This is a genomic window from Nostoc sp. (genome assembly GCF_036917355.1).
Taxonomy (GTDB): Bacteria; Cyanobacteriota; Cyanobacteriia; order Cyanobacteriales; family Nostocaceae; genus Nostoc.
In genome coordinates this window covers 1-57,671 of record NZ_JBALDP010000092.1, presented here as the reverse complement: position 1 = coordinate 57,671, position 57,671 = coordinate 1, and the positions used below count along the sequence as shown (strand labels likewise).

The following is a 57,671-nucleotide window of genomic DNA, read 5'->3' as shown; positions in this document are numbered from 1 at the left end:
TTCTTATATTTTTTCATGGTTTTTTGCTAAATAAATAATTAATATAGAATTACTATTTTTAAATGAAGATATGGTAGCCGACAGAATATCATTATCTTATTCGGATACTGTTAGAAAAATTCAAGAGATGATAGACCAAAATATATCATTAGACTCACTCGATAAGCGCGTCTCAGATAAACTTAAACTACTGAGGCATCCAGAATTATAACTTGAAAGACTTTACAAATTTAGAAGATTTCCTGAAAATATTACAAGACGCAGAAATTCCTAAATGTTCTATGAAGATCATACTCCACATCACCAAACGCCAACAATGGGAACAAGCAAAAAATCTTGGTACATATCGCGCTGATTCGTTAGATAGTGAAGGTTTTATACATTGTTCAAAATCAACGCAAATACTCAAGGTTGCAAAGAGGTTTTTTGATAATCAAAAAGAATTGGTACTACTTTTTATTGATTCTGATAAAGTACAAGCTGAAATTCGCTATGAACCTGCTGAGATAGGGGAATTATTTCCTCATATTTATGGAGAGTTAAATATTGATGCTGTGTATCAAGTGATTGATTTTGAAGCTGGGGAAGATGGTTTATTTGAGTTGCCGCAAGAAGTTATAGATTTAGAATAACGTAGACGCTTCGGCTTGCCGCAGGCTACCGCAGAGGCGCAGAGGACACAGAGGAGGAGAGATAGAGAGAATTTAAGCGTTCGCCCTTGGCGTTGGCGAAGCCATCGCTTTTTGGTTAGAGCATTTGCTACATCTCAAATTTGAGTAAAAATGAAGTTATTTAACAACTAAAATCCTATGGTTACTCTTGAACTCAGACAAATTCGAGTTCCACCAGGGCAAAGAATAATACTGGAAGATGTGAGTTGGCAAGTATTTGAAGCAATTCTCAACGAGTTAGGGGAACATCGCAGGAGCCGAGTAGCATACAGCCAAGGAACTTTAGAAATTATGGCTCCATTACCAGAACACGAACGATCTAAGGTAATTATCGGAGACTTGGTGAAAGCTTTGTTAGATGAACTCAATCTGAATTGGGAGTCTTTAGGTTCAACCACCTTTAAGCGAAAAGATATAAGTGCAGGTATCGAACCAGATAATTGTTTTTATATTCAAAATTATAAGCTAATGATTGGCAAAGACAGGATTGATCTAACTATTGATCCTCCTCCTGATTTAGCAATTGAAATTGATGTCACCTCTAAAACCCAAATTAGTGCTTATCAGGCGTTGAAAGTACCTGAAATTTGGCGATATGAAAGCAAAAACCTAGAAATTAGCTTGCTGCAAGGTGAGCAATATGTTAAGTCTCTTATCAGCCCCACATTCCCTACTTTTTCTATTACAGAACTTATTCCTCGGTTTGTGGAAATGGGGCGAACTATAGGAATGAGTTCAGCACTTAGAGCGTTTCGATAATCGATAAGAGAACAAATACAAGACAGCTAAGGTAATAAAATTCGCGGGTACACAAATTCTCGTTCGCTAATGTAAAATCAAGGTTTTGCCTGGGTAGAAGCGATTTATAACGCCCTTTTAAAGCATTTCGCGCTTTACTTAAAGAACGGGAATTAATCTAGAGCAATTGTGACCGAATTTAATTTACAAATCCAAGAAAATAGCGATCGCTCCGCCAACGCCAAGGGCGAACGCTTCTCAACTCCACTGGAAGATGCTTTACCTAGCTTGCTTCCCCTTAAGAGTACAATACACTGCGTCAACACCAAAGGCGATCGCCTCGACCGTTACCTTTCTCAAGAATTACCAGACTTATCACGTTCTCGCATCCAACAGTTAATCGAACAGGGTAATGTCCAACTTAACGATCGAGTCTGTACCTCCAAGAAGATCAATGTCAAGGTAGGCGATCGCATCACTCTCGAAATACCAGAAGTTCAACCTTTAGAACTGCAAGCAGAAGACATCCCCTTAGATATCCTTTACGAAGACGATCAGTTACTTATTCTCAATAAACCCGCAGGTTTAGTTGTCCATCCTGCGCCCGGCCATCCAGATGGTACTTTAGTAAATGCTCTATTGGCTCACTGTCCTAATTTACCAGGAATTGGCGGAGTTCAGCGTCCAGGAATCGTCCATCGATTGGATAAGGATACAACAGGAGCGATCGCGATCGCTAAAACAGATATTGCCCATCATCATCTACAAGCACAACTGAAAGCAAAAACTGCACGGAGAGAATACTTGGGCATAGTTTACGGTGCGCCAAAAACTGAAAGTGGCACTATCGACTTGCCAATTGGTCGCCATCCCCAAGACCGGAAAAAAATGGCTGTTATGCCTGTTGAACAAGGCGGACGAGTTGCCGTCACTCACTGGAAAATATTAGAACGCCTTGGTAACTTCACCTTAATTCACTTTCAATTAGAAACTGGACGCACCCATCAAATTCGTGTCCACAGCAGCAAAATTGGTCATCCCATTGTCGGCGACCCAGTTTATAGTTCTGGCCATTCAGTGGGAGTAAATTTACCTGGTCAAGCATTACACGCTTGGCGACTCAAATTGCAGCATCCCCTATCTGAAGAGTGGATTGAAGTGACAGCTACTCCTCCCGCTCACTTTACAAAACTTTTAGAGATGCTAAAAAGACGAACTACACTTTAACCTCATTCACGCCTGAAACTACTATGTTAAATTCATTTTGATGGTTAGAAGACGCGATTTATCGCCGTCTCTACAAGAAATTTATCCGTCAATTAGTTCTTGACAACATAGTAATACTACCCCCGTTTTAAACACATTGAGCATTGATAAAAACCATACGCAATGCCCATTAACAACTAGCGTGCATTAGACATGGGATAGAGTTTGTTTCACTTAGTTATATCTAAATAAAACTCCTACATAACCCAAGACTTATGCACGCTATAAAACGAGCGAATGGATGTACTAGCCAGCCACCGACCAAAAATTGTTATTTAATTCCTGCCAGTTGCCGATAAGGTACAGACTTTTCGATATCGATGTTGTATGGCGAGATCCGTTGTGGAGCATTGCCAGTTGCATTGATATTTTGTGCCATACCCAGGAATAGAGATGGATCTCCAGCCTTTGCTTTTTGCTCTTGTGGAAGGAATCTGCGTACTTCGACCTGCCAAATGATTTGGGGGAAACCCAATTTGGCGCGGTGATAATCTTCGTATCGCGGAGATTTGATGTTGAATGGCAACTCACCCGCAGATTGGGATGGCAGTATCCGACGGCGCTGATAAGGCACTGTGGAATATCCAAAATTGCTCAGATACTCTTCAGTATTGAGCACTTCATCAATAAAGCCTACAATCCCTTTGGTTGCGACTACAATTGACCAAGCGATTTTTTCCCGCTCGTTGTATGGATCGCGTCCTAGAACCCGCTGAATTACTTGCTCAACAAAGCGATAATTATTGTTGAGATCGTAGAAGCTTTTCTTAAAGGTATTGGAAAGGACTAACCCACGAATAAAGTCCCGTACTGTAATTTGTCCATTACGGAGTTGAGACTCTAAATATGTTTCGCGATCGGCAGCAAAGGCATAAAAGAAGATTTGACGATATGCTGCTTCAATCAGATCGCCTAAATCTGACGGAGAAAGTATATTGTCTGTAGTGAAAATCCTGGGTTGTTCATCACCAGGTACTTCGTATCCAGCTACACGCTGATTTTGACTTGAAGGTTCATATTCTAACAGAGGAAGTGGCACTCTAAAGCCTCCATGTTCTTAATTAAAGTTAACAACTTTTAATCACATATTAAGGGAGTAGTTGTATCAGAACTTCAGATTCTGATAAAATTTCACGAAACTTAACTAAGGGGATTTTAAGTATTCGTAGGATAAATGATTAGGCTGCTGGATTCAACCCATAGCTAAATTAATAAATAGGAAGTTGATCTGCCAGCTTAATAACTACGTAAATGACTAAAAAATTTTATTCACATATTTTAGATTAGGAGATTCAGTTTCACCTTTTTGAACTGAAGCAATAATTTTTAACATTTAGTAAAACAAATTAATGGAGCATTGGGCATAAGGGGCAGAGGGAAAAATTTACTGCAACTTCCTCTGCTCCCCTGCTCCCCTGTTCCCCTGCTCCCCTGCCTCCTGCCTCCCTCAGCAACCTATCCAAAACTCCAGGGGATCTATGGTTGATTTACAGTAAGGCCAACTACGCAAAGTTGCTTCCATTCCTTCTTCCCAGGAGGGCGGTTCCAATCCCAGTCCTAAGCATAGATGAGATAGGATGCTAGCAAATTGCTCATTGTGACCAAACTCTCCTAGATGGGCATGGGCGTATTCATGGACGACTACACCAAACCAATCTCTAGGTGCAACTCGACCAACATCTACCAGAATAGTGATTGGGTTTGTGAGAATGTTGCACAGCCCATCTATACCGAAGGATTGAGCTATAGGGACTGCAAAAATTTGGATTTGGCGACGCTCTTGGGGATGAAAGCACTCATGACAAACTTCCAGATAGGCGTTGATCTGAGCGTTGACGACGTTAATATTCTCGCCGATCCAAGTGCAAATGGGGATGCGATCGCGCAGGTTATCAAACACATCCACCATACCCGGTTCTAGGGCAAGTCCCTGTACCAGACGCAGATAATCTTGCCCACGAGTAAAAGCATCGCTCTGCTTGAGATAATTCACCAGCCCAAAACTGAATAAAACTGTCTTTTTTCCAGAACATCCGTCCCAAGTTTTTCTGTTACTCCTTCTGGGCTGGAAACCTCAACAGAAGTTTCAATGCGGCTTTCACTACAAAATGATGCGGTGCTAAAGCCACCAAACCGTTTGACTGTACTGGTTCTTAGTCGCATATTTGGGCTGGCGAACCAGAATCGCTCAATGGAACTCATTGTTTCGTATTCGGTTGTTAACACTAGTCCATCTTCATCATCCATGTGAAAAAGACCGACTACAGGTACTATTTCGGCGTAACCTCTTTCGCGGAGTAATTTACCTTGCCTTGGGTTATCGCCATCAGGCACGATCGCAAATATAGTTTTCCCCTGATGATTCTCTTCACCCTCTCGATCCCAGGCCATTGTTCCTAGCCAACGCACACGCGAACCACCGACTGAAAGGCTGGGGTCAATCTCATGATACTGGCACAGTTCAATGATTTCTGGATGATCGGCATCGAGAGTTTCTACCTGTATATCCGATTCTCCTATCTCTGAGCGCTTGAACGCCAGATGATGAGTTGCACGTTGCGATCGCCACTTACCAGCACTTAGCTGAAAAAATTCCATTGCGTCTATCAATCTTCTGACTCCTACTTATTGCTCCTGCGGATGATGTTTTACGAGTTCTTTCTTTTTAGAGTAGTTGGTATATAAACATTCTAAACATTACAGCGATTAGCGGCCAGCTTCAATAAACACCCTAAAGAAGGATATGTAGAGGTGTTGTCATCCAATTGTAAACTTTTATGAGTGTGATTTCTTATAGCTTGACAATGTAGACATTTTAATATCCAAGTGCTAGACTAATAGAAAGCGATCGTCTTCCACTAACAACAAATACCTTTCGATTCAATCAATCACAGGAGTGAATGATGGACTTTCCAGTCGAATTAACTTTAGAACAACAGTTTCGCTTACAAAATTTAAAAGACCAGGTAAAAAGTTTGAGTCAACAAGAGGCTCAAGAATTTTTACTAGAAGTTTTACGGCAGATGATGGTAAAAGATAATTTGGTCAAACATCTGTTAAAACAAGCTTGATCGAGTAAAAAACAAAATTTTTCCTTAAGACTTACGCAATGGCAAAGTTCCACAAAATTGCGTAAGTCTTAATTTTTGGGCATTGGGCAAGGCATTTGCTGAACAACCTACCAGCAGACTTGTTGCGTTTGACTAAAGATTGCGGGATTTTGTCGAGCTATTTGCATCACCAAGGAACGGGAACAAGCGTTTTCGGCAATTCGGGATGCAATTGCTACTGGCGTTAGAGATTTTCGGCGTTGCTTTTAGGCATGACTGGGCTAAGGTTGGGGGTTAAGTCTCTATTAGACCTCTTGCAAAAAGCACTTTTGCAAGAGGGGGAAAAGGGTAAAGGTTAAAGGGAAAGGGGACAATACAGAACCTTTCCCCTTTCCCTTTAACCTTTTCCCGACTTATGCAAGAAGTCTATTGGACTCAACACAGAAGCGCTATATCCTCCATACCTAAAATAAATATTACAGATTGTTACTTTGTCTCTCATAGTAAAGACTAGGGTACTGTCGATCCCCTATGTTTTTGTTTGGCTACTCACAGTTAACCTGATCGAGAACACGCCAAAAATAATATCCGCCATTTGTGAATATTAAGGAGAACTCATGGTTCTTGATGCTTTTTCCAGAGCTGTAATTGCGGCTGATGCCAAAACCGCTCCTATCGGTGGTGCTGACTTGGCAGCCCTGAAGTCTTTCATCGCTGAAGGCAACAAGCGCCTTGATGCAGTGAATGCGATCGCCAGCAACGCTAGCTGCGCGGTTTCTGATGCTATTGCTGGGATTGCTTGTGAAAATACAGGTTTGCTACAAGCTGGTGGTAACTTGTATCCCACTCGCCGGATGGCTGCTTGCTTGCGTGATGCTGAAATCGTTCTGCGCTATGTAACCTACGCTTTATTGGCTGGTGATTCTTCCGTATTAGACGATCGTGCTTTGAACGGTTTGAAAGAAACCTACACAGCTTTGGGCGTGCCCACTGGCTCTTCTGTACGGGCTTTCCAAATCCTGAAGGCTATCAGCGTCGCTCACATCACCAACACCAACACTGAAGCTAACGCTGGTAAAAAGTTCCGTAAACAAGAAGTTGTTCAAGGCGACTGCTCTGCTCTAGCTGCTGAAGCTGCTAGCTACTTCGATCGCGTAATTTCTGCTTTGAGCTAATCGCTCATGGCTAAAGGCTGTTAGCCAAGCAAACTGAAATTAAAACTCGATCAAATCTAACCTGGAGTATAAAAAGCAATGAAATCAGTTATCACTACAGTTATTGGATCTGCTGATGCAGCAGGTCGTTTTCCCAGCAGTTCCGATCTAGAATCCGTTCAAGGTAGCATTCAGCGTGCTAATGCTCGTCTAGAAGCTGCTGAAAAGCTAGCTTCTGGTATCGATAACGTAGCTAAGGAAGGTTATGATGCTGCCTTCAAGAAATATCCTTACCTGAGCCAAGATGGTGAAGCTGGCGACACTCAAGTTAAGAAAGACAAGTGCCTCCGCGACATCAAGCACTACTTACGCTTGATCAACTACAGCTTAGTTGTGGGCGGCACTGGTCCTTTGGATGAGTGGGGTATTGCAGGTGCTCGTGAAGTTTATCGCTCTTTGGGTCTGCCCACCGCTCCCTACGTTACCGCGTTGACTTATACTCGCGATCGCGCTTGCTCTCCTCGCGACTTGTCTCCTCAAGCGTTAGTTGAGTTCCGCTCTCTTCTTGACTACGTAATCAACTCCCTTTCATAGTAATAGGGATTGACTAGACGTAGACGAGCGATCGTTATACTCTAAAACTCAGGGACTCTCAGTCCGTTGCTTTGCCTGTATCAGGTTGAGTGATTGACCAAGAGTCCCTCTGTTGTTAATAATTCGTAATTAATGATTGGACTTCTTGCAGAAGTGGGGAAAAGGGTAAAGGTATGAAATTTTCCCTTACCCTTTAACCTTTAACCTTTCCCCAACATCTTGGCATTTGTTACTTTTGCAAGATGTCTATTGAATTTGGGGGATTTAAACAGGGAAGTTTTCTTTTATGACAATAGATTCTTTATTTGCACAGTTAAAACACCCCAACCCCAATTTGCGGGAACGAGCCATGTGGGAACTGGCTGATGTCCGTGATGAAAATACCATTCCTCGGCTGATGGGTATTTTAGATGAAGAAGATGTCACCTATCGTCGAGCTGCGGTAAAAGCACTGGGTGCTATTGGTATAGATGCTGTACCGCTACTGGTAGAGTCATTAGTAAATAGTGATAATGTGACCATTCGGGGTAGTTGTGCTAAAGCTTTAGCACAGGTTGCTGCTAATCATCCCGATGTTCCCTTCCCAAATGAGGGCTTACAGGGATTGCAAACAGCGCTCAATGACCAAAATCCCGTTGTTTATATCGCATCAGTAATGGCATTGGGTGAGATTGGTTCTCCCGCCTTTGAGATTTTGACTGAAGCTCTGAAAACAATAGATAATGTTGCCGTGGCTGTGGCGATCGTCAATGCACTCGGTTCGATGGGTGATATCCGAGGGGTAGAAGTACTGACGGCATTGACAAATGATGAATCTATCGATCCGTATGTTCGAGAGTCAGCGGTGAGTGCTTTGCCCCGATTAGATCAAGTGATTAAATATAAGAGAGAGTAGCGATCGCTCTTACAACTACTTTTATTCCCAAGCTTCTTCCTCTAACTGCCTCTCAATTTGAGAAATCGCCAACTTCATCACTGCCTGAACCCCCGCTTCTTCTTCCTCAGTTAATGCGGCTTGCAGGGGTTCTAAAGCAGCAGCGTCGCCAATCTTCATCAATGCCAAAGCTGATGCTTTTCGAGTTTCCCAATCGGGATGATGTAGTAATTCAACAAGGCTAGGAATTGCCGAGCGATAGGTGAGACTACCCAAAGCTGCTGCGGCTTCACACCTGACAATTTCAGATGGATCGTTGAGGGCATTAATTAAAATATTAAATGCTCCTTCTTGAGTGCCTTCTTGAGCAATTTTAGCGATCGCACCCACCACCGCAGCCCGAACTTCAGCCGAGTCGGAGTTGATCTCTCGATATAAATGCTCCTTCGCTTCTGCCCCAATAAATCCTAACGCCCATACTGCATGACCTTTGGCACTTTCTGGATACTCGGTTGACGCTAAGATTTTCAGCAATGCTGGTACAGCTGCTTCACCTATTTTGGCCAGCCCCCCTACCGACGAGGTTTTGACCACCATATCTTCATCATTTAAGAGGGCATTGACCAAAGTGGGAACTGCGATCGGGTCAGCGATCAATGTCAAGGTTTTAGCGCTGGCTCTCCGCACAACTGGGTTGGGATGATTTGCCACAGCTTCCATCAATAAAGGGGTTGCTGGTTTGCCGATTTTACCCAAAGCCTCTGCAAAACTCAACCTAACCATGCCCCGTGAGTCTCCCATACTCTCAACCATCCGCTTTAGTAGCTCTTGGTCATCGGAGTTAAAGGTATTTAAGCTTAATTGCTCGCTCACCGCTTTAAATAAAGCGTCAGTTTCTGCATGGGACAGATTTAACGAATCTGCCCCGGATTGAGTTTCGGAGTTGAGCATATAATCTCTAGCTAAATTATCAAGACAAATGACTAGTTACTGCCACTCAGGGCAGCCTGCTGATTACGGAGTTCCTGGAGGGCAGAATCAATCTTGGCAAGCTCAGGCTCTAGTTTTGCCATAACGCTTACTCTCATCAACTTAGCCCGTTTTGCCGTTTCCGTAGTTTCTTGAACTAGACGTTCCCGATATTGCTCAAGTTCTGCAATCACTTCTGCTAAATCTTGAGCGGTTATGTTATTGGCTGTTGTGAGTTTAGAGGTTTCATCCATAAGTTTGGTTTCCTAAATATGTGTTTATATGAATGATGTGCGATTGATGTTCCCAAACATGCTTGTATTTGGTTACTCGCTAAAGACTAACATTTAGCTGTTACATAAAACTGAACAATTAGCAAGAGACAACTGAACTAATAGCTGACAAATGCATATATTATGATCTTCTCAGATCGCGTTACCACTGGTAAAGTTTTTTGACGTAAATCTTCAAAAGTTTAACCCAACTACATTCTGGAAAAAGATCGTGGAAACGACAAGAAACAACCCACTAGATATACGTCATATTAGTCCCACAGTAAGAGAGCTAATTAAGCAATACGCTGCTGTAAATAACTGTACGCAGGCGGAAATGCTAGAGCGTATTGTTTTAGAGTGGAACACTCAACAAAGTGACAGCGAACGACCATCAGGAGATGAGGATGAATAGCTTTTTTGTACAGTTTTTTTGAGGGCGATGATGCGGTTTTTTGGTTTGTTTGGCTCTACCTCGGCCAAACTTTGTTATTTTGGACTCGCCCCATCTAGGCTTCATCTTCCCAGTCCCCAATCACTAGTAGCCAGTCCCTAGTACGATAGTAAAAGTGACTTCAAAGCAATTATCCAAGAGCCATTTATAGATCAATGGATAAACGTTTTTTTAAAATGTTTGGGTTGACAGAAGAAGAAGCGATCGCAATTATCGATACACCATTAGAACAACTCGAAGACGCTTCTGATAAGTATATTGCTGTTTCCCATTTAATTAACTTCCCAACTGAGCAATCGATCGCGGCTTTGGTGCGGGCGATTGAAACTAGTAACCCTGATGAGTTAGACCACCGAATTGTCCGACGCAAAGCTGTGGAAAGTCTGGGGCGATTGCAGGCGCAATCAGCTTTACCTGTAATTCGGCAGTGCCTTAAAGATGATGATATTTATACTGTTGAAAATACCGTGTGGGCAATCGGGGAAATTGGCACTAAAGAGCCAGAAATTCTCGAAGAGGTAGCACAACTGCTTGATAAACCAGGTCAAATCTATCGAGTCATTATTCACACTTTAGCTAACGCTGACTATCAGCCGTCCCTAGAACGTGTACGGAAGTTTACCCAAATTGAGGATGAACCTACCCGTAGTGCGGCGATCGCTACAGTTTGTCGCTTCACGGGTGATTATTCCCAAATTACTGAGGTGATGGCGCTGCTGCAAAGTTCTAGCGTCAATGCACGACGCGGTTCTATTCAAGACCTGATTGATTCCCGCTACTACAAAGCCATCCCAGAAATTGCTCGTTGTCCAGTATCTCTGGTGTTTCGCTTGCGAGGATTGCGGATGCTTTTGGATGCAGGTGTTCCCAGTGGTGAAATTACCTTTACAGAAATTCAACCTTACTTAGAGCAAGTACTCTACGATCGTCCCAATGACCTCGATCTAGTACATGAGTATGATGCTACCCCTGTTCTAGATTTTGTGATTAACGAACTCTACGAAACCGATTTTGGACGTTGCTATTTAGCGACAAAAACCTTACTAGATATCTATCCACAGGAAGCACCAGCAGCACTCTTAACAACTTATGGCGACAAAGCATATAACGACTATGGCGCTCATTATCATGTGATGAAACTTTTCGGCTGGCTAAAATATGCTCCTGCTTACGATTTATTAATAGAAAACCTACACAACCGCGAACCTCAGTTTCAGAAATCTCGTGCGGCGTGTGCGATCGCTCTTGGTGAATTGGGTGATTCACGAGCAATTCCTGAAATCAAAATTTGCCTGAATACACCGATTTGGGATTTGAAATACGCTTGTTTATTAGCGCTAGATCGTTTAGGAGACTCCTCCGGTCGGGAAATTTGCACTAGCGATCGTGATTGGCTAATTAGGGCGAAAGCAACGAGTAATCAATAGCGACTGGAAGTCGCGGCTACACAAACAAAGTCCGCCTCCGCAGACTAAGGAAAAATTGAGGTTTAAACCCACGGAGGCGGTCACTGAGCTTGTCGTTCGCGCAGCGTCTCGTAGAGAAGTGTGGGTTTTGCCTGTGTAGACGCGGTTTCTAACCGCCCTTTTACTTGCTGGTGCTAGTGACTGCTTCGTTTAAAACTAACTTTGGTTCTGGAGTCTCTTCTTCTTCTGGCAAACCGAAAATTGACCTGTACAACTTCACGTACTCCTTAGCAGATTGATACCAACTAAAATCTTCACTCATGCCCCGTTTTTGTAGTTCTTGCCATTGCGGTTTGAAACGGAAGCCTTCCCAAGCTCGGATCATACAAGTGAAAAGGTCTAGCGGTTCATAGCGATCGAAGCAATAACCAGTACCGGCAGCATTTTCAGGATCGTGATGGGTTACGGTGTCCACTAATCCACCTGTGCGGCGGACAATGGGTACAGAACCGTAGCGCAAAGCCATCATTTGACTAATACCGCATGGTTCAAAACGGCTAGGCATCAAGAAGGCATCAGTACCAGCGTAGATCCGGCGAGACAGGGCATCGTTATACAGTAAGTAAGTTGCCATACGTCCGGGGAAACGGGATGCTAATTGCCACATCTGAGTTTCATAGTAGCGATCGCCTGTCCCCAATAGCACAAACTGGGCATCTGTATAAGATAGGAAGCGATCGAGGATTTGCAATATCAAATCAATGCCTTTTTGTTCCACTAATCGGGTAACAATCCCAACAAAAAAGGCTTTGGAATTAACTTCTAATCCTAGTTCTTGTTGCAAAGCAATTTTATTAGCTTTGCGTTTATCTAAAGTATCAGCAGTAAAGGTTTGCTCAATATATTTGTCATTTTCTGGGTTATATACCTCAGTATCAATACCGTTGATAATCCCAGATAATTTACCGCTAATAAAGGACAGCAAACCTTCTAATGTTTCACCGTAAGTAGCTGTCTTGATTTGCTCGGCATAGGTGGGCGAAACTGTATTTACCTTGTTGGCAAATTGTACCGCCGCCGCCATGACGTTGTGTCCTTGCATATACCAGGGACACCAAGTAATTTTTTCTAAATACCAACGCCACGGCCCTTGATAAGCCAGGTTATGGATGGTAAACACTGTGGTGATATCAGGATCTTGGTGCATCCATACGGGAATCATTCCTGTATGCCAATCGTGACAATGGATAATATCTGGCTTCCAGTAATTCCAGGCGAACTCGGCTGCACCATTAGCAAACAATGTAAACCGCCAATCTTCATCATCTCCAGAATAGATGCGGCGCGGCATGAAGGACGGATGTCCAAATAAGTATAAGGGAACATCAGTACCAGGCAGAACACTTTCGTATACTGCGAAGTGCTGGAACATGGCATCTCCCCACCAGATTGGTTCTTGGGGAATTTCCATTTTGTCTGGCAGGAAGCCGTAGTAAGGCAAGAATATCCGCACATCATGCCCCATTTCTCTCAGGACTTTGGGTAATGCCCCGACAACATCACCCATTCCTCCTACTTTCGCAATGGGTGCTGCTTCTGCTGCAACAAATAGAATCCGCATGGTAATTTTTGCTTCCCTGAGTCTATATTGTCAAATTAACTTTCTGAAATCCCGACCAACGCGAATTGTCGCGTCTGGCACATATTTAGTGCAACGGCGATCAATTCTTATCTAATCACATTGGCTTGCCCAATTGCTTAGGAACCGCGCTGAATCACCGCAAAAATTTCTGATAAAATTTCTTGCGCTCCCTGTTGTCGCAACAGTTCTGCTAGTTCTGCGCCTAGTGCTTCGGCGTTATTGGCAAGTCCGGTAACGGTATCTTTGACGAACTTTTGACCATCTACACTGGCGACTATCCCGGTTAAGGTCAAATTCTCACCAGATATTTCTGTATTAACACCGATAGGTACTTGACATCCGCCCTCTAGAGAGCGAAGGAAAGATCGTTCGGCGAGACAGCGATCGCGTGTTTCGGTATGTTCAATTGCTTTGAGTAGAGATAACACTTCACTATCATCAGCACGGCATTCTATCCCCAAAGCTCCTTGTCCAACGGCGTGGAGGGAGATTTCTTTGGGTAAGATTTGATGAACGCGATCGCCCATTCCCAATCTCTCTAATCCTGCTGCTGCCAAAATCAAAGCATCGTATTCGCCTGCATCCAGTTTTGCCAACCGTGTAATCAAGTTTCCCCGCACATCCTTAAAGGTAAAGTGAGGAAAATGATGGCGTAACTGTGCTAACCGCCGTAGAGAAGATGTACCAATTACCGCACCTTCTGGCAACGTATCGATTTGTTTATCTTTGTGCTTTTCATGCACTACTAATGCGTCCGCTGGGTTTTCTCGTTCAGTAATTGCTGCTAACGTTAACCCTTCTGGTAAGTGAGTCGGCAGATCCTTGAGAGAATGAACTGCAAAGTCAATCTCTTGATTGATCATTCCGAGTTCAAGTTCTTTAGTAAAAAGTCCTTTATCGCCAATCTTAGCTAATGCTACATCCAAGATTTTATCGCCTTGGGTAGACATGGTGTGGACTTCAAAAGTGATATCAGGAAAGCTTTTCTGTAGTTGCTCTTGTACCCAGTAGGTTTGAACCAGAGCAAGTTGGCTTTTACGTGAGCCGATCCGAATAGTGCGTGGGGGACTAGAAACAACTGAAGTCATAAAACAATATATCAAAGGAGGCGATAAATTCACTCTCATCTAGACTACCGTAGTCAGGGACTCATGCGAATTTTGGATTTTGGATTTTGGATTTTGGATTACAATTCTTTACCAAAAGCTTGGTTGTGAAATCTCAAATAATAGAATTTTTATGCATTGAGGATATTGCGATCGCCATTGTGAGCGATCGCTACATCCTCAAGTTTCAGCTAGTACCCACCAAATTTTGGGAAATAACCAAATATAGTCAGCAAACTAAACAAGGCAATCAGTGCCAGTGTCGAAGCTAATAGCAATAACACCACATCTCTGTCAGAACTGCGTAAGAAGGTCTGTAAATTAAAAGGCTCAACCTGCTTTCTCGTCAAGGGAAGCGGCAATTTATCGCGATAATCTTCGCCATAACGAGCCATTCTGGCAAAAGGTAATTCCCCTAGAGAGTGTCCTTGTAAAATCCGTCGCCGTTGATAGGGGACTGTATTGTAACCAAAGTTACTCATATACTCCTCGCTATCCACCAAATCGTCGATAAACCTGTGCAGTCCTTTACTAGCTAGGACAATTGACCACGCTAGTTTTTCGCGTTCATTGTAAACCTCACGACCCAATAAGCGCTGTACGCATATCTGCACAAAGCGGTAATTGTTGTTGCTTTCGTAATTGAGTCGCCGAAATGCATCGGATATTGCTAATCCTCGAATGAAATCCCTAACTGTAATTTGACCAGTTCTCAGTTGTGATTCTAGACAGGTTTGGCGGTTGCTATCTAGCATCTGTTGTTCGTGGAAAATCTGGCGATAGGCTGCCTTAATTAAGGCATCGATTTCTAGTGATGATTGCAAATATTCGGCTGTATAAATTTTAGGTTGCTCGTCGCCAAGAATCTCATATCCAGATACACGGTGATTTCGAGATGAAGGGGAATAGCTTAACAAAGGAATAGACATATTAGAGCTATAAATTTGCAGGGATTGGGCATTATGTATGAGGCAAAACAGTTCCATTAGCGAGGCGTTGAGTCAGTTCCGAGTTCTGAAGATTCCCAACTCAGCACTCCTTAGGGACATTTGTTGCTCTTGTCTCCCTTATCTCCAGTTATTAGCCCTTTGAGTTGTAATTGCCGCAAAACTGACTAGTCGTATGCCAAATTTAAGTTCGTAGTAAGGACTTCAGTCCTTATTTTCTAAGCACTTTAGTGCTTACTACAAACCCTCAAGATTAACTTAGACATTGTACTAGTAGGCTGTAGTGGAACTTTGCCTACTTTTAATAAGTTGCTTAAGCAATTGAGATGTTAGCTGGATTTACGCATTGATGGGAGCGCAACTGAAAAGATGCCTAAAATTCAATTAAATTGCCCGACAACAATGGCAACTGCTAAAAAATAGGCAACGATACAACTCAAATTTCGCTACGAAACGGATAAACTTGCGATCGCTGATTTCACTTTGCTGAAACTACGACTCAAGAACAGTAATTTGCTCACTTCCCATAATATAGGAATTTCCTAAAACCTGTCTATATACAATTCTGATGATGGCTTTAAATTTTTCTACCGACTAACCAAATACCTTTGGAGTTGAGTGAGTCATTTGAAACAGGCGGCTAAAAATAGAGTTCTTTGGGAAGGTTTTAAGAACGATTAAAGGTTCTTGCCTTTTCTTGGTGGTATGATGCGATCGCATATTGCGCTGAACTTGTTCAATATCTCTAAAAAACTCAGCCCCAAAAGAGAAGTTGAAAATTTACAGGAATGCTAAGAATAATTTGCTATCTTCATTAGTTATCCAAGCTTAATTATTATACCTTATGAATCGTTCCGCCTGTTTAATCTTCAATCCTGTTGCGGGTCAGGGCGACCCAGATACAGAGCTAGCAGAAATTCGGGCAATATTAGAGCCAGAGATCGATCTAGATATTTATCTTACAACTGAAGAAATCGATGCCGATCAACTGGCATATCAAGCTGTAGAGCGAGGAGTAGATGCAATTATTGCTTCTGGGGGAGATGGTACTCTCTCAATAGCGGCGGCGGCTTTAGTGGGAACTGATATCCCCTTTGGGATCATTTCCAGAGGAACAGCGAACGCTTTTGCCACAGCTTTAGGAATTCCTGACACGATCGCAGGTGCGTGTCAGACAATTTTGCAGGGAGCAACCACCCATGTAGACGTAGCCTATTGCAACGATCGCCCAATGGTACTCTTGGCAGGTATTGGCTTTGAAGCTGAAACTGTAGAATTGGCAGATCGAGACGCCAAGAATCGCTTTGGGATGATGGCCTATGTTTTGGCAGGAATCCAGCAATTAAGAAGCTTACATAACTTTGATGTTGAAATTGAAACTGAAGATAGGATAATTAAAACTAGTGCCTGTGCAGTAACAGTAGCAAACGCCGCACCTCCCACTTCAGTTTTGGCTCAAGGCCCAGCAGGTCTGGTTTATGATGATGGGTTACTAGATTTAACGATTGTAGCTCCCGCTAACAAGGCAGGAGCGATCGCTGCCACATTTCATCTATTTCAAACAGCTTCGACAGGTAACGCTGTTGAACGAGATGATATTGGTTTCCTGCGAGCGAAACAATTTAAAATTACGACTAACCCACCACAAAAAGTTGTTCTAGATGGTGAAATAGTCGGCACAACACCTGTAGAAATTAAGTGTGTACCAGCAGGCTTAAGAATTTTTGTGCCATTAGTAGAAGAAGTTGAGCCGACCGAAAAACTAGAGGGACTCCCTAATCTAATTATTGAGATGAAAGATACAGCAGAAGAATGAAGGTATGGGGCATGGGTCATAAGAGGCAGAGGTGCAAAGGGGCAGAGGGGCAGAGGAGAAAAATTTACTAAAAACTAAAACTTCCCCTGCTCCCCTGCTCCCCTGCCTCATTCTCCTGCTCACCTTCAATTGAAAACTCAGGAGTAGGTTGCATTGAAACTTGTATCTGATCCAGCGATCGCTAAGAAAATTCGGAAAATGAATCAGCGGGTACGGTGGCAAGATCCGTTAATTGTGGAACGGGATATCGACCAAACTCGGCTGGTGTTGGAAGATGGTCAAACAGACGACTCTGAGTTCTCATTTTTAGTTGTCGGTGATAGTGGTTCCGGCAGACACAGAGGACACAATCCCCAGCGACAGGTGGCTGAACTTATGCTGCCCCATCACAACGAATCCCGTTTTATGCTGCATACGGGGGATGTGATCTATTTAGTGGGATCGAGTGAATATTACCAGCAAAACTTTATTCAGCCTTACCGAGAGTTTATCTCCGGCATAGGGCATCGCAAACGGATTGCTTATGACCAGATGGTTTTTAAGCTGCCCATTTTACCAGTGCCGGGAAATCACGATTACTATAACTTGCCGATTTTATTGAGCTTGGCATCCCTAACAACATTACCCATTCGTCACCTGTTGCGATCGCGGTTAGACCTAGATGTGGGTTTACATGGCTCAGGATGCGGTGACGCTTACGCAAAGGCATTTCTCGACTATCTGAAGGCGTTTCAGCTTCCAGAAGAGTTAGCCAGTCACTTAGACCGGCACTACACAGCCAAGACAGATACAGGTCGTTGTCTTTCTTATCAACCTGGGCAATTTACCCGCCTTCCCAATCGCTATTACACTTTTCGTTATGGCGGTATTGATTTCTTCGCTTTGGATTCTAATACCTTTAACGATCCACCACCGCTACCGAAAACAAAAAAAGGTAACGCCGATCGCAAACTCTTAGAAAAACGCCGTGAATACTTCGAGCAAGAAAAGCAGCAAATTATTGAAACCTCAGCCAAACTTCGCCCGGAAAATCCGAATGAAGCAGATCAATTAGATGACTTCCATGCCAAGATGTCACAAATTGAAGAAATTATTGTTGATATCGATAAACAACTAGCTACTAATAAAACAACGCTGACTGACATTGAACAACTGGATTGGCTCAAGCAAAGATTAATTGAATCTTGGAATAATCCTGAAGTTCGGGGAAGGATAATTTATTTCCATCATCCACCTTATGTAACTGAGGCGACGAAGTGGCAACAAGCGCAAACTTTAATCGTTCGCGATCGCTTGCGTGGCGTGTTGGATGCGGTAGCCAAAGAAATCGGTTCCTTAACTCAGGGTCGTCCTTTGATCGATTTGGTATTAAACGGTCACGCACACTGCTTAGAACACCTGGAAACGATGGATACGGGACACGCTGATTCTCATATCCACTGGATTGTTTGTGGCGGTAGCGGGTTTAGTTTGCGACGCCAACGGATTGAGGGAGCAGATTTGATGGAGGAGAATAGGTTAGTGGCGCGATCGCATCTGTTCATCGGTCGCAACGGTCAAGGTTTTCAGAAACGGCGACCTTATTCAGGTTTACGTATTGACGTTAAAGGTGATGGACAGCCCAAGTTTATTGTCCGTCCTTTGGTTGCCGAATGGCATCAGCGGCAATGGCATAATCGTGAACTTGAGCCACTTATTATCTAGTAATACTGCTATATTAAACCCGTAGAACTCCAAAGCGCTTTGTCTTTTATTTGTTGTAAGTCCCCAATGGGATTGTTTCGACTCGTACCAATTGGAAAAAAGAATGCAGCAAATAGACCATTTGTAGAGACGCGATGAATCACGTCTCTACCCAAGGATGTGTTGCAATCATTAATTGAATTGGTATCAAAATAAATGTAGAGACATCATATTACATATTACGTCCGACTAATTAGTTATAATTCTCAAATCTATGCAGAAAGCCTAAAAACCCTGCCGCTGTCCGGTCTTAATGGTAAGTCTTTAACCAGACAAAATATAAAAAATTAGAGACGCATTTATTGCGTCTCTAGAAAACACCTATTTAGCCTTCTTACGTGTAATTGCACCCAGCAAAAGAGTTGTTAGTTAAATTACTCCTGGGCCTCTACCACGGCTGTCACCTTTATCTGTCAACTTGCCTTCTTCGTCCTGATTAATTTCTCCAAGTTCTTCGATACGTTCTTCCGTATCTTCTGCCGCTTGCTGGCGTGCATCACCAGGTTCTTCGTAGTACATTTCTGGTTCAACTGCATAGTTATTTAACAAACCTTCTTTGTCTACGGTATAGCCGTCAGTGGTGCGGACACTTCCTGAATCGGTTTGATCGTCAGTAGGTGCATCTGCTTCCCGTTCTTCTGTGGGGCGGGTTTTGTAACGATCTCCTTCTCTTTCCATTCTAGCGGCGGTTTCAGCAGGGATAATGCCGCGATCGTAATTATCGACTTCCGCGCGATCGGATGAATCTGTATCTCTCTTAACTGCTTCATTAGCCATAATTTATGTCCTCGTTAAAGAATCTATTAAATAACTTCAAAAACTAGATTAGGTTGTTTTTCATCTCCGAACTACTATCTTGAGAAGTGACTTAAAATTAAAATAATGTTATATTCTCTATCTTTTGATGTATCCAAAAGACTAAAATGGAATCCGGTTAAATACTGTTTATTTACATTTCTTGGTAGAACAAGGGTTTTAGTTGAGTCAATCTAACATTAAAAGGGCAATTAGAAACTGCAACTATACAAGGGTTTACCCAATTCCGTAGAGGCGGATGAGAGTTGGCGTAGCTGCGAATTCTATTTGCCCGTGTAAATCTTAGTTTAATGGTTAGTAAATTTACTCGCCCACGAATTGGTTTTTCAGTAATTGAATTTCATCGGCTAATTCTTGGCGAGTTGAAGCCTTCAGTAGATAGCGGAAAACAAACCAACTGGTATAACTAATTCCAACTAACTCAAAAAGTGGTGAGAGTAGGGGAATATCATTGATTGCAGCTAGTGCCGCTAGTACTAACCTAGCTGTAACAATCGCCGCCAAAATTAAAGCAACGGTTATTAGAGGCTGCTTGTAGTCCTGAAAAAACCTACTAAAGTATTGGGGCAGTTGCTCTAAAAATTGAGAAATTTGTCTGCTAATTTGCTGCCATTGAGATTCAGGTTCGGGGGCTGGCGGTAACTTAGGCAAGTTTGCACTATCAGTACCTTCCAGTGCTAGCGTACCTTGTGATAAGGAAGCATTGATCGATTCACGTTGCTGTTGTTCGGTTTCCATAGTTTTTATGTTTGGTAACTACAAGACTTTGTATAACTGAACTGAGCATCAACAAATATAGTTATTAAGGTCGTCAGTTTTCAACTATTAGTGGCCAGTTAAATTTATTACTGACCACTTAGGTTTAGCAGGAGCATTTAAATCTCTTTATGCCTACCTGCTCGCTTGGATTTATTAGTTAGTTGCCCTAGTTAGTTACTTTGGCAACAGTTGCTTTCACAACTACACTATTGACACCTTTAATTTCCTTAGCTAATTTTTCAATTTTAGCCAACTCCTGCTGATTAGTCACAGTTCCGGCGACAGTTACAACACCACCGTCTGCGGCATTAACTGTTAGCTGACCCTTGGGTATATTAGCCTCCAATTTGGAGCGAACTTCACTTTCTAAGTCAGCTTTAGCTCTTTTTGTATCGCCGCCAGTGGTATTATTGCGCTGTTCGCGGGCGCGAATATCCTCATTGAGTTGTCTTCTACGAACTTCACTTTGCGCGTCTTTTTGAGAAGCTTCTGTTGTTTTTGCATTTGGTGTTTGGGGAGCCTCATTAGGATTGTTGGGTGCAGATTCACTTGTTTTAGAAGCGTTATCACAAGCAGCAACACCAAACAATAAAAGGCAACTAATTACGAAGGGGGTTAGCTTTTTCATTGGTTTAATTCTGAATCAGAAAGTGAAATCTATTGATATTTACGGCAAAAGTGAGGAGCAAGATTTTTTAGTCAGGAGCAAAGTTTTCAAATTATTGCTCCTGCAATTTTGTCTAATTAATGTGAGTGAAAACTACTTTAGGTTAAAGTACTTCATCACGACGATCGACAATAACTACAGAAGGATCGTTTCTATGAGGCTCTGTTGAGTAATTGGGGCGAATAGGATCGACTACTGCTGCGTCATGATGCGTTACTCGGTCGGAACCTGGGCGATAGTCACTAATTTCAGTGGCATCATAGATGGCAAATTCTTCAATACCTCGACGTTTGAGAATCGCTTCAGCTTGATGGATTTCAGCTTCCGTACCATCAAGAATTACTAAGTAGTCGCCTCTTTGGAAGCGATCGCTATATACTCGCGCCCTGTCTTCAGGAATTCCCAAGCCAACGAGTGCGCCTACAATACTTCCTGCTGCTGCACCGATCGCACCACCAGCTAATGTTGTCGCCAAAGCTGTTGCAACTGCACCACCTGCAATCACGGGCCCAATTCCAGGAATTGCTAAAGTTCCAAGTCCAACTAATAAGCCGGTCAAGCCGCCCAGAACACCGCCTGTAGCTGCTCCAGTTTTTGCGCCATCGTCTGCTTTATTACCAGTACCAACGTTTCTATCTACATCTACACCAGCGATCCCATGACCGTTTGTATCTTTGGCAATGATGGAGACTTGATTCAAGGAAAAACCTGCATCTCGCAATTCTGTAATTGCTGCTTCTGCATCTCGACGATGAGAAAATACCCCGATCGCCCGTTTCGCAACACCACTATGACCCACAGTAGAAGTTGGAGTCACATAACCAGTGGTTGCATTTGTCGCATCTGGGTGGTCGTAAATGCCAAACTCTTCCACACCCTGCTGATTTAAAATTGCTTCTGCTCTAAGTATTTCTGCCTCTGTACCATCGAGAATGACTAAATAGTGTCCTCGTTTAACACGTTCGTCGTAAACTCTGGCTCGTTCTTCGGGAATTCCTAAACCAATCAATGCACCAAGCAAACTACCAGCTACTGCGCCAATACCTGCGCCCGCGAGAGTTGTAGCTAAGGTGGTTGCTGCGGCTCCAGCCAACATAATTGGCCCGATTCCAGGAATTGCTAAAGTGCCAAGACCGACTAATAAACCAGCCAATCCGCCCAAAGCACCGCCTGTAGCTGCTCCGACTTTAGCACCTTCGTCAGACTGATCGCCAACGCGATCGCTCACATCTGCACCAGCAATATCGTCTCTGTCCCCATCTTGGGTAATGACAGAAACTCTGTTCATATCAAAGCCAACTTTTTTTAATTCATGTAGAGCATGTTCAACATCTCGACGATGAGAAAACACACCTACAGCACGTTTATGTAGACCTACTACCATTATTCTTTCTCCTCAGCAAAAATTAATTATTCACTAATTCATAGCTCGTAATAACCTTTATTAATACATTTTTCTGTTTTATTTTCATCAATCGCTTGGAAGAATTTTTACCTCTATCATTAGACATAGGTGGTTTTATCTAAAGTTAGTAACAAAATCTCAACTAAAAAATGTATTTTATTTTTATAAAATTTATATATCAATTATTATATTTTTGAACTATCTCAACAATAGTTGATAGCGAAAAATATTGTTTCTACCGCTTGATACTGTAACTTACCCTTTGATAGCCTGCTATATCAATAGATACAATTTTAGAAAATTTGTTTTTTTTAAATAAACTTTTATTAAGAAAGTTTTACTAAATCATAAAGTATACATTTTTCTATTTAGAAAAAATAAGAAAAATATTGATTTATTTAAATATGACTTTTGGCAAATCAACCTATTACCTAAGAAAGTGACAGCTTACATAAATGATAATTAAGCTGATAAATAAGCCATTTTATAAATGGGTATTTAATTGAGTAAAAGCGAGAAAATCCTATGTTTCAAGATGTTTTAACTGTTTTGGGATGGAATCGGCTACCTTTTGGATTAGCGCCGATAACTTTAGCTCAGGAAGTACTAACTCCAGAAGAAGCGTCAGTTGTTTTTTCTGGGCCTAAATTGTTGGTAGCACTGCTAGCTGGGGTTTTGATGGCATTTGCCTTTCAATTGTTATTGACAAACTTTTCAGTTGCGGTCGGAATTTCATCTTGGGAAATTGACTCAGATTCTGATGACGAGTCTGAAGGTTTGGGTAAGACAATTCGTAAAGGTCAAGCTAAAGTTGGTGCTTGGGCGTTAATAACCGTTAGCATTGCATTATTTATTGCTTGTTTTTTAGCAGTAAAACTTAGCCTAATCGAAAGCGCATTTTTAGGAGCAATTATTGGTGTAGTCATTTGGTCTACCTATTTTTCACTAGTAATTTGGTTAGGTTCATCAGCAGTAGGTTCTTTAATTGGTTCTATATCTAATACTGTTACTTCTGGTTTTCAAGCTCTGATGGGTACGGCAACTGCTGGCATCGGTGCTAATACTGCAAAAAAACAGTTAATTTCTACTGCTGAAGATATTACAGCCGCAGTCCGGCGGGAATTAACTTCAGGTTTTGATTCTGAAGGTATTAAAAATACCATCCAAAGTTCTTTAGGTTCTCTGCAATTGCCAAAGCTGGATATCAAAGAAATTCGGAGTCAATTTGACCAACTTCTTAAGGATACAGATTTACAATCTGTCGCTAACAGCGACCTCTTGCAAAATGTTAATCGCCAAACATTTGTTGATTTAATCAGCAGCCGTAGCGATTTATCTAAAGAAGATATCAATAATATTGCTGACCAATTTGAAGGTGCATGGCAACAAGCTTTAAATCGCAAAAATCCCACGGAACAAGTAATTAATTTACTCAAGTCCGCTACTCCTGAAGAACTTAATTCTGAGCAATTGGGCGAACGGCTTCAAGAACTGGTTACAATCGGAGGCGGTAATGGCAATGGTGTAATCAAACAAGCTATTAGGTATGGTTTAAGTGCAGCTGCACCAGCAGTTCTGGAACGGGTAAACCTTTCTAATATCGATGTGAACAAAATTACAACTCAGTTGCAAAAACTGAAAGAAAAAGTTCAAGATGTCGATGTCGAGCAAGTCACAGAACAATTTCAAAAGTTTAGAGAACAGGCGACCGAGCAAGTATCTGCAAAATTACCCATATCACTGGAAAACGCGATTAAGGCAGATGTAGAAGATTACATATTGCATTCGTTCCCTTGGCACTTTAACCGAATTACCTTAGTAGATGAATTTAAAGAAGTCATCTATGACGTAAATGCAGATCCGGCAACTGTGAGACGAGAGTTGGAAGAAATCAATCAAGAATATTTCACCAACTTACTAAAGCAACGCGGTGATATTAGCGAAGCTAGAGTGAAAGAAATTTCCGAACAAATGGAAAGCGATCGCCTGGAAGTTTTAGAAACTGTCAAACAGGCTCAAGCACGAGAACAAGGGCAAGATTTCCGCAGCCGCATCGAAGATTATCTGCGTTCGACGGGTAAAGACGAACTCAATCCCGAAGGTATTGAACGAGACTTTGGCAAGTTGCTGGACGATCCACAAGCTGGGTTTGAAGATTTAAGTAGCCGCTTTGGGCAATTTGACCGCGATACTTTTGTACAATTGCTCCAACAGCGTCAAGATATCAGCGAAGAGGAAGCTAATAATATTGTTAGTCAACTCGAACGCAACCGCGACAATCTCTTGAATCGTGCTAGGGAATTGCAAGAGCAAGCAAAAGCTAAAGCCGATGAACTGCGCCAAAGAGTTGAAGAATATCTGCGGAATACTAACAAAGACGAACTCAATCCCGAAGCTATCAAACGTGAGTTTAGAGTTCTACTAGACGATCCGCAAGCCGGAATTAGCCTTTTGCGATCGCGCCTATCCCAATTTGACCGCGATACCTTGGTACAATTGCTCAGTCAGCGTCAAGATTTGAGCGAAGAACAGGTAAACCAAACTCTCGATCAGCTCGAAGCAGTCCGAGATAGTATTTTGCAAGTACCGCAACAGGCGAAAGAACAGTACGAAAAAACTACAAAAGCGATCGCCGACTATCTCCGCAATACCAATTTGGAAGAACTTAATCCAGAAGGTATCAAAGCCGATTTGGAGAAATTACTCGACGATCCTCAAGCTGGAGCCTTAGCACTGCGCGATCGCTTATCTAATGTCGATCGAGAAACCTTGGTTAAACTTGTGAGTCAACGCGGTGACTTGAGCCAAGAGCAAGTTAATCAGATCGTCGATCGCGCTCAAGATGCCATTGGTGATATCTTGAGAGCGCCACGACGTTTAGCCAAGCGTACCACTCAACAAGCTTTAGATTTTGAAGCCAATCTCGAAGAATATCTGCGTAATACCAACAAAGAAGAACTCAATCCTGAAGGAATCAAACGCGATTTACAATTGCTATTGTCTTCTCCCCGCGCTGGAATTGGCAATTTAAGCGATCGCGCCTCAAAATTTGACCGTTCGACAATTGTGGCGCTATTATCCCAACGTGAGGATATCTCAGAAGAAGAAGCTAACCGAATTGTAGATCAAATTGATTCTGTTCGTAGCTCGATTGTCGAACAATTCCAGCAGATTCAGCAGAGAGTGCAATCAGTGCTAGATGGAGTTTTTGCGAAAGTCCGCAACTATCTCAACTCCCTGAATCGTTCCGAACTCAACTATGAAGGCATTAAGCAAGACTTTGCGAAAGTGTTCGACGATCCCCAAGCTGGATTTGAAGCATTGCGCGATCGCCTTAGTGAATTCGATCGTGACACCTTAGTTGCTGTATTGAGTTCTCGTGAAGATATTTCCGAGGCAGATGCCAACCGCATAATTAACCAAATAGAATCGGCGCGGGATGGCGTATTACAACGAGCCGAACGCATCCAGAAAGAAACTCAAAAACGCCTGAAAGCGATTCAAGAGCAAGCCAAAAAGCAAGCCGAAGAAACCAAGAAAACCGTTGCCAATGCTGCATGGTGGATATTTGGCACAGCGATTACTTCTCTTTGCGCCAGTGCGATCGCAGGTGCGATCGCTGTGACTGGGATAACTCTAGCTGGGTAAAATATCTGCATCATCAGAAATTTTGAGAAATACAAAGTGGCATTCAGTCTTTATAAATGAATGCCACTTTTTTTATAAATCAAAAAAGTACCGTGATATTAAGTCCCGTTAATTACTTATGATTACCGCATCTGTGCAAAAATCTGAAAAGCCTTTTTCCTCTGAATGATATATCAAAAAACTCTATCTGAAAAAGTATTTTATATTTCGTTATAGCAAGAGTAACAAAAAAGAGTTAATTATTATTTCTGAAAGATAGAAAAAATTAAGCTTGAGGTAGTATCATACTCTTAATTATTCTGAATACAGTAAAAATGTCCTAAAACCTAATATAATTCCGTAGAAAATGATCTGCTTATTTGCTAGCAGATTGCTACTATAAACTGTGAGTTCATCAGGTAAAAGGACATAAAATGACTCTTGGCACAATCTATTTTGATGCCAATATCATCAATAGATCCAGTGTTTCTCAAATCTTTAGAAACAGCAAAGACCTGATTAGAACAGGTCTAATTTGTTATATCTTCCCACTCGTTATTTCTCCAATGTAGAAGTGACGAAGTAATTTTTTACCTTCTAAATTCAGGATAAATTCACTATGCCAACCATTAACGGTACTAATCAGCCTGACAATCTTGGTAATTCTTTTTCTGTTCTGCCTGATATCATCAACGGATTTGACGGTAACGATACGATTAGGGGCGGATCTGGCAACGATACGATTAACGGTGGTTCTGGCGACGATAGAATTAGCGGTGGAAACGGTAATGATAGCCTTCTGGGCGAAGCCGGCAGCGATACGATTGATGGCGGAAGAGGCAACGATATAATTGACGGCGGATCTGGCAACAATACGATTGACGGCGGATTTAACGGTGACGATAAGATTCAAGGTGGTAATGGCAACGATCGGATTCAAAGCGGATCTGGCAACGATACGATTAACGGCGTATCTGGCAACGATCGGATTGACGGCGGAGCTGGCGACGATAAGATTGACGCTGGTTCTGGCAACGATACGATTAACGCTGGTTCTGGCAACGATACGATTAACGCCGGAGTGGGAAACAATATAATTAACGGTGTATCTGGCAACGATCGCATTAACACCGGATCTGGTGACGATACAATTATTGGCGGATTTGGTAACGATACGATTAACGCTGGTGATGGCAATAATACAATTGACGGCGGATCTGACGACGATATCATTAATACTGGATCTGGCAACGATAGGATTCAAGGCGGATCTGGTAACGACACGATTAACGGCAGTTCTGGCAACAATAGGATTGACGGCGGATCTGGTGACGATAAGATTGACGCTGGTTCTGGCAACGATACGATTAACGGCGGATCTGGCAACGATACGATTAACGCCGGAGCCGGGAACAATATAATTAGCGGTGTATCTGGCAACGATCGCATTAACACCGGATTTGGTAACGATACAATTATTGGCGGATTTGGCAACGATACGATTAACGCCGGTGATGGTAACAATACGATTGACGGCGGATCTGACGACGATATCATTAATACTGGATCTGGCAACGATAAGATTGACGGCGGATCTAGCAACGATAAGATTAACTGCGGATCTGGCGACGATAAGATTAACGGCGGATCTGGCGACGATAGCCTTGTTGGTGGATTAGGCAACGATAGCCTTGTTGGCGGATCTGGCAATGATACGATTAGCGGTGATTTTGGTAACGGTGGTATCCTCACGGGTGTTGGTGGAACTGATGTTCTCACTGGAGGATTGGGTAACGATGTTTTCGATTTTAACTTCGTTTCAGAGAGTCAACCTGGTTTGTTACAGGATGCGATCGCTGATTTTGTGGGAAACGGCATCCTTGCAGGGGATCAAATCGATCTATCTACCATCGACGCTAACTCCACTAAAGAAGGCAACCAAGCCTTCACTTTCATTGGAAGTCGTGCATTCTCTGCAATCGGTCAAATCCGTTATTCAGGAGGTATTCTCCAAGGTAGTACTGATGGCGATCTGTCGGCTGAGTTTGAAATTCGGCTTACAAGAGCGCCACAACTAGTAGAAAGTGACATTATCCTTTAATTTAATATTATCTGCCTTGAAAATAAGGCAGAATGCAGAATTTTGATAATTGAATAGTCGGAAATAAAGATAAGTTTAGCTTGTCTCTTTGATAGTTTATAGTTATTAAATTGCACCGCGTCTACATCAGAAAATCAGGTAATACAATCGCAATATTGCGATGATGCTACTGAATGAAAAAGATGTCAGAGAATTTGAGAAGGCACATTGTAACGCAAGGGATGTAGCGATGTCTACGACGGGCTACGCCTACGCGCTGGTTAACAAGGTTTTTAAGTTATTGATAATTACTTTCTTATACATAACTAGATAAATCACCGAATAAATCTCAAAAAGCAAAACCAACCCTATCTGAACAAAGGTTTCAGATTTTGTTTTAGCGAGAGGAATAAAAAAGGGCTAATTACTCTTTCTTATAAATAGAAAAAACTAGGCTTGAAAGTAATAGTATAGTCTTGTGATTCTGAATAAAGTCAAAACGTTCTAAAAGCTATGCGCTTCTGTAGGAGGAACTTTGCTTGTTTCATAGCAGCCTACTACTGCAATCAGTAAAGATATAAGGACATCACATTACTCTTGGCATAATTTTGATGCCAAATCATCAATACATCTAGTGCTTGTCAAATCTTCAAACTTAACAGCAGAGACCTGTTTCAATCAGGTGTGGTTCAGTTATCTCTTCCCACTCGTTATTTCTTTGCCTTGTATTCTCGGCATTGCTGAATGAAAGTGTGAAATTTAAAAATTCAATATTTGAAACTGTTTCCTTTACACCTTTGGGGGAAACCAAATTCATACTCTTAATCAGCAAAACCGTTTTCTGATGGGAAAGTGACGAGGTTATTTGTTACCCTCTAAGTTCAGGAGAACCTTACTAATGGCAATTATCAACGGTACTATTTTTAATGACAACAATACCATCAACGGTTTCCCATTTATCTTTCGCCCTGCCCTAAATGGGGGTGCTGGCAGCGATATCCTTAATGGCAATGCCGGCGACGATATCTTAAATGGGGGTGCTGGTAGCGATATCCTTAACGGCAATGCCGGCGACGATAGTCTAAATGGGGGTGCTGGCAGCGATATCCTTAACGGTAATGCTGGCAGTGATACCCTTACTGGCGGTGCTGGCAGTGATATCCTTAACGGTAATGCTGGCAGCGATATCCTCATTGGCGGTGCTGGCAACGATACCCTAAATGGGGGTGCTGGTAGCGATATCCTCACTGGCGGTGCTGGGACTGATTCTCTTACTGGCGGTGCTGGCAACGATATTTTCGATTTCAATTCAGTTTCAGATAGTCCTACTGGTTTGTCACGAGATGTTATCGCTGACTTCGTTGGAAACGGTATCTTTACAGGCGATCAAATCGATCTATCTAGCATTGACGCTAACTCCAGTGTAGCGGGCAACCAAGCCTTCATTTTCATCGGTGCTAGCGCATTCTCAGCAGCTCGTCAGGTTCGTTATTCAGGAGGTATTCTTCAAGCTAACATTGATGGGGATCTGTCAGCTGAGTTTGAGATTGGACTGACAGGAGTACCATCACTAGCGGCAAACGACATCATTCTCTAATCTAATAGACTTCTTGCAAAAGCGCTGAACACCCTACTTCTAAGAGCAAGCGTTTAGGAGTGGAGTTCTTATTTATGGTTTATGCAAGAAGTCTAATATTGAAGAATAATTTAGGTGCAAAGCCAAACATACTCCAACTGTGAGAAAATGCGTTAGGCTTTAACCTCTCAAGCATCATATTGCTATAATCAAACACAGTTAAATACTAACAAAGTTCCTCATATCAACTGCACCTAACAGAAGCACATCTAAAAAATAGAAAATTACTAATGCTTGCCAAGGTTCGATCGTGCCGCGTATGCATGAGAAAATCTGTTAATACAATCGCAACAGTTGTGATGATGTCACAATAGCCAAATTGTAAGGCTAGGGGTGCAGCGATGTCTACGACGGGCTACGCCTACGCACTGGTTTAACAAGGGAATGGCACTAAGTTAAAATACAGCTCCGATCCGATCCTGGAAGGCTCCGCCTCCAGTGGCTTTACCATAGCCAGCAGTTCTCTCGAAATACGTTGCTAGTCTTAAGACTAGAAACGAATTCAAATTACACAAATCTTTAGGCTTTTCTTCGTCTTATGCGTCTAACAAAGCTTTTAACTTATTGGCAATTATTTGTTATATATAACTACAGAAACCACTAAACAAGTACCAATATGCAAAACCAACTCTATCTGTACAAAGGTTTTCGATTTTATTATGACCAGAGAATAAAAGAAAGTTAATTATTCTTTTTTCTATTTATAAAAAAGTCTGCTGGGGGGTAATACTATAGCATTGTCATTATGAATACAGTAGCAATGCCCTTAAATCTATATAATTACGTAGAAAAATCTCCTCATTCCTTAGTATTTTCCAACTGAAACAACTGAAAACATAAGGTACAAGGATATCAGATGATTAATGGTACAATTTTGATGTAAGCGTCATCAAATACATCTAGTACTTCTTAAATATTCTCAAATATTCTCAAATATTCAAACTTAATAGTAAAGACCTGTGCCAATCAGGTTTGTTCAATAATATATTCACCACTCTTGATCTTTTGACCTGGTTTTGTCGGCATTACTGAATGAAACTATGAAATTCCCAAATTCCATGTTTGAAATTGTTTACTTTATGCATTTGAAGGAAATCAAATTCATACTCTTAATCAGCAATGCCGTTTTATAATGGGGAAGTAAAGACGTAATTTTTTTCCCCTCTAAGTTTAGGAGAAACTCATCAATGGCAACTTCAATATCAATCTCCTACGGTAGCGGCAGTGTTAGTGCCAGCTCTAGCAGTAGCAGTAGTAGCAGTAGTAGCAATAATGGTCAGAGCGATATCGTTAATGTTAGTGGTGGCAACAGTACGCTTATAGGTGGTGGTGGCAACAGTCTCCTTAACGCTGGTGGTGGCAATGATAGCCTCTTTAGTGGTGCTGGTAACGATACTCTTAACGGTGGTGGTGGCAACGATAGGCTCAATGGCGGTACTGGCAAAGATATTCTCTTTGGCGGTACTGGCAAAGATACTCTCATCGGCGGTGATGGAGATGATGTCCTGACTGGCGGTAGTGGAAATGATATTCTCACTGGAGGATCGGGTAATGATATTTTCGAGTACAACTCAAATTCTGATAGTCCACTTTCCTCACGCGACTTAATCACTGACTTTCGTGGAAACGGTAGCTTGCCAGGCGATCGAATTGATCTATTTACTATCGATGCCAACTCCACTGTTGGGGGCAACCAAGCTTTCACTTTCATTGGGAGTGCCCAATTCTCCGCACCCGGACAAATTCGTTATTCAGGAGGTATTCTCGAAGGTAGCACTGATGGGGATCGGTCGGCTGAGTTTCAAATTCGCCTTATAGGAGCACCACAAGTAGTGTCAAGTGATCTCATTCTTTAATTTAATATTCCTGCCTTGAAAATAAGGCAGGAGGCGTAAGGCAGAAGGCACTAGAGAATGAAAGTATCTCTTTCCCAGTCCTCAGTCCCTAGTCACTATTTTCAAGGCAGATATAATTTTGAAGAATAACTCTAGTGCAAAGTTAGAGTCTCTTCATCTTTGCACCGCAATCAATATCAATATACTAAGCTATAAACGTGGAAAGTCAGAGCCTCAGCTTGGGGCAATGACTTTTTTTCATATTTAAATTCGTATTACTATCCCTAGTATTTCCGGCACTCTAGATGCCTAACACACAAGAATCATCCCTATTTAACACAAACGCTTAGATGAAGATTTATTCTAATTAGAGCTGACCAAAAGCCACGGTGAAACATAGAGAATTACTCATATTCGATCGCACCGCCCAGGCATGAGAAAATCATCAGGTAATACAATCGCAACAGTTGCGATGATGGCACGGAAGGAAAAAAGATGTCGGAGAATTTGAGAAGCCAAATTGTGACGCAAGGAGTGCAGCGATCGCCTAATCGAGCTATGCTGCGTGCAGTTGGTTTTAAAGATGAAGATTTCAATAAAGCCATTGTGGGCATTGCCAATGGCTACAGCACGATCACTCCCTGTAATATGGGGATAAATCAACTGGCGCAAAGAGCAGAGATTGGGATTAAAACTGCTGGGGCGATGCCGCAAGTGTTCGGCACAATTACCATTAGCGATGGGATTTCGATGGGAACTGAAGGGATGAAATATTCCCTAGTGTCGCGGGAAGTGATTGCCGATTCCATTGAAACCGCCTGTACTGGACAAAGTATGGATGGTGTGCTGGCTATTGGCGGTTGTGATAAAAATATGCCAGGGGCAATGCTGGCAATGGCCCGGATGAATATCCCGGCTATCTTTGTTTACGGTGGGACAATTAAACCCGGTCATTACAACGGACGGGATTTAACTGTTGTCAGTTCTTTTGAAGCTGTTGGTCAATACAGTGCTGGAAAAATTGACGAAAAGGAATTATTAGAGGTTGAAGGTCGAGCTTGTCCTGGTGCTGGTTCCTGTGGGGGAATGTTCACGGCTAACACCATGTCTTCAGCATTTGAAGCGCTGGGGATGAGTTTACCCTATTCCTCGACAATGGCGGCAGAAGATGCCGAAAAAGCCGACAGCACAGAAAAATCAGCATTCGTTTTAGTCGAAGCCATTCGTAAACAAATCTTACCCCGCCAAATTATCACCCGCAAATCTATAGAGAATGCCATCTCTGTGATTATGGCAGTTGGTGGTTCGACCAATGCAGTGCTGCATTTTTTAGCGATCGCCCGCGCTGCTGATGTAGAGTTAACCATAGACGACTTTGAAACTATCCGCGCCCGCGTTCCCGTTTTGTGCGATCTCAAACCAAGTGGTAAATATGTCGCTACAGATTTGCACAAAGCTGGCGGCATTCCGCAAGTAATGAAGATGTTACTTGTGCATGATTTACTACACGGTGATAGCCTCACCATCAGCGGTCAAACCATTGCAGAGATATTAGCAGACATCCCCGAAGAACCATCTGCCAATCAAGATGTGATTCGTCCTTGGAATAACCCGATGTATCCTCAAGGACATTTAGCCATCCTCAGAGGTAATTTGGCAACGGAAGGAGCTGTCGCCAAAATTACTGGGGTGAAAAAACCAGTAATTACTGGGCCTGCACGGGTGTTTGAATCCGAAGAAGCCTCTTTAGATGCAATTTTGGCTGGTAAGATTCAAGCTGGTGATATTCTCATAATCCGCTACGAAGGGCCTAAAGGCGGCCCAGGAATGCGAGAAATGTTGGCTCCCACTTCAGCAATTATCGGTGCTGGATTGGGTGATGCGGTGGGATTAATTACCGACGGACGTTTTTCTGGCGGTACTTATGGCATGGTGGTTGGTCACGTTGCCCCAGAAGCAGCAGTCGGTGGTGCGATCGCGCTTGTAGAAGAAGGCGATAGTATTACTATTGATGCACCCGCTCGTTTATTGCAGTTGAATATATCTGAAGAAGAATTGGCCCGTCGTCGTGCCAACTGGCAACCCCCGGCTCCACGTTACACTAAAGGCGTGCTGGCGAAATATGCCAAATTGGTATCTTCTAGCAGTATTGGTGCTGTGACAGATTTAGACTTGTTTTAGTTAACCTGACAACTGTGGCGCAAGTTTGCCTATCTTTAACAAGGGGCTTAAGCCCCTTGTCTGGTTATTTTAGATGATCGCTGGATTTACGCCGTCGTGTAATAGTTTGATCTAGCGATCGCTTCTAAAGAAGTTGCAAGGACAAACTTGTAACTTACTTTGCGATCGCAAGCGTAGTAAAACAAACTGCTGTACCGAAACAACTTGTCAGATGAAATATTGTTGATTGCCTCTAAGTTTTGAAGCTATTGAAGACGGATGTTCTGTGTTTATACCAGATTTTTGCCTGAATTTTATGAGTTTTTGGAAAAATCTTGAAAAAGTTTCAGGAAATTTACATAGAAGAAGTGATGTCAATCGATATACTACAGAAATACTATTGACCATCAACTGCTGAAAAACCTAAAAGGGCACAAAATGAGTTCTGAATCTAATGTCAAACTGACGATCGCTCTTTCTAATCCAGACTTAGATGCAGAGGAGCAAGAACGGGAAGCACGGAATCTGCTGCGAGAAATCAAAGACTTAGATGTTGAAAGTGCTGAACTAGTAGCAGCTACAGAAATACCTCAAGGAGCCAAATCTGTTGGTGGTTTTCTGGTGGGGGTGTTGCAGGCAGAGGTGAGCTTTGCCAATTTTAAAAAATTGTTGGGATTTTTGGGCGATCGCTTGGGTAACAAAAGTATTGAATTGGAAGTCGAGGCTAACGGTAAGAAACTCAAGGTGAAAGCTAGCAGTCAGGAAGAGTTAAACGCCGCCATTGAACAAGCTCAAAAGTTTATCGCGGGCAACTCATAAATTCCATTAGCAAGGAAGAATAGGGAGATGGCAAAAGTAGCACTGCTAATCGGAGTCAGTGAGTATGAACCTGGTCTTACTCCATTGCCAGCAGCGACAAAAGATGTCGAGGCGATGCAGCAAGTTTTGCTGCACCCAGAGATTGGCGGTTTTGATGAGGTAAAAGTGCTGCTGAATCCTCAACAACATGAGATGGCGGTCGCGATCGAAATCTTGTTTGACGATCGTCAAAAAGATGACCTTGTGCTGCTATTTTTCTCTGGTCACGGCATTAAAGACGAGGACGGCAAGCTTTACTTTGCAGCTCATAACACGCGCAAAACCGGCAAGGGAGTACCAGCTAGGGCAACAACAGTGCCAGCTAGCTTTGTGCATGATGTCATGAACAAGAGCCGTTCCAAACGTGAGGTAGTGATTCTCGATTGTTGCTTTAGTGGCGCGTTTGCCGAGGGTATGTCCCCAAAATCCCCAAAAGATGAGGGTTTTGTGGATGTTAAAAACCAATTAGGTGGAGAAGGACGAGCTGTTCTGACATCTAGTACCTCAACCCAATATTCTTTTGAACAGCAAGGGACAGATACTTCAACTTACACCCGCTACATAGTTGAAGGGCTAAAGACTGGTGCAGCAGACCGGGATGAAGATGGTTGGATTTCTGTTGATGAGTTGCATGAATATGCCAAAAGTAAGGTTCAAGAAGCTTCTCCTGCAATGAACCCAGAGATATATGCCATAAGAGAAGGTTATAAAATCAACCTTGCCAAAGCACCGAGTAATGACCCTATGCTCACGTATCATCGAGAAGTTAATTATTGGGTAGAGGGTGGTAACGGCAAAATTTCTGTTACTGGTCGTGCTGCATTGGAAGGGCTACAAGAGACACTGAAACTATCGCCTGAACAGGCTGCTGCAATTGAAACTCAGGTTTTAGCACCCATTGAAGACAAAAAGAGAAAATTGCAGCGATATGAGCTAGCATTCCGCGACGAAATTAAACAAGGGTTTCCTCTGAGTGATAGAACTGCCGCGAATTTGAAACGTCTTCAGCAAACCTTGGGACTTAGAGATGAAGATATAGCCTTAATTGAAGCTCCTATAATTGCAGCATTAACCAACTCATCGCCAGTAGATTCTCCACGCATAGATGGAAATAACAATTATAAACGTCATATATCTGAAGCTTCCACAGAACTACTCGCTCCATCTCCACTAGATTCTCGATATGCTGGAAATAGCTATTTTAAACGCGATTTAATTGAACCTCCCAACCGAGATCCAGTAGATTATCCACCCTCAGGAAATAGCAACTTTAAACGCTACATAGGAGCGTGCATCATCGGAATATTTATTGGTGTTACTACTGTAGTACACATAAAATCTACAGCAAACTCTTGTGCTAGTAAACAGGAATATAGTTTGGGTGACAAAATTAGCTGGGGTGAAGAAATTTTAGTGCGACAATATATACACCCATATAAACAAATTGCAGTAAAAGCATTTTTAAATAGTAATTGTCAGCTTGCTGTCGATGAATTCAATTTATATCGAAGTGAGCACCCCAGAGATCCAGAAGCATTGATTTATTTGAATAATGCTGAGGCTCTTAAAAAAGATAAGCAAATTAAAATTGCAGTAAGTGTACCCATTACGAACAAATTGGAGGTAGCGGAAGAGATATTGCGTGGTGTGGCTCAGGTTCAAAATGAGGTCAATCATAGTGGTGGTATAAATGGGAAGCTATTACAAGTAGTAATTGCTGATGATAATAATGATCCAACCCTGTCCTCAAATATTGCTCAACAATTTGTCAGTCAACCAGATATTCTAGCTGTAGTGGGACATAATGCTAGTGAGGCTTCCCTTAGTGCATCGCTAGTATATTCGGGAAAGTTAGTCATGATTTCTCCCACTAGTTTTGCACCAGAGATATCTAACAAAAACTATATATTCCGCACGGCTCCCGATATTTCATTGGAGGTAGACAAACTATCTTCTTACGCTATCAATGAGGCTAAAAAAAAGAATTTTCTTATTTGTACTGATTCCTCAGCATTAGATAATAACGAGCTAAAAGAGAAGTTTGCTAAAAAGATAGATTCCTATGATCGTAAAGTTAAAGTTAATAATACAATTTGTGATATTTCTGCTCCAGACTTTAACGCTAATAAAGTGATTTCTCAGGCTATCAATAGTGGCGCAGATGGCTTGATATTAACTTTACATAGAGAAAAAATTCAGCAAGGTGTAGCACTAGCACGAGAAGCTAAACGAGGGTTAGCACTATTTGGCATTCACACACTGTATTTAGACACAGGCAGCACTCTAAATGATGGAAAAGATGATTTTAATTTTAATGGCATGGTAGTGGCTACACCTTCTCATTCTAAAGAATTTACCGCTGGTAATTTTGCGCGAGATGCTAAACAACTTTGGGGCGCACCTGCAAATACCTGGCGAACAGTAGCAGCTTATGATGCTACTTTGGCCATAGTTAAAGGTTTACAACAAAGTAATACCCGAGAGGGATTACAAAAGGTGTTGTATAGTGATAGTTTTTCAGTTGATGGTGCTACAGGAAGCTTTAAGTTTCTACCATCAGGCGATCGCACAAATAATTCCATGTTCTTAGTCCAAGTTCAACAAAAAGCTGGTAAAAAAGACGAATATGAGTTTGTGCCGATTCAGCCTTAATTTTGAAGCTTTACTTAATAGCGATGCCTACGGCGGTAAACTACGCACTTACTCATTCTGACATTTAAAAATAGCGATCGCACTTATTTGTTGTGAGATTTGGAAATAGCGATCGCACTTATTTGTTGTGAGGTTTGAAAAGAGCGATCGCATCTAGTTTTTAATTTATACTTCAAAAAAATATACCATTCCTAAATTATTTGTGAAAATTTAGATCCCCGACTTCTCAAAGAAGTCGGGCTAGGTATTGCCAAATAGCTTCTTTGCTAAAATCCCTCACAAAATATCTGGATTTTCACCCAATTCTCTCAATCTAGCTGCTAAACGAGCCGCTTTTGCAGCTGCGGCTTCTTCTCGTACACCAGCAGCTTCGGCTTGTGCAACTGCGGCTTGTGCTTGTGCAACAGCAATTTCCGCCTGCGTGACTGCGGCTTGGAAAGCAGCAGCCTCTTCTGGTAACAAAACTAAATTACCAGCTACATCGTAAAACCGCAACCATATCGCGGTTTCTCTGTCTATTGTTCCTTCATAGGTTCCCAACCATAAACCTAACTTTTGACACCACAACCAACCACGCTCATTCGGTGTCAAAGATTGATATTGCTGATTATGATCTAAATGCCACCCTTGCAAAGAAGTGGGGTCAAAGGGGTCATAGACAAAATAATCTGAAGTATGAAAAGTTTGTTCGTAAAGGTCTTTCTTAACAGTTTTATCTATTTTGGCTGTAGATGGTGACATTAATTCTACAATCACATCAGGATAACGACCGTTTTCTTCCCACACTACCCAACCTTGACGAGAATTAGTCCCGTCCACATTCAAGACAGCAAAGAAATCGGGGCCGCGGAAATCCTGGTTACGTACTTGGGCGCTGCTGTAATAAATAAACATATTGCCCCCAGTAAAAAAATCATTCCGCTCAATCCAAGCTTGTTGCAATGACCGAATCAACACATTCATGGCAATACGGTGGCGATTTGATTCCAAGGGTTCTCCGTCATCAAAAATTAAATCTGTGGGCGGTGTGGGGTGTTCCCAGTCTAGAATGGCTCTTGGGTTATTTTCGATAGTCATGAGCGATCGCCTTTCTCAGAAAGCCTTAAGTTTCTATCATAAATTATTCTTCACCCAATCTCTAAAATTACGCATAGCTTGACTTCTCCCAATTGTTAAACATTGCTGTACGTATCTATTAACTAATTCAACAATTGGAATATCAGGAAAATTAGGACTAGATTGAGATTTAATATACTTTCCTTCTTGTAGAATCGAAATTTCTAAACCTTGTTGTGTATGTCGCCAAAGTTCAGGAACTCCCAAAATTTCATAATTATCAAATCGAGTGCGAGAAGTAATATCAATTTCGATTGCTAAATCTGGTGGTGGATCTATATTTAAATCAATGCGATTTTTCCCAATTACAGCAGCTTGATTTTGAATATAGAAACTGGCATCTGGTTCTACTGCTTGCCGCATTTGCTCATTTTTAAGAGTTGTAGAACCAAAAGGCTCAAAATCAATTTGGAGTATTTCTAACAAGATTTTGACTAAATCACCAATAAGTTCTTTATCTTTTTCGTGCTCTGGTAGGGGAACCATAATTTCTAACCAACCATGACTATAAGAAATACGTGAAGCACGCCTTTCTCCCATTTCTTCTAAAATATTTTCTAACTGCTGCCAACTAATATCTTTGAGCAACATTTGTTGACCAGGTTTAACAATAATTTGTTGCAGTTTTAAAAGCATATCACCTCAGAGAGTTGATGTAGTAATGATTGTATGCAGCAGATTGAATTTACAAATCAACTTTCTTAAAGTATATCGCCTCTGACTATAAGTGTATAAATTAGCTAAAATAAATCATCGATATAAACTTTGGCTATTTCAATGTTATCAATAATTTTTACTTGTTACTTGTTAAAGGAATACCGATGGTAAACTCTGTTCCATATCCTGGAGTAGAATCAACTTCAATAGTTCCTCCATGTTTGTCTACAACAATTTGATAAGCGATCGCCATTCCTAATCCGATTCCTTTACCCACAGGTTTAGTAGTGAACATATAGTCAAATACTCGTTGCTTTACCTCTTCTGACATCCCAATACCATTATCGTAAATCTGGATAATCACCTGTTTTTCATTAGTGAGTTCAGTCTGAATGCGAATTTGTCCTTCATTCTTTACTAAGAATGACTCTTCTACAGCATCAATTGCATTCACTAGAACATTCATAAACACCTGATTGAGTTGCCCTGCATAGCATTCTACTAGAGGTAAATCACCGTACCTCTTCACGATCTGAATTTCTGGTTGATTAGGCGTGGCTGTCAGGCGATGATTCAGAATCATCAGAGTGTTGTCTAATCCTTCATTAATGTCTACAAATTTCATGTCTGCCTCATCAAGGCGTGAAAAATTACGCAGTGACAATACAATTTGACGAATGCGCTTGGTTCCCACTTGCATCGATGCCATTAACTTAGGTAAATCTTCTGCCAGAAACTCAATATCAAGTTCTTGGACGCGATCGCTAATTTCGGGCGTAGGATTTGGGTAAGTTTGTTGATAAAGCTTGAGCAAATCGAGGATGTCTTGGCTGTAAACGCTGGCATGGTTGAGGTTGGCATGAATAAAATTAGCAGGATTATTGATTTCGTGTGCCACTCCAGCCACCAATTGTCCCAGGCTAGACATTTTTTCGGTGTGGATCAGTTGAGCTTGGGTATTTTGCAATTCTTTCAGGGTTTTGCTGAGTTGTTGCGCCTGCTGGCTAGAAATCAAGGCGCGATCGCGAATCTGCTCATATAGTTGCACCTGTCGCCATGCACTAATCAACCCAACCAATAGCAATCCTCCCAAAACTGTAGCCAACAGGTTCAACGCCTGTAATGGCGATTCAATATTTTCTTTTGGCACAATTAACGCTACTGACCAATTTGCCTCTCTCAGGGGAGTGTAAGCAACATAACTCCACTTACCATCCAGTTGAAGCAATTCAATATTTGTGCGTTTAGCTACCATTTTTTGGCTAATTTCAACTAATCTGGGATTGCGTGAGTTCAGAAAACTCTTGGCAGCTTTTTCGGGTGTACCAATTAGTTCCGTGTTGGGATGGGCGATGGGAACTCCTAGAGAATTAAGCGCAAAGGCATAGCTGCCTTTACCTTGATGTAAATTGCTGATGACCTCAATGACCCGGTTAATTGGAATTCCTCCCATTAAAACACCTGCTGGCTTTGTACCTCTTTCGGCAGGAATCGGCGAACTAATCTGAATCTGTAACTGTTTGGTTGTGCGTCCAATAATTGGATCGGCTGCTATTGTTTCACCCGTCATACTCCGCTGAAAAAATTCTCGATCTTTAACATTGAGATGATCTCCGTAAGTATTGATTAATGCACTATCTGATGTAGCTAATCCTATGAGCAAAAACGTTTGCAGCCGCTTCAATTCAGATTGCAAGTAGGGTTCCATCACAGGCCAATCTAGCGATCGCACCACACCAGAATTTGCCAAAGTCTTAATTTCTGTCTTCCGAATGGCTAACCAGTTATCGATATCATCTTGACCTTGCCGTGTTTTTAACAGTGCTTGTTCCTTGAGACTATCGAGCAACAACCCCTTAACAATCTTGTAACTAGTGATAGCAGTGGCGCTAATGCTAATGGACAGAATTATCACAATTGATAATAATATAAAGTTCCGCGATCGCCATTGAAATAAGTAGTATTTTTTGTTGATTTTTGCACTCCATCGGGGATTTATTTTCAACCAGACTTTCCACAATTTAAGCATCATTGTCGCTTTCCTCCAAACTACAATTTAAAAAGCAAAAATGAAAAGTGCTGAGTAAAGTAGAAATTACTCAGCACGGGCTAAATACCCCGCTAACAGCACTCAGCACTAATTATTGTTGTTGAGTAGAGATTTGAATGACAAACTCTGTTCCCTTTCCAAGTTCGGAAGTACAAGAGAGCGAACCACCATGTGCTTCTACCACAATTTGACGAGCGATCGCTAATCCTAATCCAGTGCCTTTTCCGACAGGTTTGGTAGTGAACAAATGGTCAAATACTTTTTGTTTAACCTCTGGTGACATCCCCACGCCATTATCAGCAATCTTAATCAAAATATTCTGACCTGAGTCTGCTACACGAGTTTGAATGATGATGCAATTGGGGTTAGCAAGAATCGCTTCCAAACTCCGTTCTGCATTGTATTGTTCAAGTGCATCAATGGCATTTGCTAACAAGTTCATAAACACCTGATTAAGTTGTCCAGCAAAGCATTCCACGAGAGGTAGTTTGCCATAATTCTTCACCACCTCAATTGCCGGACGGTTTTCGTTAGCTTTTAAACGGTGTCTGAGAATCAGAATACTGCTGTCAATGCCTTCGTGAATATCAAAGGGAACTTTATAATCCTTATCTGCTCTAGAAAATGTTCGCAAACTGGTACTAATACTGCGGATACGGCTAACACCCAATTTCATCGAGTCTAGTAATTTAGGTAAATCTTCACGTAAATAATTCAGGTCGATGGCATCAATTTCATCTTGAATATCTGAGCCGGGATTAGGAAACTTTTCTTGATAAAGATTAATTAGACACAACAAATCTTTGACATAATCTTTGGCTGGTTCTAAGTTGCCAGCAATGAAGCCGACAGGATTGTTTATTTCATGGGCAACACCTGCTACCAAGTTACCAAGGGCAGACATTTTTTCACCTTGTACTAATTGTAATTGCATCGTTTGGAGTTCTTGCAATGCTTGTTCTAGTTGTTGCTTTTGCTGTTGCAGTAATTTTTGTGATTGCTGGTATTTAGTAATGTCTTCAGATGTTCCAAGGATGCCAAAAACGTTTCCTTCTCTATCTTTTAGGGGAATTTTATTTGTATTAGACCAGATTTGTTTTCCGTCTGCTTGCTGTAATGTTTCAATAATATTTAGTTCAGCTTGTCCAGATTCCATAATGCGGCGATCGCACTCTACATACCAATCTGATTCCTCGCGAGTCCAAGATAAATCGTAGTCTGTTTTAGCAACAATATTTTCTGGTATTCCTACACCCGAGGCTTGAGCAAACTTATGATTACAGCCTAAATAAACACTATTGCGGTCTTTCCAGAAAACAGATTGGGGGATATTATCCATAATTAAGCGCAAGAATTGTTCCGTCTGTCCCAAGTTTTCTAGAGTATTTTGTGCTTGCTGATAAAGTCGGGCGTTTTCCAGGGAGATTGCAGCTTGAGTACATAATAGATTGAGAATTTCGACGCGATCGCTAGTAAACGCTCCACTCATCAGATTATTTTCTAAATATAAAATCCCTAAGAGTTTCCCTTGATAAAGAATCGGCGTACATAGCAAGCTTTTGGGTTGCTGACGAATAATATAGGGGTCGGCTATTAGCGCCGGATGCAATGCTGTATCCAAGATAACGGTAGATTGCAGGTTACGTTTTGTGGCGTAAATTAGGCTATGGGGAACCTCTGCACTATCTTCCACAAAAATAGACTGTAACACCGTTGATTTTTGCCCAGCTTGAGCAGTGGCCTCAATTACCAATCTATTTTCTTTAAGCAGTAGTAATGCACACTTATCTGCTCCAGCATTTTCCATTACCACTTGCAGCAGCTTCGTAAGTAATTTATCTAGTTCAATTTCACTAGAGAGAGTCTGAGAAGCTTTTAAAACTGTTGCCAAATCTAGCATTACTGATGTGTTGCTGCTAGAGGTTACTGATTTATGAATGCTTGGGTGGAAAGTCGTAATGCTGTCAATATTTGCGAACGTCTCATTGGGCGTGAGTAGCGATAATCTTTCAGAGTCACTTCGTGAAAACTTCTGTTGTAAAATCGGGGCTAGCAGTTCTGGATAACAATGTTCTAAGTCATCGACTTTGGCTTTAGCATCCCAGTGCGTGTAGCAATAGTAAGCATTAATCAAATACTCTTGAGCAATGCGTTCTTTGCCCCATTCTAAATAGAACTTGGCTGCAAGTTCGTTGGCGAGAGCTTCTTCGTTAATGTATTCGTTTTCTTTAGCTTTAGCAATGGCGCGATCGTATGATTCGATTGCATCCATATACTTGCCAGAAATTCTTGCTATTTCCGCAGATAACAAGAGATATCGATGTAGAAAGTTGTCTGGGCAACTATTCGCCCAGGTTTTCTGAATTTGTTGATGTTCTCGAATAATGTCCCAATACTGCTTTTTCTTTTCTAATGTCACATTGGGATAAAGAGCTATCAAACTGAGTGGATAATAGAAATGATACTGAATAATTGGGAAAAAACCAGAGTTACAATCAAGAGTTTTCTCAGCTTCTTCTGCTGCTTCCACAGCATCTGCGTAGTGGCCATAAAGGTATGACAATTGGATTTTGAGAAAGCAATACCAATTAATTCCATGTTCAAAATTATTTTTCTGTCTCCACACTTCGATATAGGGAATATCTTCGTCATTGCGATCTTGTAATAAATCGGTAGTTTTAGATATATCTTGCAGGTTTAATAAGAACTGCCGCTGTAAAGTAAAGGCATACAGCATATTGGCATCATTAACCTGTTGGACATAGCTCAGATATTTTTCAGTTTCCGCGTAAACATCTGAGAGGCGATCGCCCTTAATTAACATCGCCCAAATCAAAAACGAAACCGCCCAAACACCAAATACCAAATTTCCAGTTTCTTGACATATTTGGAATGATTGTTGAGAAAGCGGCAAATTAGTTTTTAAATGCTGATTATAGGGATTAGTGGTATGGGCAAAGATATTATTGGTCTTAAAAATAAACTGGGTACTATTGAAGTGACGATCGAGTTTTAGTGCTAATGTACCAAACTCATAAGCAGTTTGATAATTTCCTTGATTTGCCAAATTCATTCCATACAAACAGTAGGCAAAACCAGAGCTTTCTGCATTGCCATATCTCAACGATAAACCGATCATTAATAGAGGAGCCAAGCAACTGAGGTATTGATCTCCTCCCATATAAGCTGCTGCCCAAAGGTCAGCTAAAATACCCATACAAACCTTCTGATCTCGATCTGTCATCTCAGGCAGATCGAATAAATCTGGTATACGAACCGTTTGAAGTTTAGCTTTTAATTCTTGAAGTTCAGTTTCGATAGCAGCTTGCTGTTCTTCAGGAGTAACTGGCAGACTCATCCCCATGATGCTCAAACCTTTTACTCCAGCTTCAATGCTAGCTGCTATATTTTCACCCTGAGTCATTTTCAGATACATCTGAATCCTATAAATATCTACTTGTTCAAACCTATCTTGGCTTTGATCTAACGCTATTTCAAATAATCTTTCGGCTTGGTCAAAGCTACCAGTTAGATATTCACATTCAGCGGACTCTCGATGTAAATCAAAGGTAATTTTATAATTATTTAGCCAACTTTTATCTATTAACAAACCTCTGCCTAAAGTGAAATACTTTAGGGCTGCTCTATAAGCAGTAGAAGCTTTTGCTTTTTTACCAGCAACTAGATTCAGTTGAGCAAGTTCATCTCTTTGGAATTGTTGATCAATTATATCGACTCCCTCATTTAGCTGATTAACAATGTCAAAAATACTGACTTCAAGTGCTTCAGGTAATGTATTGTTTAACAGTAATTGCCCAATTTTGAAATGAGTACCTTTTCGTTGAGATTCAGGGATAAGAGAATAGGCCGCTTGCTGAACACGGTCATGAAGAAATCTGTAAGAGCAAGAGTCAGGAGAATTATATTGCTTAAATTCTGAATTCTGAATTATAAATTCAGACTCATCATGGTAGAACTTATAAACCTCATTGGTAGGAATAATCAACCCATCTTGCACAGCTTTCCAAAAATCTGTGGCTGTTTCCAACTGGGATTTTTCATGGACGATCGCTAATGTCTCTAAATCAAATTGGTTTCCTACACAAGCTGCTAACTTCAAAACTTCTTGAGTTTCTGTTGACAACTTCTGAAGTTGAATTGCCATGAACTCTACTACATCATCGGTAAGGGCGAGCGATCGCACCTGAGCAATATCACATTCCCAATAACCACCATTAAAATTAAATGTAATTAATCGATCTTGATGTAGCGCTTTGAGAAACTGGGTGCTGAAGAAAGGATTACCTTTAGTTTTGCTCAATACTAATTCTGTTAAAGGTGTGGCTAAAGCTAAAGAGCAACTCAATGTATCTGCAACCAAATGATTGATAGAAACCCGATCGAGGGGTAATAAAGTAATCGTATTGACTGTGGCATCTAATTTCTGAATCTCTTCCAAAGTTAGCATCAGCGGATGTACTGGGTTGACTTCATTATCTCGATAAGCACCAATTAACAGTAGATAGCGGATGTCAGCTTCGCTCATTAACAAGTGCATTAACTTTAAAGAAGCAGAATCTGCCCATTGGAGATCGTCAATAAAGATTGCCAATGGATGTTCTAATGCAGTGAAGACTTGAGTAAATTTCAAAAACAGCGAATTGAAGCGATTTAGTGCCGCACTTCCAGAGAGTTCCGGCGCAGGTGGCTGTTTACCAATTATACTTTCCAGTTCTGGAATCACCTCAATCATCACTTGTCCGTTCTCACCCAAAGCAGAAAGAATTTTGGACTTCCACCGCTCGAATTGGGCGTCAGTTTCACTCAACAGTTGCCCGATTAAGTCTCGAAAAGCTTGCACAAAGGCAGAGAAAGGGATGTTGCGCTGGAACTGGTCAAATTTACCTTTAATGAAATAACCCCGTTGTCGCACAATTGGCTTGTGAACTTCGTTCACCACAGCAGTTTTGCCAATGCCAGAGAAGCCTGCTACCAACATAATTTCAGTGCTTCCCTGACTGACTCTCTCAAAGGCATCCAGTAAGTTTTCAACTTCAGCTTGGCGACCGTAGAGTTTTTCTGGGATGATGAAGCGATCGCAAATATCCCGCTGACCTAATTCAAAAGATTTAACCCTGCCAATTTCCTGCAATTGAGACAAACATTTTTCTAAATCAAATTTCAGCCCTAATGCACTCTGATAGCGGTCTTCAGCATTTTTCGCCATCAACTTCATCACAATCTCACAAAGAACTTCGGGAATAGGTTCTTCATTTTTGAATTTTGAATTTTGAATTTTGAATTGATTTGGTTGCTTGGCAATATGACAGTGAACCAACTCCATCGGATCGCTCGACTCAAACGGTAGGTGTCCAGCCAGCAATTCATAGAAGGTAACGCCGAGGGAATAATAATCACTGCGATAGTCAATTCCGCGATTCATCCGTCCGGTTTGTTCGGGGGAAAGGTAGGCGAGAGTACCTTCTAAGACATTAGGACTATAAATTTCCTGGGTTTCTCTGGGTAAAAGAGAGGCAATACTAAAGTCAATCAACTTGACTTGCTTCGTTTCCGGGTTGATGAGAATGTTGGCTGGCTTGATATCTTTGTGAATAACTCGATGGCGATAAAGTCCGTCAAGAGTATTACTCAGAGCGATCGCAATATCCAAGAACTCTGTCAAAGTATATTGGTTGCTCCCTATTTTTTGGTTGAGCCAATCTTTGAGGGAAATGCCGCCAAAATCCTCCATCACCAAAGCATAGCTGTTGCGGTAAGGTTCCAGGCTGTAGGGACGAACAATACCGGGTAGGTCAAGATTTTTAGCAATAGTGTACTGATTACGGAACAGCAGCAGTTCACTGAAGGTAGGATACTCTTGCTGGAGCAGTTTGATCACAACCGGAAGTCGATCCGCCTCTCGAATAGCACGGTAAACTAAGGTTCTAGAGCCTGCATAAAGTTGTTCGCTAATTCGATAGTTCAAAAACTTGTCCATCGGCTCAACTGCTGTATTCATACTTCATCAACTCTTGTGAAATCAGCTACTTATTTAAAGTAGTTTGCCCAAGAATAAGCTTTTGCTAACTCAGTTTTCTTTTAAACAATCGCATTTTACGCGTGTAATCTATCTGTAGCTCCTTCAGCAAAACTACCGCTATTTCCGGTAAAATCAAGTTCTGAAGACTGTGGATTTGGGAGAAATTTGGGGTGCCTACACTTGGCGTTAACATTGACCACATCGCCACTATCCGGCAAGCGCGGCGGACGGTGGAACCAGATCCAGTAGCGGCGGCGGTACTGGCAGAATTAGCGGGTGCGGATGGAATTACGGTGCATCTGCGCGAAGATCGGCGGCATATCCAAGATCGGGATGTGCGTATATTGCGGCAAACAGTGCGATCGCATCTTAATTTAGAAATGGCCGCTACAGATGAAATGCTAGCGATCGCTCTCGATATCAAACCAGATTACGTGACTTTAGTCCCCGAAAAGCGCGAAGAAGTAACAACAGAAGGCGGACTAGATATTGTCGGACAAATTGCTAGAATAGGTGAAATAGTCGATAAATTGCAAAGCGCTAGCATTCCAGTTAGTTTATTTATCGATGCCGAACCAGCACAAATTGAAGCATCTGTCAAGATAGAGACGCAGTTTATTGAATTGCACACCGGACAATATGCTGAGGCTAAAGATGAAACAAATCGCCACCGAGAATTAGCCATATTAGCAAAAGGTTGCGAACAAGCAATTCAAGCCGGATTACGAGTTAACGCTGGTCATGGACTCACCTACTGGAACGTTTATCCGGTGGCTGCGCTTCCAGGCATGGAAGAACTGAACATTGGTCATACCATCATCAGTCGAGCAGCATTAGTAGGTATGGAAAGGGCAGTCCGCGAGATGAAACAAGCTATAGGAGGGAATGGGGCATAAGAGGCAGAGAGGCAGAGGAATGGAGGGGCAGAGGGGGAGAAAAACTTACTGCAACTTCTCCCCTGCTCCCCTGCTCCCTGCGCCATGCCTTAGAAAGAGGGGTTGTCACTGCGAAATCTAGAAATTGGGATCAAATCTTCAGCAAAAACTTCTATGAGCGCAACACAGTCTAACAACCTGCCACTTTGGGTACAGGATAGAGATAAAGTGATAGCAGAAAGCACTGATGTCGAGTGGCGCTATCAAACACCGCCTGATTATTCTCGTTCAAAAGAGAATCTCGCTAAAGAAAGTATCTACAATCATCTTGAAGGAACATTGGAAGCGATCGTCCAAAACTTAGTGAGAACCTTCGAGATGGAGGTATCCTTCAAAGCTAACCCGCAAGAGTGGTTATCCATTGTGAATGAACAGTTTCGCGTCAGTACCAATGGTGGAGTAGAGTATACCGCAGCAGATGTATCAGCCCAAGGTACTTACAATCTATTTATGCCTGATTCAGAGCATTACAAAGCTTCAGAAGAAACCTTTGAATCATCCGCAAAAGTCTTCCACACAACATTCCCCCAAGGATTTCCTTGGGAAGTTCTGGAAGTTTTTTCCGGGCCCCCAAATGTCACATTTAAATGGCGGCATTGGGGACATTTTAACGGAGAATATAAAGGCCATGCACCTACTGGAGAGACAATAGAAATTATCGGCATGAGCATTGCAAAAGTTACCGATGACTTGAAGGTTATTTCCTTAGAACACTACTTCGACAATAATCTGTTCTTGGAAAAGCTAACATCTGGTGGCAAACAGACAAAATCTGAAAACCAGAAAAGTGCTTGTCCGTTCAGTTCTTGGTTCAAGAAATCCCACAAAAGTTAGTTTGTCAGGGTACAGAGTCACTGTGCCCTGAAATTATTCACATAGCAACCAAAGGATGAAAATGCAAACATACCATTACGTTTTGGCAAGTCACCGTTTTCTTCTCGAAGAAGAACCGATACACGAAGTTCTCAAAGAACGTACCCGTAACTACCACGAACAAGAAAAACAAATCGATTTTTGGTTAGTTGAGCAACCAGCTTTCTTGGAAGCACCGCAGTTTAAAGAGCTAAAGGCGAAGTGTCCCCAACCAGCAGTAGCCATTATTTCTACAAATCCTCAATTTATTACTTGGTTAAAACTGCGTTTAGAGTACGTCATTACTGGCGAATTCCAGGCTCCTTCTGAGGCAATACCAGATGCTTTAGCATCGTTAGTTACCGTATCTTAAGCATAGGGCATTGCGGCATAGGGCATTGGACATTGGGCATGGAGAAATGTCTCCTCTCCTGCCCCTCGGTCACTGAGCGTAGTCGAAGTGCTGCCCCTCTGCCTCTTCCCCACTCCCTAATTTTATTTTGGAGTAACAAAATATATTTTTTGACACATATTTCATCACCATACTGAAGTAGCTAGGTTTTCAGCTTTTTTCTTATAAAATCTTCTAGGACACCTTAATTTACATAATCTAACTTTTGTGCATAGATTTCAGAATTTACCAAGTGTTTTAGGATTAGCGATTGTAGGGTTGATTGGTGGCATGAGTTCTGTACTTGCTCAAAAAACCATTCCCTCTTGTCAACCACCAAATGCAGGTGAGTATCTTTTATTAGTAGTCAGTCCCACAGCAAATAATCAAAAGCAGTTACGTAGCGCTTTACCACCCGAACTTAAAACTATCACCTGCAAATATCTCAACGAAACCGTGACGCGAGTCGGGGGTTTTAATAAAATTGACGATGCCAATCGTTGGGCAAGATATGTCAGCAATATTGTTGGCTTGTCTGCCATAATTACCACTCGACCAACAACAACGGCAGATGTGCAGCCGCAGTCGCCACAGCCACAGTCACAGCCAAAACCACCTCAGCAGACAGTCAGCTATAATCCTCAAGCATTAGGAGAAGGTTATGCAGTGCTGGTAGATTATTACAACCGTCCAGAACTAGTAAATAATGTGCAGCAAGTGGTGGGAGGTAACGTCGGTTTTGTTTCTTATGGACAACGCCCTTACTTGCTAGCAGTTTATACCACTAACCAAACTGAAGCGTATAATACATTGCAAAAGCTAAACAATGGTGGTTTCGTTGCCAGCCTAGTAGATAGTCGTAAAGTGATTCTGCTGCGCTCGACTGTGCGGTTTTAGTGTTAAGTTCACTGGCATACTGATGCGATCTACCAGAGTGGTAATTTGTCAATTGACCTAATTTGTGATTTTAAATTCAAAATTTCAAAGGGTTTTCAGCGAATATATTTATACTCGTTCTGCGAGAAGCAAGTTATTTGGCACAAATCCTGTCATCCTTAATCCCCTGAATTTATTTACGGGGTAAATCTAAAATCCAAAATTGATTGACAAATTACCAGTTACTAATTATCAATATCCCCTCAAACAAAGATTTATTGCCCTAGTTTAATAAGCAGACCTAGCTAACCAATAGATGGTTATACCCAAAGCCGACCCAGCGATTACCTGAACTGGTGTATGTCCGAGTAATTCTTTCAGACGGTCTTGGCTAAAGTCTGGTTTTTCATGGAATAATTCATCAATCATTTGATTGAGAATACGAGCTTGCTTACCAGCCGCTTGGCGAACTCCGGCTGCATCATACATGACAATGATGGCAAAAACGATCGCAACGGCAAAATCAGGAGATGCCCAACCCAGTGTTTGCCCTACACCAGCGGCTAGAGCTGTAACCAGAGCCGAATGGGCACTGGGCATACCTCCGGTTGTCACCAAAACACGCACATTCAATTTGCGATGTTTGACGATCTCAACTACGAGCTTTAATGCTTGAGCAATTAAACAAGCTACCAGAGCAACCAGCAGCACCCGGTTGTCTAAAATGTTGCCTATGTCCTGCATGTTATTTTGGTTAGGTTAGTAAATATTAGCAGCAGTTGTTGGTTGAGGAAACATTTAGATTCAACCCAAAATCCCAAATTAATCTAGTACATCACCGTGGAAACAGACCAACTCTTCAAAATCACCTAAAAGCTTACTTGATAAGCTTTTTTAATTTTGAATGAGTGAATTTTGAATTCCGCTGGGCAGTAGTAGTACAGTATGGTGTAAATAAACTACCCATTCCTAATCAATAAAACGCTAAAGCGTTACTAGTTATTACGGCTGGTAATATAATGAGCGATCGCTTGGAGTGGTTTAGCTCTGTCTCCAAATGGTTCTAATTCCACACAAGCTTCTTTAACTAGCTCTTGGGCAATTGATCGCGATTCCTCAAGTCCCCAAAGGCTGGGATAGGTAACTTTCTGAGCTTTTTGGTCTTTACCAGCTGTTTTACCTAATTGCTCTTGAGTAGAAGTGATATCCAAAATATCATCGATGATTTGGAATGCTAGCCCAATATTTTGAGCATAACGGGTTAGTCGCTGCACATCTTCAGATGATGCATTAGCAATCAGTCCGCCACAAACTACGCAAGCTTCCAAGAGGGCGGCTGTTTTGTGTTTATGAATGAAATTTAGGGTTTCTAAGGAAATATCAGATTTTCCTTCCGACTCTAAATCGACAACTTGACCGCCGACCAAACCACCTGCCCCTAACGCTCGACCAAGACGGGCAATAACCTGCAAGACTACCTCTCTCTTAACGCTTTGGGGCGTTTCAATGGCAACAGACTCAAAAGCAAGAGCCAACAAGCCATCCCCAGCCAAAATCGCAACATCTTCCCCATAGACTTTATGATTCGTCAGCTTTCCCCGACGGTAATCGTCATTATCCATCGCTGGCAGGTCGTCATGTATCAACGACATTGTGTGGATCATCTCCACAGCACAAGCCGTTGGCATGGCCATCTCAATGGTTCCACCCATCATTTCACAGGTGGCAAGGCAAAGAATGGGACGTACACGCTTACCTCCAGCTAATAACGAATAGCGCATCGCCTCATAAATCTTTTCTGGATAAATGACCGGGATAGACCGATCCAAAGCATTATCACAAAGCTTTTGTCGCTCTTTTAAATAAGCTACTAAGTTAAATGTGGCTTCCTCTGGTGGTGTCTTTTGGACGTTATCAGTTGCTACCATTCTTTAATTCCTGATATTTTGCGATTTTTGCCTTATACGTCACAATTTTAAGGTGCTAGGGCGCTGAAAAAAATGAAGAGTTAGGAGCAGAGACGCGATTAATCGCGTCTGTACGGGATTTAGAAGTTAAGAGTTATTAAGAATAACTTTTAACTTTTCACTCTCTTTCTTTTTTTGCCGCTCTAGAATAACTAGCAAATGTATTTTCCAACAATATGGCAACAGTCATCGGGCCAACACCACCAGGAACTGGGGTGATAAATCCTGCTACATCAGCGGTTGATTCAAAATGGACATCGCCAATCAGACGACTTTTGCCATTCGCATCGGTGACGCGATTCATCCCCACATCTACCACAACAGCGCCCGGTTTCACCATATCAGCAGAGATCAATCCGGGACGACCTACTGCTGCAATTAGAATATCAGCATTTTGGGTGATGGTTTTGAGGTCATGCGATCGCGAGTGAGCGATCGTGACTGTAGCATCAGCTTCTAATAGCATCAGCGCCATCGGTTTACCCACCAAAATACTGCGCCCCACGACTACTGCCTGTTTTCCCTGTAAAGAAATCTCATATTCTTGTAAAAGCCGCATCACACCAGCCGGGGTGCAGCTACGTAAACCGCTTTCTCCCCGTACTAATCGCCCCAAATTAACTGGGTGCAGTCCATCAGCATCTTTATCGGGATCGATTTGATGTAGCAGAGTTACAGCATCCAGGTGGTTAGGTAAGGGTAACTGCACAAGAATGCCATCCACTCTTTCATCATGGTTGAGTGCAGCAATTACCTCTTCTAACTCCTCAAGGGTAGTTTCGGCAGGGAAATGCTTACCAAAAGAAGCGATCCCAACTTTAGCGCAGGCTTTTTCTTTATTGCGTACATAAGCAGCTGACGCTGGGTTATCACCAACCATCAACACTGCTAAACCAGGAGGTCGTCCAATTTTTGGTTGTAATTGTGTAATCGCAACAGAAAGTTCTTGCTGAATTTTTGCTGCTAGAGCTTTCCCATCAAGGAGTTTGGCAGTTTTTGTTTCCATGAAAATTCCCAGCTATGTTCGCTTTTTGTCCAAAGTCCAAAATGAAAATATTGATTCTTAACTCTTGACTTTCGACTATTATTGTGTTGCTGTTTGATGTCGTAGCGTTTCTCTCACAGTAAATTCATAATGTTTATTTTCTCAGATCAGCGGCATCATCTGAAGAATAAAGAATTGGGAGAGTGGGAGTGGGGGAGGAGAGGAGCAGAGGGGCAGAGGGGCAGGGGAGCAGGGGAGCAGGGGAAAAGTCAGTTGCAGTAAGTTTTTCGCCTCCGCACCTCTGCCTCTTGTGCCAAATGCCCAAAATAAATAAATCGGTGGGTTTTATGCGACAAATAAGAAATTTATCTCTTTCGTTCTTGTACGGGCACAGTATTGTTCCTTACCCCTTGGGGTTGACTTTTTTTCTGATAGCAGGACTTTGTAGTTGTAGTAACTTGACATCGCCTGGTTTGCGTGGTGCTGGTTTAAAAATTGGTACAAATGTCACTCCAATTGGAGAGATTAAACCAAAACAAGACAATCAGGCTATAGTTTACATCCAAGGTCAGGTAGAAAAGCAAGCTCCCCTGATCGAACAGTGGGCTTATAAAATAAAGGACTCAACGGGCAAAATTTGGGTAGTCACCAATCAAAAGAATCTGGGTGAAGGTTCAGAAGTTGTAATTAAGGGTAAAATTCGCTACCGAAGTATTCCTTTAGCTGGCAAAGAATTGGGGGAAGTTTATTTAGAAGAAGAATAATAACAATTAAAAATAAAGACATGAACAATCAACAGGCGCACGTAGCGATCGCAATTCTCTACCAGAAAAACAAGTTTCTCATGCAACTGCGTGACAACATCCCCGGTATTCTCTACCCTGGTTACTGGGCGCTGTTTGGCGGTCACATCGAACCTGGTGAAACGCCAGATGTAGCGGTAAAACGAGAAATTTTAGAAGAAATCGGCTACAATCTACCACCTTTTGTTGAATTTGGTTGTTATCCCAATGAAAGAGTTGTCCGTCATGTCTTTCATGCACCACTCTTGGTGGAATTAAATCAACTGGTTCTGAATGAGGGCTGGGATATGGCATTATTTACGCCAGAAGATATTCGCCAAGGTAACTGTTATTCACAAAATGCTGGCGAAGTGCGACCTTTAGGGGCAATGCATCAAAAAATTATGTTGGATTTTATTGAGAAAAATCCAACATAATTTGGGGATTAGTCATTTGTCATTTGTCATTGGGTATTGATTATTAATTCTTCTTCCCCTACTCCCTGATTTTCCACTCCCCACATCCCAAGAAGCCAAAATAAAGTTAGAACGAACTCTTATGGGGTCATCACTAATGCAATCAGCAAACAAACTGCCGCGATGGTTAACTATAGGATTGGCATTTCCCATTGCCATTCTCAACGGCTGGCTATTGCTCCAGGTTATACAGTATTTTCAACCCTTAGTTAGCATTATTGCCGCCGCCATCCTGCTAGCTTTTGTTTTGAACTATCCAATCCAGTTTCTCCAGGAACAAGGAGTGAAACCTAACTTAGCGATCGGAGGAGTGTTGCTTTTGACTCTAGTGGTTTTAGTAGCTTTAGGTATCACCTTGGTTCCCCTGATTATTCAACAGCTCGTTGAACTGGCTAATATTTTGCCTAGTTGGATTGATTCTGGTACTCAGCAGCTGCAAGCTTTTCAGGATTGGGCGTTAAGTCAACAGCAACTTCCGATTAATTTAAGTGGTTTATTTACCCAAGTTCTGGAACGATTATCTAACCAACTTCAGTCCTTCACTGGTAGAATTCTTGGTTTTGCTGTCGATACTATTGGTATTGTCCTCAATGTGCTGTTGGCGGTAGTGCTGACTATCTACCTAATATTGAACGGTGAACGTCTTTGGGACGGAATTTTTCAGTGGTTTCCCCCTAATATTGGGTCAAGAGTACGGGAATTACTGCGAGAGGATTTCCACAATTACTTCATCGGTCAAGCAACATTAGGAGCTGTGTTAGGTGTGACAATTACTCTGGTGTTTTTGGCGCTGCAAGTTCCCCTAGCTTTACTTTTTGGCATTGGTATTGGCTTATTTTCACTCTTCCCCTTTGGTACGGGAGTCGGTATTGCCATAGTAAGTTTATTGGTAGCGCTGCAAAATTTTTGGTTAGGGGTAGAAGTCTTAGGTGTAGCTGTTGCGATCGACCAAATTAATTCTAATATTATTGCACCTCGAATTCTCAGTAATTTGACTGGCTTAAATCCTGTGTGGGTGGTGATTTCTTTATTGCTGGGCGCAAAGTTGGGAGGAGTACTGGGTTTGTTAATTGCGATCCCGATTGCCAGTTTTATCAAAGATATAACAGATAGCTGGCGGGCTGGAGAGTTTAATAAGATAGAGGATATAGAGTCAGAACCTGTTACGGTAATAAGTGATAGAGCAGGAACTTATAGTTAAAATTAAATTATTCAGATTAACTTAAAAACTGGCACTCTTGTCCATAAAGAAAGTGCAAAATCATAATTTATGATGCTAACAAACAAGAAGCTATTACTTTGTGCATCAAAAGTTTTTTAGCAAGCAAAATAATCGTAAAAAACTTAAGTGTAAGTGTAGTCTGCACTTCTCTACGAGATACTACGCAAAGGACAAAGCTCTGTTACCACAGCAGGCATCGATATTTACATATAAGAGTAAATCTGGTAGCACATTCATCAACGACAACCCCTACAAAAGCATCATAAAATTCCTTATCCTTCAGGTGAGAACGGAATACAACACTTGCATAAAATGACTGCGAAGCACTACGCTGGAAAACCTAAGCAGTCAGTATTTTTAAAAAATGAAAAGTTGTTTAAAACTTACCTTTGACAATGGGCAAACAGCATTAGCTACTCAAGTTGAGCAGCAATCGGAATTGCCAAATGCTCTTGAGGAAATAGGGCTTGCCGGTTCGCGTCCTGTTTTAGTAATAGTGGGGGGTGCAAGTAACATCAGTGAAGCTGATTTTCTCCGTATTCAAGGATTGTTTGTGGAAGTTTTAGCCCCCATTGCCGAAACTTTAGGGGCTTATGTCGTGGATGGAGGTACGGATGTGGGAATTATGCGAATGATGGGTGCGGCTCGTACCCAGATAGGTGCTAAGTTTGCTTTGGTTGGTGTGACACCCGAAAGCAAAGTGGCTTTACCTAATCATTCAGAAAATGCTGCTGATTTAATACCCTTAGAGCAAAACCATACTCATTTCGTGCTAGTTCCTGGTAATAATTGGGGCGACGAGTCTCCTTGGATATCTCACGTTGCGACTATGCTGGCCAATGATGCACCTTCGATGACACTACTCTTGAACGGTGGCGAAATTACCTTTAAGGATGCGTTTTCTAGCGTTGATAGTGGAAGGATAGTTCTTGTAATTGCTGGTAGTGGTAGAACCGCAGATATACTTGCAGATGCTTTGCGTGGAAAGGCTACTGATGAACGAGCCAAAAAGCTAGCTAAATCTGGTACATTACAATACATCGACTTAATCGACATAGAGAAAGGAGTTGAGAATTTAGACAAAGTAATTAAGGGGTTACTTTCTAATTAGGAGTAAAAAATGGCAAAAAAAGATAGTTATCAAGAATTTTTAAAAGAAGATTTTAACAAGTTATTTGCAGGTATTAACTTAGGTGATGTGCAAAAACATTTTTTGCGATCGCGCTGGTTAGACCAAGTACTCTGGATGGAAAGTAAGGCGAATTTATCGCGCGATCGCCATTATTTTTTACGGATAACAACTATTATTGGTGGTGTAGTTCTCCCGGCATTGGTAAGTTTAAATATTAACACTAATTTCAAACCTAACAACAGGGATATCATTATGTGGTCAACTTTTGGTTTGAGCCAAATAGTTGCTATTAGCGCTGCCATTGAAGAGTTTTTTCACTATGGAGAACGCTGGCGACACTATCGCCGAACAGTTGAATCTTTGAAAACCCAAGGGTGGCAATTTTCGCAGTTGACAGGCCCTTATCGTATTTATCCAAGCCACGAACAGGCATTTAATCTATTTGCAAGTCATGTAGAAGATATCATTCAGCGAGATGTGGAAATATATGCCACTCAAGTTGTACAAGAAAAGAAAGAAGAAAAACATAATCAGGAAGACCATATCCTTCTGCCAAATACAAAACCAACTAATTTAGAAGAGAAGAAAGACGAAGAATAAAATTGATTTAAGAAACTCTCTCCTGTTAGATAAAATATAATAATAGTTAGAAATAAAGTTCAGTAGAGCAATCGAGATAATTACGTTTTGATTATTTATGGATTTTATCTGATTGAAATAAATTAAAGTGATTTCAACAAATAAAAAACTAAAAAGTATAATTTGTAAAGATTATACCAATTAGAAAAAAGAATGCAGCAAATAGACCATTTGTAGAGACGCGATTCATCGCATCTTTACCTAAGCATGTGTTGCAATCATTAAATAAAAAAGCTGAGTATTAACATTAGATATGGTTCCTTATACCAATTTAATATGAAGCTGCATAGAATAAAGCTTCCAGGATAAAGTTGTAAGAAGAGACAGAAATTACCTGCTCAAATGTAAGTTGGT

The 57,671-nt window shown here is 41.7% G+C and carries 47 protein-coding genes (1 of these 47 running past the window's edge); 28 read left to right on the top strand and 19 right to left on the bottom strand.

Annotation, left to right across the window (positions count from 1 at the left end; translation table 11 throughout):
- The 4 genes from V7K53_RS28310 to V7K53_RS28295 all read left to right on the top strand — a co-directional run.
- Positions 1–34: the final stretch of a hypothetical protein gene (locus V7K53_RS28310; RefSeq protein WP_335200790.1), read on the top strand. 551 nt of this gene lie to the left of the window's left edge; the window shows 34 of its 585 coding nt (coding positions 552–585); its start codon lies off the left edge, out of view; the stop codon is at positions 32–34.
- A gap of 247 nt (positions 35–281) precedes the next feature.
- Complete coding sequence (locus tag V7K53_RS28305) at positions 282–632, top strand: DUF952 domain-containing protein (protein ID WP_335200851.1); 351 nt, start codon at positions 282–284, stop codon at positions 630–632.
- Between the two features lie 177 nt (positions 633–809).
- Entirely contained in the window at positions 810–1,430 is a 621-nt protein-coding gene (locus V7K53_RS28300) for a Uma2 family endonuclease (RefSeq protein ID WP_335200789.1), read from the top strand.
- A gap of 288 nt (positions 1,431–1,718) precedes the next feature.
- On the top strand, positions 1,719–2,636 hold the full coding sequence (locus V7K53_RS28295) for an RluA family pseudouridine synthase (RefSeq protein WP_335200850.1): 918 nt from the start codon (positions 1,719–1,721) through the stop codon (positions 2,634–2,636).
- A gap of 310 nt (positions 2,637–2,946) precedes the next feature.
- On the opposite strand, the gene V7K53_RS28290 is transcribed toward V7K53_RS28295, so the two are convergent.
- From V7K53_RS28290 to V7K53_RS28280, 3 genes are all read right to left on the bottom strand, one after another.
- Positions 2,947–3,714 (bottom strand): phycobilisome rod-core linker polypeptide, encoded by a 768-nt coding sequence (locus V7K53_RS28290; protein ID WP_334840414.1) that lies wholly within the window; start codon positions 3,712–3,714, stop codon positions 2,947–2,949.
- Positions 3,715–4,122: 408 nt separating this feature from the next.
- Positions 4,123–4,668, bottom strand: coding sequence for a hypothetical protein (locus tag V7K53_RS28285; protein ID WP_335200788.1), 546 nt, complete (start codon positions 4,666–4,668; stop codon positions 4,123–4,125).
- Complete coding sequence (locus tag V7K53_RS28280) at positions 4,665–5,282, bottom strand: phycobiliprotein lyase (RefSeq protein ID WP_335200849.1); 618 nt, start codon at positions 5,280–5,282, stop codon at positions 4,665–4,667. Before V7K53_RS28280 ends, V7K53_RS28285 begins: the two co-directional genes overlap by 4 nt.
- A 293-nt stretch (positions 5,283–5,575) precedes the next feature.
- On the opposite strand from V7K53_RS28280, the gene V7K53_RS28275 reads away from it, so the two are divergent.
- The 4 genes from V7K53_RS28275 to V7K53_RS28260 all read left to right on the top strand — a co-directional run bounded on the left by V7K53_RS28275 (position 5,576) and on the right by V7K53_RS28260 (position 8,368).
- Positions 5,576–5,746, top strand: coding sequence for an NblA/ycf18 family protein (locus tag V7K53_RS28275; protein ID WP_012410163.1), 171 nt, complete (start codon positions 5,576–5,578; stop codon positions 5,744–5,746).
- Between the two features lie 596 nt (positions 5,747–6,342).
- On the top strand, positions 6,343–6,900 hold the full coding sequence (locus V7K53_RS28270; protein WP_289795383.1) for a bleomycin hydrolase: 558 nt from the start codon (positions 6,343–6,345) through the stop codon (positions 6,898–6,900).
- 78 nt (positions 6,901–6,978) lie between these two features.
- On the top strand, positions 6,979–7,473 hold the full coding sequence (locus tag V7K53_RS28265; RefSeq protein ID WP_289795384.1) for a bleomycin hydrolase: 495 nt from the start codon (positions 6,979–6,981) through the stop codon (positions 7,471–7,473).
- A gap of 286 nt (positions 7,474–7,759) precedes the next feature.
- The gene (locus tag V7K53_RS28260) at positions 7,760–8,368 is read left to right on the top strand and encodes a HEAT repeat domain-containing protein (RefSeq protein WP_335200787.1); all 609 of its coding nucleotides are present in this window, start codon (positions 7,760–7,762) and stop codon (positions 8,366–8,368) included.
- Positions 8,369–8,389: 21 nt separating this feature from the next.
- Here V7K53_RS28260 and V7K53_RS28255 read toward each other — a convergent pair whose 3' ends face one another.
- Together V7K53_RS28255 and V7K53_RS28250 are read right to left on the bottom strand one after the other, a co-directional pair.
- Positions 8,390–9,298, bottom strand: a complete 909-nt coding sequence (locus V7K53_RS28255; protein WP_335200786.1) for a HEAT repeat domain-containing protein — start codon at positions 9,296–9,298, stop codon at positions 8,390–8,392.
- Positions 9,299–9,330: 32 nt separating this feature from the next.
- A complete protein-coding gene (locus V7K53_RS28250; protein WP_335200785.1) occupies positions 9,331–9,570 on the bottom strand; it encodes a hypothetical protein in 240 nt (79 codons plus the stop codon).
- A 250-nt stretch (positions 9,571–9,820) separates the two neighbouring features.
- On the opposite strand from V7K53_RS28250, the gene V7K53_RS28245 reads away from it, so the two are divergent.
- Positions 9,821–10,003 (top strand): hypothetical protein, encoded by a 183-nt coding sequence (locus tag V7K53_RS28245; protein ID WP_094350501.1) that lies wholly within the window; start codon positions 9,821–9,823, stop codon positions 10,001–10,003.
- A 194-nt stretch (positions 10,004–10,197) separates the two neighbouring features.
- Positions 10,198–11,469 carry a HEAT repeat domain-containing protein gene (locus V7K53_RS28240; protein ID WP_335200784.1) on the top strand — a complete coding sequence of 424 codons (1,272 nt, stop codon included), beginning with the start codon at positions 10,198–10,200 and terminating at the stop codon, positions 11,467–11,469.
- A 160-nt stretch (positions 11,470–11,629) separates the two neighbouring features.
- Here the strand turns inward: V7K53_RS28240 and glgA are convergent, their stop codons facing one another.
- The 3 genes from glgA to V7K53_RS28225 all read right to left on the bottom strand — a co-directional run bounded on the left by glgA (position 11,630) and on the right by V7K53_RS28225 (position 15,125).
- Positions 11,630–13,069 carry a glycogen synthase GlgA gene (glgA, locus tag V7K53_RS28235; RefSeq protein WP_335200783.1) on the bottom strand — a complete coding sequence of 480 codons (1,440 nt, stop codon included), beginning with the start codon at positions 13,067–13,069 and terminating at the stop codon, positions 11,630–11,632.
- Between the two features lie 137 nt (positions 13,070–13,206).
- Complete coding sequence (gene hemC, locus V7K53_RS28230) at positions 13,207–14,178, bottom strand: hydroxymethylbilane synthase (protein ID WP_335200782.1); 972 nt, start codon at positions 14,176–14,178, stop codon at positions 13,207–13,209.
- Positions 14,179–14,387: 209 nt separating this feature from the next.
- Positions 14,388–15,125: a phycobilisome rod-core linker polypeptide gene (locus V7K53_RS28225; protein WP_335200781.1), complete on the bottom strand. Its 738-nt coding sequence runs from the start codon at positions 15,123–15,125 to the stop codon at positions 14,388–14,390.
- A gap of 862 nt (positions 15,126–15,987) precedes the next feature.
- Here V7K53_RS28225 and V7K53_RS28220 point away from each other — a divergent pair.
- A complete protein-coding gene (locus tag V7K53_RS28220) occupies positions 15,988–16,959 on the top strand; it encodes a YegS/Rv2252/BmrU family lipid kinase (RefSeq protein ID WP_335200780.1) in 972 nt (323 codons plus the stop codon).
- Positions 16,960–17,112: 153 nt separating this feature from the next.
- On the top strand, positions 17,113–18,663 hold the full coding sequence (locus V7K53_RS28215) for a metallophosphoesterase family protein (RefSeq protein ID WP_335200779.1): 1,551 nt from the start codon (positions 17,113–17,115) through the stop codon (positions 18,661–18,663).
- 408 nt (positions 18,664–19,071) lie between these two features.
- On the opposite strand, the gene V7K53_RS28210 is transcribed toward V7K53_RS28215, so the two are convergent.
- The 4 genes from V7K53_RS28210 to V7K53_RS28195 form a co-directional block, all read right to left on the bottom strand.
- Positions 19,072–19,479 carry a hypothetical protein gene (locus V7K53_RS28210; RefSeq protein WP_335200778.1) on the bottom strand — a complete coding sequence of 136 codons (408 nt, stop codon included), beginning with the start codon at positions 19,477–19,479 and terminating at the stop codon, positions 19,072–19,074.
- A 342-nt stretch (positions 19,480–19,821) separates the two neighbouring features.
- Positions 19,822–20,256, bottom strand: coding sequence for a CAAD domain-containing protein (locus V7K53_RS28205; RefSeq protein WP_335200777.1), 435 nt, complete (start codon positions 20,254–20,256; stop codon positions 19,822–19,824).
- A gap of 187 nt (positions 20,257–20,443) precedes the next feature.
- Positions 20,444–20,905 (bottom strand): BON domain-containing protein, encoded by a 462-nt coding sequence (locus V7K53_RS28200; protein ID WP_335200776.1) that lies wholly within the window; start codon positions 20,903–20,905, stop codon positions 20,444–20,446.
- Positions 20,906–21,047: 142 nt separating this feature from the next.
- Positions 21,048–22,328, bottom strand: coding sequence for a general stress protein (locus tag V7K53_RS28195; protein ID WP_335200775.1), 1,281 nt, complete (start codon positions 22,326–22,328; stop codon positions 21,048–21,050).
- A gap of 546 nt (positions 22,329–22,874) precedes the next feature.
- On the opposite strand from V7K53_RS28195, the gene V7K53_RS28190 reads away from it, so the two are divergent.
- The 7 genes from V7K53_RS28190 to V7K53_RS28160 all read left to right on the top strand — a co-directional run bounded on the left by V7K53_RS28190 (position 22,875) and on the right by V7K53_RS28160 (position 37,197).
- The gene (locus tag V7K53_RS28190; RefSeq protein WP_335200774.1) at positions 22,875–25,997 is read left to right on the top strand and encodes an MFS transporter; all 3,123 of its coding nucleotides are present in this window, start codon (positions 22,875–22,877) and stop codon (positions 25,995–25,997) included.
- Positions 25,998–26,595: 598 nt separating this feature from the next.
- The gene (locus V7K53_RS28185) at positions 26,596–28,077 is read left to right on the top strand and encodes a calcium-binding protein (protein WP_335200773.1); all 1,482 of its coding nucleotides are present in this window, start codon (positions 26,596–26,598) and stop codon (positions 28,075–28,077) included.
- An 877-nt stretch (positions 28,078–28,954) separates the two neighbouring features.
- Entirely contained in the window at positions 28,955–29,653 is a 699-nt protein-coding gene (locus V7K53_RS28180) for a calcium-binding protein (protein ID WP_335200772.1), read from the top strand.
- 1,226 nt (positions 29,654–30,879) lie between these two features.
- Positions 30,880–31,548: a calcium-binding protein gene (locus V7K53_RS28175; RefSeq protein ID WP_335200771.1), complete on the top strand. Its 669-nt coding sequence runs from the start codon at positions 30,880–30,882 to the stop codon at positions 31,546–31,548.
- Between the two features lie 474 nt (positions 31,549–32,022).
- Positions 32,023–33,708, top strand: a complete 1,686-nt coding sequence (gene ilvD / locus V7K53_RS28170; RefSeq protein WP_335200769.1) for a dihydroxy-acid dehydratase — start codon at positions 32,023–32,025, stop codon at positions 33,706–33,708.
- 417 nt (positions 33,709–34,125) lie between these two features.
- A complete protein-coding gene (locus tag V7K53_RS28165) occupies positions 34,126–34,506 on the top strand; it encodes a hypothetical protein (RefSeq protein WP_335200768.1) in 381 nt (126 codons plus the stop codon).
- A 27-nt stretch (positions 34,507–34,533) separates the two neighbouring features.
- The gene (locus V7K53_RS28160) at positions 34,534–37,197 is read left to right on the top strand and encodes a caspase, EACC1-associated type (RefSeq protein WP_335200767.1); all 2,664 of its coding nucleotides are present in this window, start codon (positions 34,534–34,536) and stop codon (positions 37,195–37,197) included.
- Between the two features lie 276 nt (positions 37,198–37,473).
- Here V7K53_RS28160 and V7K53_RS28155 read toward each other — a convergent pair whose 3' ends face one another.
- The 4 genes from V7K53_RS28155 to V7K53_RS28140 form a co-directional block, all read right to left on the bottom strand.
- Positions 37,474–38,274, bottom strand: coding sequence for a Uma2 family endonuclease (locus V7K53_RS28155; protein ID WP_335200766.1), 801 nt, complete (start codon positions 38,272–38,274; stop codon positions 37,474–37,476).
- Positions 38,275–38,310: 36 nt separating this feature from the next.
- Entirely contained in the window at positions 38,311–38,949 is a 639-nt protein-coding gene (locus V7K53_RS28150; protein ID WP_335200765.1) for a Uma2 family endonuclease, read from the bottom strand.
- 157 nt (positions 38,950–39,106) lie between these two features.
- Positions 39,107–41,002 (bottom strand): sensor histidine kinase, encoded by a 1,896-nt coding sequence (locus tag V7K53_RS28145; protein ID WP_335200764.1) that lies wholly within the window; start codon positions 41,000–41,002, stop codon positions 39,107–39,109.
- A 109-nt stretch (positions 41,003–41,111) separates the two neighbouring features.
- Positions 41,112–47,039, bottom strand: coding sequence for a trifunctional serine/threonine-protein kinase/ATP-binding protein/sensor histidine kinase (locus V7K53_RS28140; protein ID WP_335200763.1), 5,928 nt, complete (start codon positions 47,037–47,039; stop codon positions 41,112–41,114).
- 191 nt (positions 47,040–47,230) lie between these two features.
- On the opposite strand from V7K53_RS28140, the gene V7K53_RS28135 reads away from it, so the two are divergent.
- From V7K53_RS28135 to V7K53_RS28120, 4 genes are all read left to right on the top strand, one after another.
- Entirely contained in the window at positions 47,231–47,956 is a 726-nt protein-coding gene (locus V7K53_RS28135) for a pyridoxine 5'-phosphate synthase (RefSeq protein WP_335200762.1), read from the top strand.
- Positions 47,957–48,109: 153 nt separating this feature from the next.
- Entirely contained in the window at positions 48,110–48,829 is a 720-nt protein-coding gene (locus tag V7K53_RS28130; RefSeq protein WP_335200760.1) for a SnoaL-like polyketide cyclase, read from the top strand.
- 61 nt (positions 48,830–48,890) lie between these two features.
- Positions 48,891–49,220 (top strand): MgPME-cyclase complex family protein, encoded by a 330-nt coding sequence (locus tag V7K53_RS28125; protein WP_289799903.1) that lies wholly within the window; start codon positions 48,891–48,893, stop codon positions 49,218–49,220.
- A 246-nt stretch (positions 49,221–49,466) separates the two neighbouring features.
- A complete protein-coding gene (locus tag V7K53_RS28120) occupies positions 49,467–50,135 on the top strand; it encodes a hypothetical protein (protein WP_335200759.1) in 669 nt (222 codons plus the stop codon).
- 267 nt (positions 50,136–50,402) lie between these two features.
- Here V7K53_RS28120 and V7K53_RS28115 read toward each other — a convergent pair whose 3' ends face one another.
- The 3 genes from V7K53_RS28115 to folD all read right to left on the bottom strand — a co-directional run bounded on the left by V7K53_RS28115 (position 50,403) and on the right by folD (position 53,087).
- Positions 50,403–50,858: a divergent PAP2 family protein gene (locus V7K53_RS28115; protein WP_094350479.1), complete on the bottom strand. Its 456-nt coding sequence runs from the start codon at positions 50,856–50,858 to the stop codon at positions 50,403–50,405.
- A gap of 251 nt (positions 50,859–51,109) precedes the next feature.
- Positions 51,110–52,042, bottom strand: a complete 933-nt coding sequence (gene crtE / locus V7K53_RS28110; protein WP_335200758.1) for a geranylgeranyl diphosphate synthase CrtE — start codon at positions 52,040–52,042, stop codon at positions 51,110–51,112.
- A 157-nt stretch (positions 52,043–52,199) separates the two neighbouring features.
- Entirely contained in the window at positions 52,200–53,087 is an 888-nt protein-coding gene (gene folD / locus V7K53_RS28105) for a bifunctional methylenetetrahydrofolate dehydrogenase/methenyltetrahydrofolate cyclohydrolase FolD (protein ID WP_335200757.1), read from the bottom strand.
- A 326-nt stretch (positions 53,088–53,413) separates the two neighbouring features.
- Between folD and V7K53_RS28100 the strand changes: the two genes are divergently transcribed.
- From V7K53_RS28100 to V7K53_RS28080, 5 genes are all read left to right on the top strand, one after another.
- Entirely contained in the window at positions 53,414–53,830 is a 417-nt protein-coding gene (locus tag V7K53_RS28100; protein WP_335200756.1) for a hypothetical protein, read from the top strand.
- 20 nt (positions 53,831–53,850) lie between these two features.
- Positions 53,851–54,285: an NUDIX hydrolase gene (locus tag V7K53_RS28095; protein WP_334839064.1), complete on the top strand. Its 435-nt coding sequence runs from the start codon at positions 53,851–53,853 to the stop codon at positions 54,283–54,285.
- A gap of 136 nt (positions 54,286–54,421) precedes the next feature.
- The gene (locus V7K53_RS28090; protein WP_335200848.1) at positions 54,422–55,525 is read left to right on the top strand and encodes an AI-2E family transporter; all 1,104 of its coding nucleotides are present in this window, start codon (positions 54,422–54,424) and stop codon (positions 55,523–55,525) included.
- Between the two features lie 385 nt (positions 55,526–55,910).
- A complete protein-coding gene (locus tag V7K53_RS28085; protein WP_335200755.1) occupies positions 55,911–56,657 on the top strand; it encodes a hypothetical protein in 747 nt (248 codons plus the stop codon).
- Positions 56,658–56,666: 9 nt separating this feature from the next.
- Complete coding sequence (locus V7K53_RS28080) at positions 56,667–57,278, top strand: DUF4231 domain-containing protein (RefSeq protein ID WP_335200754.1); 612 nt, start codon at positions 56,667–56,669, stop codon at positions 57,276–57,278.
- Positions 57,279–57,671: the final 393 nt, after the last annotated feature.

Coding starts and splice junctions, on each gene's coding strand:
- V7K53_RS28305 (WP_335200851.1), top strand. CDS start 282: ATGAAGATCATACTCCACATCACCAAACGCCAACAATGGGAACAAGCA.
- V7K53_RS28300 (WP_335200789.1), top strand. CDS start 810: ATGGTTACTCTTGAACTCAGACAAATTCGAGTTCCACCAGGGCAAAGA.
- V7K53_RS28275 (WP_012410163.1), top strand. CDS start 5,576: ATGATGGACTTTCCAGTCGAATTAACTTTAGAACAACAGTTTCGCTTA.
- V7K53_RS28270 (WP_289795383.1), top strand. CDS start 6,343: ATGGTTCTTGATGCTTTTTCCAGAGCTGTAATTGCGGCTGATGCCAAA.
- V7K53_RS28265 (WP_289795384.1), top strand. CDS start 6,979: ATGAAATCAGTTATCACTACAGTTATTGGATCTGCTGATGCAGCAGGT.
- V7K53_RS28260 (WP_335200787.1), top strand. CDS start 7,760: ATGACAATAGATTCTTTATTTGCACAGTTAAAACACCCCAACCCCAAT.
- V7K53_RS28255 (WP_335200786.1), bottom strand. CDS start 9,298: ATGCTCAACTCCGAAACTCAATCCGGGGCAGATTCGTTAAATCTGTCC.
- V7K53_RS28250 (WP_335200785.1), bottom strand. CDS start 9,570: ATGGATGAAACCTCTAAACTCACAACAGCCAATAACATAACCGCTCAA.
- V7K53_RS28240 (WP_335200784.1), top strand. CDS start 10,198: ATGGATAAACGTTTTTTTAAAATGTTTGGGTTGACAGAAGAAGAAGCG.
- glgA (WP_335200783.1), bottom strand. CDS start 13,069: ATGCGGATTCTATTTGTTGCAGCAGAAGCAGCACCCATTGCGAAAGTA.
- hemC (WP_335200782.1), bottom strand. CDS start 14,178: ATGACTTCAGTTGTTTCTAGTCCCCCACGCACTATTCGGATCGGCTCA.
- V7K53_RS28225 (WP_335200781.1), bottom strand. CDS start 15,125: ATGTCTATTCCTTTGTTAAGCTATTCCCCTTCATCTCGAAATCACCGT.
- V7K53_RS28220 (WP_335200780.1), top strand. CDS start 15,988: ATGAATCGTTCCGCCTGTTTAATCTTCAATCCTGTTGCGGGTCAGGGC.
- V7K53_RS28210 (WP_335200778.1), bottom strand. CDS start 19,479: ATGGCTAATGAAGCAGTTAAGAGAGATACAGATTCATCCGATCGCGCG.
- V7K53_RS28205 (WP_335200777.1), bottom strand. CDS start 20,256: ATGGAAACCGAACAACAGCAACGTGAATCGATCAATGCTTCCTTATCA.
- V7K53_RS28200 (WP_335200776.1), bottom strand. CDS start 20,905: ATGAAAAAGCTAACCCCCTTCGTAATTAGTTGCCTTTTATTGTTTGGT.
- V7K53_RS28195 (WP_335200775.1), bottom strand. CDS start 22,328: ATGGTAGTAGGTCTACATAAACGTGCTGTAGGTGTGTTTTCTCATCGT.
- V7K53_RS28190 (WP_335200774.1), top strand. CDS start 22,875: ATGTTTCAAGATGTTTTAACTGTTTTGGGATGGAATCGGCTACCTTTT.
- V7K53_RS28185 (WP_335200773.1), top strand. CDS start 26,596: ATGCCAACCATTAACGGTACTAATCAGCCTGACAATCTTGGTAATTCT.
- V7K53_RS28180 (WP_335200772.1), top strand. CDS start 28,955: ATGGCAATTATCAACGGTACTATTTTTAATGACAACAATACCATCAAC.
- V7K53_RS28175 (WP_335200771.1), top strand. CDS start 30,880: ATGGCAACTTCAATATCAATCTCCTACGGTAGCGGCAGTGTTAGTGCC.
- ilvD (WP_335200769.1), top strand. CDS start 32,023: ATGTCGGAGAATTTGAGAAGCCAAATTGTGACGCAAGGAGTGCAGCGA.
- V7K53_RS28165 (WP_335200768.1), top strand. CDS start 34,126: ATGAGTTCTGAATCTAATGTCAAACTGACGATCGCTCTTTCTAATCCA.
- V7K53_RS28160 (WP_335200767.1), top strand. CDS start 34,534: ATGGCAAAAGTAGCACTGCTAATCGGAGTCAGTGAGTATGAACCTGGT.
- V7K53_RS28155 (WP_335200766.1), bottom strand. CDS start 38,274: ATGACTATCGAAAATAACCCAAGAGCCATTCTAGACTGGGAACACCCC.
- V7K53_RS28150 (WP_335200765.1), bottom strand. CDS start 38,949: ATGCTTTTAAAACTGCAACAAATTATTGTTAAACCTGGTCAACAAATG.
- V7K53_RS28145 (WP_335200764.1), bottom strand. CDS start 41,002: ATGATGCTTAAATTGTGGAAAGTCTGGTTGAAAATAAATCCCCGATGG.
- V7K53_RS28140 (WP_335200763.1), bottom strand. CDS start 47,039: ATGAATACAGCAGTTGAGCCGATGGACAAGTTTTTGAACTATCGAATT.
- V7K53_RS28130 (WP_335200760.1), top strand. CDS start 48,110: ATGAGCGCAACACAGTCTAACAACCTGCCACTTTGGGTACAGGATAGA.
- V7K53_RS28125 (WP_289799903.1), top strand. CDS start 48,891: ATGCAAACATACCATTACGTTTTGGCAAGTCACCGTTTTCTTCTCGAA.
- V7K53_RS28115 (WP_094350479.1), bottom strand. CDS start 50,858: ATGCAGGACATAGGCAACATTTTAGACAACCGGGTGCTGCTGGTTGCT.
- crtE (WP_335200758.1), bottom strand. CDS start 52,042: ATGGTAGCAACTGATAACGTCCAAAAGACACCACCAGAGGAAGCCACA.
- folD (WP_335200757.1), bottom strand. CDS start 53,087: ATGGAAACAAAAACTGCCAAACTCCTTGATGGGAAAGCTCTAGCAGCA.
- V7K53_RS28100 (WP_335200756.1), top strand. CDS start 53,414: ATGCGACAAATAAGAAATTTATCTCTTTCGTTCTTGTACGGGCACAGT.
- V7K53_RS28095 (WP_334839064.1), top strand. CDS start 53,851: ATGAACAATCAACAGGCGCACGTAGCGATCGCAATTCTCTACCAGAAA.
- V7K53_RS28090 (WP_335200848.1), top strand. CDS start 54,422: ATGCAATCAGCAAACAAACTGCCGCGATGGTTAACTATAGGATTGGCA.
- V7K53_RS28085 (WP_335200755.1), top strand. CDS start 55,911: ATGAAAAGTTGTTTAAAACTTACCTTTGACAATGGGCAAACAGCATTA.
- V7K53_RS28080 (WP_335200754.1), top strand. CDS start 56,667: ATGGCAAAAAAAGATAGTTATCAAGAATTTTTAAAAGAAGATTTTAAC.